This is a genomic window from Rathayibacter sp. AY1E8, from assembly GCF_002931415.1.
In the GTDB taxonomy this organism is placed as follows: domain Bacteria; phylum Actinomycetota; class Actinomycetes; order Actinomycetales; family Microbacteriaceae; genus Rathayibacter.
In genome coordinates this window covers 1-57,388 of the sequence record NZ_PSVI01000010.1, presented here as the reverse complement: position 1 = coordinate 57,388, position 57,388 = coordinate 1, and the positions used below count along the sequence as shown (strand labels likewise).

Sequence of the window (57,388 nt, the reverse complement as noted above, 5' to 3'; positions counted from 1 at the left end):
GCGAGGGCGACGAGGAGGAGGGCGGCGGGACGGCGCATGCGTCGCACCCTAGCAACGCCGCCCTGCCGAGCGGCTCCGCGGTGCAGGAGGGACGGGGGGCGCGGGCGCGGCGGCCGGTAGAATCGCTCCCCGTGACTCCCGAACAGCTCGCCGCCTCCCTGCACGCCCTCGTCCTCGACGCCGTGCAGCGACGGGGGAGCGATGCGGGCGTCGAGCTCTCGGACGTCGTGCTGGAGCGCCCGAAGAACCGCGACCACGGCGAGTGGGCCTCGAACATCGCGATGAAGCTCGCGAAGCGGGTCGGCGCGAACCCGCGCGAGCTCGCCGCCGAGCTGGCCGAGGGGCTGGGCGCGGTCGAGGGCGTCGCCACGGTCGAGGTCGCCGGTCCCGGCTTCCTCAACGTCCGGCTCGAGGCCGCGGCCGCGGGCGCCCTTGCCGGCGCGATCGTCGAGGCGGGCGAGGCCTACGGCACCGGGTCCGCCTACGCCGGCGTCCGGATGAACCTCGAGTTCGTCTCCGCCAACCCCACCGGCCCCATCCACATCGGCGGGACGCGCTGGGCGGCGGTCGGCGACAGCCTGGCCCGGATGCTCCTCTCGCAGGGCGCCGAGGTGACCCGGGAGTACTACTTCAACGACCACGGCGCGCAGATCGACCGCTTCACGCGGAGCCTCCTCGCCGCCCACCGCGGCGAGCCGACCCCGGAGGACGGCTACGGCGGCGCCTACATCGGCGACATCGCCGAGCGCGTCGCGGCCGCCTACCCGGGCGACCTCGCCGTCCTGCCCGAGGAAGAGCTCGCCGAGACCTTCCGCTCGATCGGCGTCGAGCTGATGTTCGGCGAGATCAAGCAGAGCCTGCACGAGTTCGGCGTCGACTTCGACGTGTACTTCCACGAGAACTCCCTGCACGAGTCGCGTGCCGTCGACCGCGCGATCGAGCGCCTCCGCGAGCTCGGGCACATCTTCGAGGCGGACGGCGCCACCTGGCTGCGGACCACCTCGTTCGGCGACGACCGCGACCGCGTCATCATCAAGAGCGACGGGGAGGCGGCCTACATCGCGGGCGACCTCGCCTACTACCTCGACAAGCGCGAGCGCGGCTTCGATCGGGCGATCATCATGCTCGGCGCCGACCACCACGGCTACATCGGCCGGATGATGGCGATGTGCGCGGCGTTCGGCGACACCCCGGGCGTGAACCTCGAGATCCTGATCGGCCAGCTGGTCAACCTGCTCCGCGACGGCGAGGCGGTCCGGATGTCCAAGCGGGCGGGGACCGTCGTCACGATGGAGGACCTCACGGAGGCCGTCGGCGTGGACGCCGCGCGCTACTCGCTGGTGCGCTCCTCGGCCGACTCGACCCTCGACATCGACCTCGACCTGCTGACCAAGCGGAGCAACGACAACCCCGTCTACTACGTGCAGTACGCCCACGCGCGCACCCGCCAGGTCGCGGCGAAGGCCGCGGCGTCGGGCGTCCCCGTCGAGCCGTTCGCGCCCGAGACGCTGGTGCATCCGACCGAGTCGGCGCTGCTCGGCGGCCTGCAGGAGTTCCCGCGCATCGTGGCGCACGCCGCGGAGCTGCGCGAGCCGCACCGCGTCGCGAGGTACCTCGAGGAGGTCGCCGGCCTCTACCACCGCTGGTACGACAACTGCCGGGTCGTGCCGCAGGGCGAGGACCCGGTCGAGTCCGTGCACTCGACCCGGCTGCGCCTGAACGAGGCGACCGGGCAGGTGCTCCGCAACGGGCTCTCCCTGCTGGGCGTCACGGCCCCGGACCGGATGTGAGCGCGTCGGGGGCGGCGCCGCGGCGGCGGCGCGGGGGACGCGCGGCCGTGGTGGTCGTCGTCGTGCTGGTGCTGCTCGTGGTCGCGGCGGTGGTGGGCGACTCGCTCGCCCGCCGCGCCGTCGCGGACCGCGCCGCCGCGAGCCTCCGCGAGGCGCTCGCACTGCCCGCGGACCGGGCGGTGGACGTCGACGTCGCCGGCTGGGCCGTGCTCCCGCAGCTCGTCTCGGGGCGGCTGGACCGGCTCGACCTGCGCAGCCCGGACGTGACGTTCGGCGAGCTCGACGGCGACGTCGCCGCGACCCTGATCGGGGTGCCGGTGAGCGGCGTCGGAGCTGTCGAGTCGGGCAGCACGACGGTCGCGATCGACGCGGCCTCGGTCTCGCGGCTCGTCACCGAGCGCAGCACCGTTCCTGTCGACGAGGTGACCCTGGACGCTCCGCTCGTGCGCGTGACCGCCTCCGTCGAGGTGCTGGGTCTCCGGCTCGGCGCGGGCGTGGGGATGGAGCTCGCCGCCGTGGACGGCGCCATCCGGCTGACCCCGGCCGAGGTCTCCGCCGCCGGTGCGACCTTCTCGGCGACCGACTTCCGCGACCGCTTCGGCGCCGTCTCCGGCGACCTGCTCGCTCCGTCCTCCGTGTGCATCGCGGACTCGGTGCCGCGCGGACTGACGCTGACCGGAGTCGAGGTCGCCGACGAGTCGCTGAACGCGAGCTTCGCGCTCTCTCCGACGTTCCTCAGCGACCCCGCGGAGCAGGAACCGGGCACGTGCGCCTGAGCCCGCGCGGCGCCGCCGCCCCGGACCGGTAGGATCGGAGCCCTGTGCCGGCGTCTTCCGCGGGCCGAACACTGACATCGCTGGCTTCAGGGGTCAATCCGGACCCGCTCGCCCCGCAGTGACGCTCCCACTCTCTCCTGTGAGGTCTCACCCGTGGACACCGTCGACGCCCGCGCCCGCGCCCCCCGGCATCCGCTCGCGCCTGAGTGGCTGCACACGCCCGCCGACCCGAACGCCCTGGCCGACGGCGTGTGGCCGGACAGCGCCGAGCGCGGCGAGGACGGCGGGATCCGGATCGCCGGAGTGCCCGTCGCCGAGCTGGTGCGCGAGCACGGCACTCCTCTCTACGTGGTGGACGAGGCCGACGCCCGCCGCCGGGCCGTCGAGATGCGCGAGGTCTTCGCCCGCGAGCTCGGCCGCATCGGCACCGGCGTCACGGTCTACTACGCGGGCAAGGCGTTCCTCTCGACCGAGGTCGCCCGCTGGATGCGCGACGAGGGCCTGAACCTCGACCTCTCCAGCGGCGGCGAGATGGCAGTGGCCCTCGCCGCCGGGATCGAGCCCGAGCGCTTCGGCCTCCACGGCAACAACAAGTCGCTCCGCGAGATCGACAGGGCCGTCGAGGTGGGCGCGGGCACGATCGTGCTCGACAGCCTCGTCGAGATCGAGCGCGTCGCAGCCGCGGCCGAGCGGCACGGCCGCGTGCAGGGGGTGCGCCTCCGGGTCAACAGCGGAGTGCACGCGCACACCCACGAGTTCCTCGCCACGGCGCACGAGGACCAGAAGTTCGGCCTCGCACTCGCCGACTGCCCGGCCGCGGTCGCCTGCATCCGCTCCTTCTCCTCCCTGCGGTTCCTCGGGCTGCACTGCCACATCGGATCCCAGATCTTCGGCTCCGCCGGGTTCGCGGAGTCGGCGTCGCGCCTGCTCGACGTCCACGCGGCACTGCTCGCGGACGGGCCCGTGCCGGAGCTCAACCTCGGCGGCGGCTTCGGCATCGCGTACACCAGTGCCGACGACCCGACCCCGATCGCCGAGATCGCGGCCGCCGTCGCCGACGCGGTCGCCGAGCAGTGCTCCGCCCGCGGCGTCCCGGTGCCGCACATCGCGATCGAGCCCGGCCGCTCGCTGATCGGGCCCGCCGGCGTCACCCTCTACGAGGTGGGCACCGTGAAGGACGTGACGGTCGGCTCCGAGGGCTCGACCGCGGTCCGCCGCTACGTCAGCGTCGACGGCGGCATGAGCGACAACGCCCGTCCGGCGCTCTACGGCGCCGACTACACGGCGCGGATCGCCGACCGCTCCTCCTCGGCCGAGCCCGCCCTCGTGCGGGTGGCCGGGAAGCACTGCGAGTCGGGCGACATCGTCGTCCACGACGACTTCCTGCCCGCGGACGTGCGGCCGGGCGACCTGCTCGCCGTCGCCGCGACCGGCGCCTACTGCTGGTCGCTCGCCAGCAACTACAACTACCTCGGGCGCCCCCCGGTGGTCGCCGTCCGCGACGGGCGCTCGCGCGTCCTCGTGCGCGGCGAGACCGAGGAGGACCTCCTCCGCCGCGACGCCGGCATCGAACGAAAGGCCACCTCCCGATGATCGAGTACCGCAGCCTCCGCGTCGCCCTGCTGGGCGCCGGGTCCGTCGGTGCCCAGGTGGCGCGCCTCCTGCTCGACCACGGCGACGAGCTCGCCCAGCGCGTGGGGGCGCCGCTGGAGCTCGTGGGCGTGGCCGTCAGGGACGTGGACGCGCCCCGCACCGCCGACATCCCGAAGCACCTGCTCACCACCGACGCCGAGTCGCTGATCCTGGGCGCCGACATCGTGGTCGAGCTGATCGGCGGGCTCGAGCCCGCCCGCAGCCACATCCTCACGGCGATCTCGTCGGGCGCGGACGTGATCACGGCCAACAAGGCGCTGCTCGCCGCCCACGGCAACGAGCTCTTCGAGGCCGCCGACCAGGTGGGCGCCCAGCTCAACTACGAGGCGGCCGTCGCCGGCGCGATCCCGATCATCCGGCCGCTGCGCGACAGCCTCGCCGGCGACCGGGTCCACCGCATCCTCGGCATCGTCAACGGCACGACCAACTACATCCTCGACCGGATGGACACCGAGCACGCGAGCCTCGAGGACGCGCTCGCCCGCGCGACCGAGCTCGGCTACGCCGAGTCCGACCCGACCGCCGACATCGAGGGCTACGACGCGGCGCAGAAGGCGGCGATCCTCGCCCGCCTCGCGTTCCACACCGACGTCCCGGTCACCCTGGTGCACCGCGAGGGGATCACCGGCATCACGAAGGCGCAGGTCGACCAGGCCCGCGACTCCGGCTACGTGATCAAGCTGCTCGCGATCTGCGAGCGGCTGACCGACGCCAAGACCGGCGTGGAGGGCGTGTCCGCGCGGGTCTACCCCGCGCTCGTGCACCGCTCCCACCCGCTCGCGGCCGTGCACGGGGCCAACAACGCGGTCTTCGTCGAGGCGGAGGCGGCCGGCGACCTGATGTTCTACGGCGCCGGCGCCGGCGGGATCGAGACGGCCTCCGCCGTCCTCGGCGACGTCGTGTCGGCCGCCCGCCGCCACGTCGTCGGCGGCCCCGGCCTGGTGACCAGCGCGAGCTCCGGGCTCGCGGTTCTCCCGATCGGCCACGTCACCACCCGGTACCAGGTCACCCTCGAGGTGCTCGACCGCCCCGGCGTGCTCGCGCAGATCGCGGGCGTCTTCGCCGACCACGGCGTCTCGGTCGAGACCCTGGTGCAGACCCCGCCCGGCGCCGACCCGCTGGAGGAGCAGGGCGGTGCGGAGCGGCGCGAGCCGACCGCTACCCTGGTCATCGGCACGCACGCCGCGGCGGAATCCGATCTGGCGGCCACCGTCACCGCCCTCCATTCCCATGGTTTCGTCGGCGCCGTGACGTCCGTTCTACGAGTTGAAGGAGCCTGAGATGGCCAAGCAGTGGCGCGGAGTCCTGCACGAGTACGCGGACCGCCTCGATGTCACCGAGGCGACCCCGGTCATCACTCTCGGCGAGGGCGGCACGCCGCTCATCCCCGCGGCGGCCCTCTCGGCGCGCACGGGCGCGAAGGTGTGGGTCAAGTACGAGGGCATGAACCCGACCGGCTCCTTCAAGGACCGCGGCATGACGATGGCGATCTCGAAGGCCGTCGAGCACGGCGCGAAGGCCGTCATCTGCGCTTCGACCGGCAACACCTCCGCGTCGGCCGCCGCCTACGCGACGCACGCCGGCATCACCGCGGCCGTCCTGGTGCCGGAGGGCAAGATCGCCCTGGGCAAGCTCAGCCAGGCGATCGCGCACAACGCGCAGCTGCTGCAGGTGCAGGGCAACTTCGACGACTGCCTCGACATCGCCCGCGACCTCGCGAAGAACTACCCGGTCCACCTGGTCAACTCGGTGAACCCGGACCGCATCGCCGGCCAGAAGACCGCGGCCTTCGAGGTCGTCGAGGTGCTGGGCGACGCGCCGGACTTCCACATCGTCCCGGTCGGCAACGCGGGCAACTACACCGCCTACTTCCGCGGCTACTCGGAGGAGCTGGAGCGCGGCGAGTCGACCCGCCTCCCGCGCATGTTCGGCTTCCAGGCCGAGGGCTCCGCTCCGATCGTGCACGGCGCCCCGGTCCGCCACCCCGAGACGATCGCCAGCGCGATCCGGATCGGCAACCCGGCCTCGTGGGAGCTCGCCCTGAACGCGCGCACCGTCAGCGACGGCTACTTCGGCGCGATCAGCGACGAGAAGATCCTCGAGGCGTACCGCATCCTCGCGGGCGAGGTCGGCGTCTTCGTCGAGCCGGCGTCGGCGATCAGCGTCGCGGGGCTCCTCGAGCGCGCCGAGGCCGGAGCGATCCCGAAGGACGCGACCGTCGTCCTGACGGTCACCGGCCACGGGCTCAAGGACCCGCAGTGGGCGCTCCGCACGGCCGACGGCGCGGACATCACGCCGACCGTCGTCCCGGTCGACACCGCCGCGATCGCGGACGTGCTGGGGCTGGCCGGCGCATGACCTCGGCGGTTCCCGTCGGCCGCACCGTCCACGTCAAGGTCCCCGCCACCTCGGCGAACCTGGGCCCCGGCTTCGACACGCTCGGCCTGGCGCTCTCGTTCTACGACGAGCTCGACGTGACCGCCGTCGCGGCCACGGGTGCGCGGGTCACCGTGCACGGAGTCGGCGAGGGCGAGGTGGCGACCGACGAGACGAACCTCGTCGTGCAGGCCATCGCGTACACGTTCGCCGACCAGCGGCAGGAGATGCCCGGCATCGAGGTGATCGCGCGCAACATCATCCCGCACGGCCGCGGGATGGGCTCGTCCGGCGCCGCGATCGTCTCCGGCATCATGGCCGCGAAGGGCCTGCTCGAGGGCGTCGTCGAGCTCGACTCGGACGACCTCCTCCGCATCGCCACCGAGATGGAGGGGCACCCCGACAACGTGGCGCCCGCACTGTTCGGCGGCCTCACCATCGCCTGGGTCGAGCCGCACGCCTCCGGCGCCGACGACTCGCCGCTGCGACCGCGCTCCAAGAAGCTCATGGTCCACCGCGGCGTGTCCCCGGTCGTCTTCGTGCCCGAGCACACCATGTCGACGCGGCTGGCACGCTCGCTGCAGCCGCAGAGCGTGCCGCACGAGGACGCGGTGTTCAACGTCTCGCGCTCCTCGCTCCTGATCGCCGCCCTCATCCAGAGCCCGGAGCTGCTGTTCGCGGCGACCGAGGACAAGCTGCACCAGAACTACCGCGCGGCCGCCATGCCCGAGACCTCAGCGCTGATCGCGCTGCTGCGCTCGCACGGCTACGCGGCGGTCGTCTCGGGTGCCGGACCGAGCGTCCTGGTGCTCTGCAGCGACCCCGCGCAGCGCCTCGCCGCCGCGGATCTGGTGGAGCGGGAGGCCCCCACGCCGTGGCGCGCGCACATGCTGGCCGTCGACTTCAAGGGTGCTACAGTGGGGACCGCATCCCGAGGAACCGCGTAACGAGCGGAATCTGTCCGACGGATCGTCCCGACAACCACGGCCATCACATCGTGTGAAGGGCGCCCCTGCTCCTCTTGCAGACCGGCGCCTGGTCTTCGGGCCCTCTCCTCGCTCTCTGCGGCAGTCGGTCCCGGCGGCCGAGAGCATCGCGTGGATCAGAACACGCGATGGCACCGCACGGTCGATGAGCTCTCCCGGTGAGCACTCGTTCCCGGGGGGAAGGAACCCTCTCCAGTGACAGACGTCAACACCCACGGCTCGGCCGTGGACCTCACCGCCGACCTCTCCGGTCTGCGCGTCGCCGAGCTCCAGGCTCTCGCGACGCGGCTCGGCCTCGGCGGCGCCTCCAAGCTCCGCAAGGGCGAGCTGGTCCAGGCCATCTCGGACCTGCGCGCCGCCTCCGCCGAGGACGCGCCCGCCGCGATCGCCGACGCGGTCGCTCCGGACGACGCAGCGGTCGCCCCGGACGTCGACGCCACCGGCGTCGAGGCCGAGCCGGCCGATGTGGCCGAGCAGTCCGCTCCTCAGCCCGATGCGCCGGCGGAGCTGCCGACGCCCGTCGAGAGCACCGAGGCCGACACGGCCGACGTCCTCGAGCAGGCCGCGCCCACCGTCGACGAGCCCTCCGCGACGGCCGCCGAGTCGGCCCCCGTCGAGCTCGAGCTCCCCGCGGCGGCCGAGCCGGTCGCCGAGCCCGCCGAGCGCGCGCCCCGCCGACGCAGCTCGCGCCGCGCCTCCAGCGGCACCGTCGCCGCCGGCGAGCACCTCAACATCCCCGGCGGGACCGGCGTCGAGTCGCTGATTCCCGACCTCCCCGTCATCGAGCAGGACCGCGACGCCGACCAGGCCGCGAAGCCCGTCATCGACATCGAGCTGCCCAACGGGCCGGAGTCGGACGACTCCTCCCGCGAGGGCGGCCAGCGCGAGCGCCGCGGACGCCGCCGCAGCCGCGGGGGCGCCTCCGAGCAGGCCGAGCAGGCGCCCGCCGAGAACGACGCCGACTCCTCCGACTCCGGCGACCAGCAGGAGCAGCAGGGCGGCGACCAGCAGCAGAACGGCGACCAGCAGGGCACCGGCCGCGGTCGCAACCGCCGCAACCGGAACCGCAACCGCGGGGACGACCGCCAGAACGACGCTCAGCAGAGCCCCGCCGCGCAGTCCCAGCCGCAGAACGGTCAGGGCGCGCGCGCCGCGCAGTCCGAGGGCCAGCAGGCTCCTCAGCAGAACGGCTCCGGACAGCCCCAGAACGGCCAGCAGGCCGAGGGCGAGGACGGCCGCCGCAGCCGCTACCGCGACCGCAAGCGCCGCGGCGGAGCGATCGGCGACGACTTCGAGCCCGAGATCGGCGAGGACGACGTCCTCATCCCGGTCGCCGGCATCCTCGACGTCCTCGACAACTACGCCTTCGTGCGCACCACCGGGTACCTGCCCGGCGTCAGCGACGTCTACGTCTCCCTCGGCCAGGTCAAGAAGTACAACCTGCGCAAGGGCGACGCGGTCGTCGGCGCCATCCGCCAGCCCCGCGAGGGCGAGGGCGGCGGCCGCCAGAAGTACAACGCGATCGTCCGCGTCGACTCGATCAACGGCCAGACCGTCGAGGAGGCCGCTGCGCGCGTCGAGTTCCAGAAGCTCACGCCGCTCTACCCGACCGAGCGCCTGCGCCTCGAGACGGAGCCCGGCAAGCTGACCCAGCGGATCATCGACCTGGTCGCCCCGATCGGCAAGGGACAGCGCGGCCTGATCGTCGCGCCGCCCAAGGCCGGCAAGACCATCGTCCTGCAGCAGATCGCCAACGCGATCGTGCAGAACAACCCCGAGGTCCACCTGATGGTCGTCCTGGTCGACGAGCGTCCGGAGGAGGTCACCGACATGCAGCGCACCGTGCGCGGCGAGGTCGTCGCCTCCACCTTCGACCGCCCGGCCGAGGACCACACGACCGTCGCCGAACTCGCGATCGAGCGCGCGAAGCGCCTGGTCGAGCTGGGCCACGACGTGGTCGTGCTGCTCGACTCCATCACCCGTCTCGGCCGCGCCTACAACGTGACCGCTCCTCCCTCGGGCCGCGTGCTCTCGGGCGGCGTGGACGCCTCGGCGCTGTACCCGCCGAAGAAGTTCTTCGGAGCGGCGCGCAACATCGAGAACGGCGGCTCGCTCACCATCCTCGCGACGGCGCTCATCGAGACCGGCTCGAAGATGGACGAGGTGATCTTCGAGGAGTTCAAGGGCACCGGCAACATGGAGCTCCGCCTCTCCCGTCACCTCGCCGACAAGCGGATCTTCCCCGCCGTCGACGTGAACGCCTCCGGCACGCGCCGCGAGGAGATGCTGCTCAGCGCCGACGAGGTCAAGATCACCTGGAAGCTGCGCCGCGCCCTCGCCGGGCTCGACCAGCAGCAGGCGCTCGAGATCATCCTGTCGCGCCTGAAGGAGACCTCGTCCAACGTCGAGTTCCTCATGCAGGTCTCGAAGTCGGCCGTCGGCCCGGCCACCGCCGGCCACGGCAACGGCCACCACTAGCGCCCTGACGTCCGCGGTCGCCCCTGTCACCGGGGGCGGCCGCGGACGTTTTCGCGTCCCCGGGCGATGAGCCCGACCCCGACCACCTCCGGAAGCCAGGACCCCATGTTCGAATCCGTCAGCGTCCTCCTCGCCGAGCACGAGGACCTGCAGACGCAGCTCTCCGACCCGGCACTCCACGCCGATGCCGCCCGCGCCAAGAAGGTCAACCGGCGCTACGCGGAGCTGAGCCAGATCAAGGCGGCCCACTCCGCCTGGATCCAGGCCGGCGAGGACCTCGAGGCCGCGCGCGAGCTCGCCCGCGAGGACGAGGCCTTCGCGGAGGAGGTCCCCGAGCTGGAGGAGTCGCTGCGGGTGGCGCAGGAGAAGCTGCGGCGCCTGCTCATCCCGCGCGACCCCGACGACGGACGCGACGTCATCATGGAGATCAAGGGCGGCGAGGGCGGAGCCGAGAGCGCGCTGTTCGCGGCCGACCTCCTCCGGATGTACCTGCACTACGCCGAGGCGAAGGGCTGGAAGACGGAGATCCTCGACCGCGACGAGTCCGACCTCGGCGGCTACAAGAACGTGCAGGTCGCGATCAAGAGCAACGCCACCGATCCCTCGCAGGGCGTGTGGGCGCACCTCAAGTACGAGGGCGGCGTGCACCGGGTGCAGCGCGTCCCCGTGACCGAGTCGCAGGGGCGGATCCACACCTCGACCACGGGCGTGCTCGTGTTCCCCGAGGTGGACGCGCCCGAGGAGGTCGCGATCAATCAGAACGACCTGAAGATCGACGTCTACCGCTCCTCCGGTCCCGGCGGGCAGTCCGTCAACACGACCGACTCCGCCGTGCGGATCACCCACCTCCCGACCGGCATCGTCGTGTCGATGCAGAACGAGAAGAGCCAGCTGCAGAACCGCGAGGCGGGCATGCGCGTGCTCCGCGCTCGCATCCTGGCCCGCCAGCAGGAGGAGATCGCCGCGGCGGCCTCGGACGCGCGCAAGACGCAGATCCGCACGATGGACCGCTCCGAGCGCATCCGGACCTACAACTTCCCCGAGAACCGCATCGCCGACCACCGCACCGGCTACAAGGCGTACAACCTCGACGGCGTGATGAACGGCGCGCTCGACCCGGTGGTGGAGAGCGCCATCCAGGCCGACGAGGAGGCCCGCCTGGCCGACATCGGCTCCGAGGAGGCGTGACCCTCGTGACCACCGGTGTCGACGCGCGCACCCTCCTCGCGGACGCGGTCGCCCGCCTCGCCGCCGCCCGCGTCCCCACGCCGGACGTCGATGCGGAGCTGCTTCTCGGGCACCTGCTCGGGCTCGGCCGCGGCCGGCTGCAGGCGCGCCTCATCACGGGGTTGAGCGTCGACGAGGAGCACGCCGCGGCGTTCGCGAGCGCGATCGAGCGCCGGTCGGCTCGCGAGCCCCTGCAGCACATCACCGGGATCGCACCGTTCCGCTCGCTCGAGCTCGCGGTCGGACCCGGCGTGTTCGTCCCGCGCCCGGAGACCGAGGGCGTCGCGCAGATCGCGATCGACGCGCTCCGCGCGGTCGTCGACCCGGAGCCGATCGCCGTCGACCTCGGCACGGGCAGCGGAGCCCTGGCGCTCGCGCTCGCGCACGAGGTGCCGCACGCGCGCGTGATCGGCGTGGAGAACGCTCCCGAGGCGTTCATCTGGGCCCGTGGCAACCGCGAGCGGCTCGGGCTCGAGAACGCCCGCATCGTCTTCGACGACCTCGCCCGGGCGCTTCCCGAGCTGGACGGCACCGTCTCCGTCGTCGTCTCCAACCCGCCCTACATCCCGGCCGCCGCCGTCCCGCGCGACCCGGAGGTGCGCCTGTTCGACCCGCCCTCGGCGCTCTACGGCGGCGAGGACGGCCTGGACGTCGTCCGCTCGCTCTCGGCGACCGCCCTCCGCCTGCTCCGCTCCGGGGGAGTGTTGGTGATGGAGCACGGCGAGCTGCAGGGCGCCGAGATCCGCGCCCTGCTCACCGCCGACGGCTGGCGCGGAGCGACCACGCAGCGCGACCTCACCGGCCGCGACCGCGCGACGGTGGCGGTGCGCTGACGCGTCGCGGAGCTCGGCTAGCCTCAGCGGCGATCCGGTGGCCGCACCGGGCAGGCAGGCTCGGGAGGCTCGCATCGCCGCTGCACGCGATCGGCCGCGCCGTGGGTTCCGCCGCCCGCTGCTGATCGTCCTGGCCGTCGTGGTGGTCGCGGCCCTCGTCGTGGTCGCCGTGCGGCTCCTCGAGCGGAGCGACGGAACTGCTCCCGTGGCCTGCGCGCCGTCGTCCGCCTCCGCGTCGCCCGCGCCTGCCATCGGCTCGGTCGACGACTACCTGGGCGGCCGGTCCTACCTCCGCGGCGTGAACGTGTTCGACCTGCAGTCGCGCGTCGACGTCGGAGTCGACTGCACCGCCGGGAATCCGGCCGAGAGCTACGAGTTCCTGGCGGACCGCGGGCTCACCCTGGTCCGGCTCGCGGTGCCCTGGTCGCTCCTGCAGCCGCAGGCCGACGGGGAGAGCACCGACGACGCTCTGGCGAAGGGGCTCGATCCGGCGGCGGTCGCGCTGCTCCGGACCGAGATCGCCGCCATCGGCGCCGCCGGCATGCGGGTCGTGCTCGACCTGCACAACAACGGCACTTATCCGGCGAGCCAGGCCGATCTGCCCGAGGGGACCGTCTGGTTCGGATCCGGGCTCTCGGTATCCCAGGCGCAGAGGGTCTGGACCCTGCTCGCGGCGGAGTTCCAGAACGACGGACGCATCGCCGCCTACGACCTCTTCAACGAGGTGAAGCGGTCGCTGGTCCCCGTCGAGACCTACAAGGCCTACACGCAGGCCGTGGTGTCGGCCGTCCGGGGAACCGGCGATCGGCACACGATCTGGGTCGAGGGGATGCGGGAGGCGACGACGGGCACGGTCGCCGCGATCGCACCCGACGGGCCGTGGATCCAGGACCCGCTGGACCGGACCGTGTACTCGCAGCACTTCTACCCCGGCGGCACGGGCACGACCCTGCGCTCGGACAAGCAGGGCGGCACCGACGAGCATGTCTTCGTGGCGGCGGTGACGACCTTCGGGCAGTGGTGCCGGCGGTACGGGGTGCACTGCTCGGTCGGGGAGGTCGGCTGGCCCAGCGATCAGAGCCTCTCTCTCACCGCGGGCGGCGCGGGCTCCTGGACGGACGTCGGCGAAGCCTTCTACACAGCACCGACTGGCTGTTCCCGCTGATCGAGAACGACGAGCCTCTGGTGGTGGTCGCCGTGGGCGGCACGCCGGAGTCCTCGGCCAAAGCGGCGGAGGCGGTCGCCGCCCGCACGTCCCGGATGACCTGGCTCGCGTACGACGGATTCGACCAGCAGTGGCACGGCATCGGCGAGGAGCGGCCGCTCGCCGAGTCGCTCGCCCGTGCCGATCTCGTCCTGGTCGGGATGGGCATGCCCCGCCAGGAGCGCTGGATCCTGGAGAACCGGGACCTCGCCCCGCGGGCGGCGTTCGCGAACGTGGGGGGGCTGCCTCGACTACATCGCCGGCACGCAGGCGCTCGCCCCGCGGTGGATGGGCGCCCTGGGCGTGGAGTGGCTGTTCCGCCTGGCGCGCGACCCGCGCCGGCTCGCGGCCCGCTACCTCCTCGAGCCACTGCAGCTGCTCCGCATCGTCCTGTCCGGTCGGTCCCGCGCGAAGCGGACGCCCGGCCCGTGCGACTCTCCGCGGCCCTCCGGCCGGGTGTCGACCGGAGTCGGTCCGCACTGATCCCCGCCGGCGGGCCGCCTCAGGCCTGAGCGGAGTACTTCTCCTCGGTGGCGGCCTTCGCGGGGCGCCACCAGTCCTCGTTGGCGCGGTACCAGTCGATGGTGGCGGCGAGTCCGGCGTCGAAGTCGGTATAGCGGGGGTGCCAGTCGAGTTCGGTGCGCAGGCGGGTGGAGTCGATGGCGTAGCGGAGGTCGTGTCCGGCGCGGTCGGTGACGTGGTCGAAGGCGTCCTCGGGTTGTCCGAAGGCGGTGAGGATGCGGGTGACGACGTCGAGGTTGCTCTTCTCGCCGTCGGCGCCGATGAGGTAGGTCTCGCCGATCTCGCCGCGGTCGATGATGGCCCAGACGCCGGTGTTGTGGTCGTCGACGTGGATCCAGTCTCGGACGTTGGCGCCGGTGCCGTAGAGCTTGGGGCGGATGCCGTCGATGGCGTTGGTGATCTGGCGGGGGATGAACTTCTCGACGTGCTGGTAGGGGCCGTAGTTGTTGGAGCAGTTGGAGATCGTGGCGCGCACGCCGAAGGAGCGCACCCAGGCGCGCACGAGGAGGTCGCTGGCGGCCTTGGTCGAGGAGTACGGGCTGGAGGGGTTGTACGGGGTGTGCTCGGTGAAGCGCGCGGGGTCCTCGAGCTCGAGGTCGCCGTACACCTCGTCCGTCGAGATGTGGTGGTACCGCACGTCGTGCGCGCGCACCGCCTGCAGGAGCGCGAAGGTGCCGATGACGTTCGTCGCGAGGAAGGGCGTCGGGTCGTGCAGGGAGTTATCGTTGTGCGACTCCGCGGCGAAATGGACCACCAGATCCGCGTCGGCGACCAGCCGGTCCACCAGCTCGGCGTCGGCGACGTCGCCCTCGACCAGCCGCACTCGGTCGGCGACGGGGGCGAGGGAGTCGCGGCTGCCCGCGTAGGTGAGCTTGTCGAGCACGGTGATCCGCGCGTCGGGACGCTCGCGCAGGGTCAGGTGGACGAAGTTGCTGCCGATGAAGCCGGCACCGCCGGTGACGAGGATCCGCACGGGTTCTCCTGGAGGTCGGGAAGGTCGGGGGAGGCCGAGCTCAGCGGCCCGCGTTCACGCCTTCGAGGCTGAGCAGGCGGTGGAGGTAGGCGCCGTATCCGCTCTTGACCAGCGGTGCGGCGAGCTCGGCGAGGCGGGCGTCGTCGATCCAGGAGTTGCGCCAGGCGATCTCCTCGATGCAGCCGATCTTGAACCCCTGCCTCTGCTCGATCACGCGCACGAACTCCGTCGCCTCGATCATGGAATCGAAGGTCCCGGTGTCGAGCCAGGCCGTTCCCCGGTCGAGCACCTGGACGTTCAGCCGCCCCGCCTCGAGGTAGCGCTCGTTGATCGTCGAGATCTCGAGCTCGCCGCGGGCCGAGGGCGTGATCGTCTTCGCGATCGCCACGACGTCGTTGTCGTAGAAGTAGAGGCCGGGCACGGCGTAGTTGCTGCGCGGCTGCTCGGGCTTCTCCTCGATGGAGACGGCTCGGAAGTGCTCGTCGAACTCGACGACCCCGTAGGCGCGCGGGTCGGCGACCTGGTAGGCGAAGATGACGGCGCCCTCGATCGTGGTGTTCGCCGCGAGGGCGGTGCCCAGGGCGGTGCCGTGGAAGATGTTGTCGCCCAGGACCAGGGCGACCGACTCGTCGCCGATGAACTCCTCGCCGATCAGGAACGCCTGCGCGAGCCCGTCGGGGGAGGGCTGCACGGCGTACTCGATCCGCATGCCCAGGCTCGACCCGTCGCCCAGCAGTGCGCGGAACTGGTCGTTGTACTCGGGGGTCGTGATGACGAGGACCTCGTCGATCCCGGCCATCATCAGCGTCGACAGCGGGTAGTAGATCATCGGCTTGTCGTAGATCGGCATCAGCTGCTTCGAGATGCCCTTGGTGATCGGCCACAACCGCGACCCCGAACCACCCGCGAGGACGATGCCCCTCATCGGAGCAGCCCCGGGTGAGGAGCGGCGGCGGGGGTCCGCTGCACCGCCGAGGGGAGCGTGAAGATCTGCGGGGAGAGGGTCACGGAGCCGACTCTATCGGCGGCGCCGCGGTGCCTCCGCATGCCGGTGCGGCGGGCGCGGAACCCGTGGCGGGGACTGACGGTCGAGCGACCGCTGCCGACGCGATCCGACTCCGTGAGCGGCGCGCACGCCGCCTCCGCGTCCGTATCGCGCCTCCCGCTCGGAGGCCGCCGGGCACGGGGATAACTTCTCCGACGTCCGCGGCTCCGCCTGCCGCGACGGAGAGAGGTACCGCCCTGTGCACGAGGTCATCGACCAGCGGGACTCCGCGCTCCTTACGTCTCCCGGTCCCTGCCGCCGATCCCCTCTGACGGGGGGAGTCCGCCCGTGCTGACCATCGGGATCGTCGCCCTCGACGCCTGGCACGCGGCTCCGCTCGAGCGCGCCTGGCGCAGCCAGGGACACCGCGTGGTCGTGGTGACCGGTGACCCGAAGGGGTTCAGCGGGGCGGAGCTCCGCACCAGCGTGCTCGCCCGCTTCCTCGAGCCCGCCGGCCGGAGGGGCGCCGGGTCCGTCGGGCTCGCCGTCGTCACGCGCCGGGCCCGCCGACTGCTCGCTCCGGAGCGGCCCGACCTCGTGGTGGCTCTCCCGGGGACGGCCGTGGAGCTCGCCGGGCTCGCTCCGACGACCGTCCTCCTGGCCGACGACCTCCCGGCGCTCCCGCGCCTCCGGTTCGAGGAGGAGCGCCGCGGTGCTGTCGTCGTCACCCCGACGGAGCGGCTCGCGTCCGCCCTCGCGGGAACGGTCGTGCCCCTGGGCCTGCCGGACGCGTCGTTCCCGACACCGTCCGCCCCCGACGGGCCCCTCCGCTTCGCCGTCGTGGGAGCCTCCGGTCTCGACCGGGGCGCCGAGCGGCTCGATCTCCTCGCCCGGCTGGACGGCACCGAGTACGTCACCGTGATCGACGACGGCGGCGGCATCGCCGACGACCTCGCGTCGGGGCTGCGCTCCGTCGGCGAGCAGGACCGCGACGGCGTCGTCGAGGTGCTCCGCCACTCGCACGTGTACGCCCACCTGACGCCGTCGACGACCGGCGCGGCCGCCGGACTCGACGCGCTGGCGAGCGGGCTGCCGGTCCTCGCGATCGAGTCGAGCGTCCTGGCCGATCTCTGCGCGGCGGGGGCGGGCGTGGTCCTCTCCGACGACGCGACGCGCGAGGAGTACGAGGACGCCCTCCATCGGCTCCGGCGCGAGTGGACGGCTCTCTCCCGGGGAGCCGCCGAGCTCGCGCGGGAGCGCCCGTGGTCCGTCGCGGCCGAGGAGATCCTCGCCCTCGCGGAGGGACGCGTCCGTGTCGCCTGAACCGGTCCCGGCTGTCGGCGCCTCCGCCGACGCGATGCTGCCGAACGCCGTCGCCCTGCGCCTGGCCGCCGTGCTGGTGCAGTACAGCCTGCGGACGCACGGCGTCCGCAGCCTCGTGGTGAAGGGCGAGGGTCTGCACCGCCAGGGGATCCGCGCGCCGATGACGTCGGCCGACGTCGACCTCTGGGTCGACCCCGAGCGCTTCGACGAGGCTCTCAAGCTGCTCGCCTCGATGGGCTGGCGCCGCCGCGCCGAGGCTCTCAGCTGGACGCTCTTCGTCGACCACTCGATCACGCTCGTCCACCCCTCGTGGCCGTGTGACGTCGACGTCCACCGCTCCTTCCCGGGTGCCTTCGAGGAGGAGCGGATCGTCTTCGACCGCCTCTGGGCGGCCGCCGAGGATCTGCCGCTGAGCGACGAGACCCTGCGGATCCCCGGGCGCGCGCACCACCTCGTGCTGCACGCCCTGCACCAGCTGCGCAGCGCGCGCTCCGCCTCGGCGACCACGGCGCTGGCGGTTCTGAAGGCGCACGCCGCCGGCTTTCCGAGCGAGGAGCGTGAGGCGATCCGCGACGCGGCCGTCGAGCTCGGCGCGCAGACGCCGATGACGGAGCTCCTCACCTCCTGGGGAGTCCCCGCCGCGCCCGAGGAGCGCTACCGGCAGGCCCAGATTCTCTGGGACGTGCGCCGCAGCTCCGACCGGCACACCTTCAACTGGCTGCACGCCGTGGCGTCCGCTCCCTGGCGCCTGAAGGGAGGCCTGCTGCTGAGAGCCGCCTTCCCCACCCGCGCGGATCTCGAGGCGAGCCATCCCGAGGCGACGACGGTCCGACGTCGGCTCCGGCTCCGGGGGGAGCGGACCCTGCGGGCGCTCCGAGGCCTCCCCTCCGCCCTCACCGGTTTCGCCCGGGTGGCGCTGAGCGGCCGCAGCGAGGAGCAGGGCTCGGCGTCCTCGTTCGAGGCGATCGCGGCGACCACGGCGCCGGTGAGCGACCTCCCGGCCTCGTCCGATCCCGCGGCGAGCGCCGTGCATCCGGTGGAGGCCTCCGCCGAGGCGCAGGGTGGCAGCGCGCCGCCGGCCCAGCGCTTCGCCGTCGAGCGCACGGACCGTCAGGTCTACGTGCTCGACCTGTCCCGCCCGTCGGTGCCCCCGATCGTGCTCTCGCTGAGCGCCGCCTCGGTCTTCGAGGCCGTGATCCGGCAGCGCCGGCCCCGGGACGAGGTCGTCGACCTCCTCGCCGATCACTACGACGTCGACCCCGGGACGATGGGCCGCGACGTCGACGCCGTCCTGGCCGAACTCGACGTCCGCTTCCCGGGCGCGGTTCCCGACGGGGCGCTCTCATGAGGGCCGCCCGTTCCCGATCCCTGCGGATCCTGCACGTCCTCGACTCCTTCGAGGACGGCGGAGCGCAGCGTGTGGCCCTCTCCCTGGGCGCGTGGAGCCGCGAGCACGGCTGCGAGACCGCCTACTGGGGGCGTCCCGGGCCGCTCAGCGACCGCGCCGCGCAGGAGTCGCCCGTCTTCGTGGTGCCGAGACCCGGACAGGGCTTCGCGGCCGATCTCCGCGGCCTCGCTCTCGCCGTCCGCCGGTTCCGCCCGCACGTCCTGCACGCCCACCAGCGCCGCGAGGCTCTGCTGGCCCTCCTCGTCGGCGCCGCGCTCGGTGTCCCCGTGGTCGAGCACGCGCACACCGAGCTGCCCGGGATCGACAGGCGAGCGCTCTCCTTCCGCTCCCGGCGGGTGTTCGCCGTCTCCGCCTCCGTGGGGCGGATGGTCGTCGAGGGCTACGGCCGCCCGCAGGATCGCGTCGTGGTCACCGGCAACGCCCCGGCGAACGTCACCGCGGAGCCCGCGAGCGCGCCGGAACTCGCCGAGCCGGTCGTCCGCGTCCTCGGCATCGGGCGGCTCGCGGAGCAGAAGGACCCGATCCGCTTCCTCGCGGCCGTCGAGGCCCTCGCCCGGGTCCGGCCCGTCACCGGCACCTGGCTCGGCGACGGTCCGATGCTGCCGGTGCTGCGCGAGCGCGCCCGGGGAGCCGGAGTGGTCGACTTCGCCGGTCCGTCGGCGGACGTGACCGGAGCGCTGGACGCGGCGCATCTCCTCCTGTCGACCTCGCGGTGGGAGGGGACTCCGCTCGTGATGCTGGAGGCGATGGCCCGCCGTCGCCCGGTCGTGGCGACCGACGTCGGCGGTGTGGGTGAGCTGCTCGCCGACGGTCGGGGCCTCCTGCTCCCCGCCGACGCCGACGGGGAGCGGATCGCCGAGCTCCTCGCCGCCGCTCTGGAGCGACCCGAGGGGCTCCTGATGCGTGCCGACCGCGCGAAGGCGTGGGTGGACGAGGCCGCCTCGCCCGACGCCGTCTTCGGACCCGTCGTCGCCGCCTACCGCGAGCTCGGGGGCCGACGGTGAGCGGGGGCGTGCACTCGGTGACCGTCGTGGCTCCCTGCTACAACGCGATCGCCCGGCTCGACGGCTTCCTCGCGCGGCTCGCACTCACTCTCGGACCGGGGACGCGGGTCGTCCTCGTCGACGACGCGTCCTCGGACGGCTCGGCGGAGGTGCTCGAGAAGTGGGCCGAGGGACGCGAGGACGCCCGGGTCCTGCTCCTCGAGCAGAACGGCGGCGTCGCTGCCGCCCGGAACCGCGCCCTCGACGGCATCGACTCCGAGTTCGTCTGGTTCGTGGACGTCGACGACGAGTGGGACACGGAGATCCTCCGGACCCTCACCGCCGAGGCCGAGCGGACGGCGGCCGACGTCGTCGTCTGCCGGGCGCTCTACCGCACCCGGCAGTCGACCTCCGGACGTGTGATCGACGGCCTCGACCGGCGCGAACTGGTCTCGTCCGAACTCGCTCTCGAGCGGATGGCGTCCGGACGCCTGCACGGCTTCCTCTGGAACAAGCTCTTCCGCCGCGCCGTCCTGCAGGAGGAGCTCTTCCCGCGCTTGAGCTCCCAGTCGGACTTCGTCGGCGTGCTGCGGGCGGTCCAGGCGTCGGAACGGGTGCTCTTCGTGCCGGAGGTCCTCTACTCCTACGTCCACACGGCGTCCTCGATCACCCGTCGGCGCGACCCGGACCTCCGGAACCTCCTGGTCTGCGCCGAGGAGATGCGCGCGGCGCTCGCCCGTACGTTCGAGGAGGTGCCGCGCCCGCTGTCGGACTGGTTCACGACCTGGTTCTACGCCGTCCCCGTCGCGCTCACCCCGATCCGCCAGAACTCCGACGCGGCGCTCGTCGAGACCGGCGTCCGGCTCGGGTCCGAGGCGCTGCGCGACGTCCGCGTGCTCCGCTCCGCGCGGTCGCCGCGGCTGCTCGTCCTGGGGCTGGTGCTCAAGCACGTCCCCGACGCCTTCACGGCGCTCAGCCGGATCCTCTACGCCGTGCACGACACCCGCCGCCGGCTCTCCGATCGGAGGAGCACCCGGTGGACGACGTGACCGTCCCCGTGCAGGCGGCCGCGACCGGCCCCTTCCGCACACCAGCTCCGTTCCCTCCCTCCCGCACCGACCCCCGAGGAGCACCGGCATGACCTCCTACATCACCGGCCGCATCGAGCGGATGCCGGCCAGCATCACCACGCTCGACGAGGCGGCGGAGGCCGTGCTCGAGCTGTCCCGGAGCGGCCGCGACGAGCTGGTCGTCACGCCGAACACCGACCACTTCGTGCGCTGGAAGCACTCCGGCGAGTTCCGGCGGTACTACGGCCGGGCGTCCCTCGTGGTGCTCGACGGGGCGCCTCTGGTCTGGCTGGCCCGCTCGTACGGCCACCGCACGGCGAGCCGCGTGACGGGCATCGACCTCTTCACCGAGGTCTGCCGCCGCGCGGCGCTCGAGGGTGCGCCGGTCGCTCTCATCGGCGGACGCCCCGGAGTCGGCGATCGCGCAGCCGCCGAGCTGCAGCAGCGCTTCGCCGGGCTCCAGGTTCCGGTCGTCGTCTCGCCGGAGCCGGCCGAGCTCGCGGACGACGCCTACCTCGCCCGCCTCTCCTCGACTCTGCGCACGGCCGACGTCCGCATCGTCGCGCTCTGCCTCGGCTCCCCCAAGCAGGAGGAGGTTCGCGAGCGCCTGCTCGCCGTCGGCGGCACGGGAGCGGTGTGCCTCGGCGTCGGCGCCGCCGTGGACTTCCTCGCCGGCGAGATCCCGCGGGCGCCGCTCGTGGTGCAGCGCCTCGGCCTCGAGTGGGCGCACCGGCTCAGCCGGGAGCCCGGCAGGCTCTGGCGGCGCTATCTGGGCGACGCCGTGCGGGTGCTGCCGAGCGTGGTCGCGGCCCTCCGCTACCGGGTGCGCCGTGCCGTCCGCTGAGCACGCGGGCGGCGTCGCCGGCGAGAGGCCGCTGGTCCTGGTCTGGAAGCGCGCGTGGCTGCAGGACTCCGAGACGTTCGTCCGCAATCAGATGCACGGACTCGAGCGCTGGCGCGCCCTCGGAGTGGGCCTCGAGCGCACCGGCTCGGGCGTCTTCCACGACCGCACGGACATCGTCCTGCACGATCCGATCACCCCTCGCGGGCGGCGGTCCCTCCTCCTGCGATGGCTCGGAGTGTCACGACGGCTCGACGCGATCGTCGATGAGCACCGGCCCGCCCTCATCCACGCGCACTTCCTCATCGACGCCGTCTCCATCGCGCGGTACGCACGGAGGAGGCGCCTCCCGCTCGTCGTGACGGGGCACGGCTACGACGTGACCAGCTGGCCGCTCGCGACCGGAGCTCCGCGCCTGCTCCGCCCCCTCGCCCGAGCTCACCGCGCCCTCGAGGCCCGCGCCGTCTTCCGCACCGCGCACGCGGTGATCGGGGTCTCCCGCTTCATCACCGACGGGCTCCTGCGCCTGGGGGCGGACCCGCGGCGCACTGGAGTGGGCTACATCGGTGTCCCGACCTCCCGCCCCGAGGCCGCACCGGCTGCGGAGCGCGCGGGAATCGTCTTCGTCGGACGCCTCACCGACAAGAAGGGCGTCCCGGATCTGCTCGAGGCGGTCGCCGCCCTCCCCGGACCGATCCGCGACGTCCCCCTGACCGTCGTCGGCGACGGCCACCTGCGGGAGGCGCTCGTCGAGCAGGCGGCGCGGCTGGGCCTGCAGGTGACCTTCACCGGCTCCCTGCCCCCCGCCGAGGTCGCCCGCATCCTCGCCGGCGCCGCGGTCTTCTGCGCACCGTCGCGGACCGCGGCGACGGGCGACTCCGAGGGCTTCGGCATGGTCTTCCTCGAGGCCGCGCTCGCCGGCGTCCCCGTCGTCTCGTACCGCCACGGCGGCGTCCCGGAGGCGGTCCAGGACGGCGTCACCGGGCTGCTCGTCCCGGAGGGGGACGTGCCCGGCCTGACCGGGGCGCTCGCCGCCCTGCTCCGGGACCCGGACCGCGCGGAGCGGATGGGCGCGGAGGGGCGGGAGCGCGTGCTCGCCTCGTTCGACCTCGCCGAGCGGATCCGCGACCTCGAGGACCTCTACGACCGGGCGGCCGGCCGATCGATACCGACGACGACGGACGGAGATCGCGGATGAGCCGCGCCGAGCACCGCGCCGACGATCCGCGACCGGGCCTCCGTCCGGCCTCCGCCGGGCGGGAGAGGTGAGCCTGCGCCGGAGCACCGTCGACGCGACCGCCTGGACGGCGGTCTCGTTCGCCGTCGCGCTCGTCGTGCAGCTCGGGCAGTTCGCGCTCCTGGCAAGGCTGCTGGACCCCTCCGAGATGGGGATCATCGCGATCGTCGCCCTGCTCAACGCCTTCGTCGACATCTTCCTCGGCATGGGGGTCGCCCAGGCGATCATCCAGCGCCGGCGGGCGACCAGCTTCGAGCTCTCGTCGGTCTTCTGGCTCAACCTCTCCGTCGGGCTCCTGGTCACCGTCGCCGTCCTCCTGGGTGCCGCACCGATCGCCTCCCTGCTCGGGTCCGCCGCCGCGGCGCCGGTCCTCACCGTCGCCTCGCTCGTGTTCGTGGGCAGCGCAGCCGGGCAGGTGCCGAGAGCGGTGCTCGAGAAGGGGATCCGGTTCCGAGCGGTCGCCGTGTCCGAGACGATCGCTCTCGTCGGCGGATTCGCCGTGACGGTCTGCCTCGCGGTCTCGGGCGCGGGGGCGCTCTCCTACGCGTGGGGGCTCGTCGCGACCGCGGCTCTGCGCTCCGTGCTCGCCCTCGTGCAGGCCCGCCGCTGGTTCCGGCTGCGGTTCCGGTTCCGGATCCGCGAGACCGCCCGCTTCCTCTCCTTCGGCGTCTTCCAGACCCTCGACGGCATCGTCAACTACCTGGGGTCGAACGCCGGCTCGCTCGCGATCGGCCGCCTGCTCGGACCGGCCCAGCTGGGCGGGTACACCCTGGGATACAACCTCGCCGTGAACCTCCCCGCGAGGGTCAACCCGATCGTGACGCGGGTGATGTTCCCGGTGTTCTCCTCGATCCAGCACGACCGCGAGCGCGTCGCGCGGAACCACCTCCGCGTCACCGCGGTGCTCAGCATGGCGAGCATCCCGCCGCTGATGCTGGTGGCGCTGCGCTCCGAGGAGATCGTGCGGCTGTTCTACGGACCCGGCTGGGGCTGGATCGCGGGCATGACGAGCGCGCTGACGGTGGTGGGCGCGGTGCGGGCCATCGGCAACCCGGTCGGCTTCATCCTGATGGCGATGGACCGGGTGCGGTTCGGGCTGGTCGTGAACATCGCGAAGACCGCGATCACGATCCCGATGATCGTCGGCGGGGGAGTGCTGTTCGGACTCGACGGCTTGATCGGCGGGCTGCTGCTCTCGAGCGCTCTCGGCTTCGCCGTCACCTGCGCCGTGCTGCGGGTGGTGCTCGGAGTGCGCCTCGGCGCGTTCCTGCGCGCGTGCGCCGCGGGGCCGCTGCTCGCCGCACCGATGGCGATCGTGCTGCTCCTGCTCCGCCTGCTCCCCGAGGGCGCGCCCCTGGGGCTGCTCCCGGTGGAGCTGGCGCTCGCGGGCCTCGTGCTGGGAGCGACCGCCCTCCTGGCGCCGGGGCGCGACATCGCCGAGGCGCGATCGCTCGTCCTGTCGCGACTGCCCGCCCGGCTCCGGCTCGGCTCCGCCGCCCCGGTCGAGGTTGCCGTGGTGCTGGCCGCCGAGGAGCGCTTCGACGGCAGCGGGGGAGCCGTGGCGACCTGGGTCCGCGAGACGGTGTCCCGGTCCTCGCTCCGGATCGCCGTGCACGCGCCGTGGTCGTCGGCGTCACCGGGCGTGGACGTCCGGCCGCACCGCCTGTACCGGCGGATCTACGCGGTCCAGCGGCGCGCGGCACTCCTCCTGGCGCGTCGGCGCGACAGCGACCCGGGCGCCGAGCTGCGTCGGCTGTCCTTCGGTGGCCGCTTCTGGCTGCTGGTGCTCGCTCCGTCGCTGCGCCGTGTCCCGACGGTCTGGATCCACAACCGCCCCCGCTACGCCGTGCGCCTGCGCCGCCTGGGCTACCGGGGGCGGATCGTCGCACACCTGCACAACGACCTGCTCGATCACCTGCCGCCCGATCCCGCCGCGGCCCGGCGCTACCTCGACGCGGTCGACGAGTGGATCTTCTGCAGCGAGTTCCTGCGCGCCCGAGCGGTCGACCGGTACGGCCTGATCGCCACAGCCGTCCTGTACAACGGGGTCGTCCCTCCGCCCGAGGTCCCGCCGGCGCCGCTCGGCGGTACTGCGGAGGCGGTCTTCGCCGGGAGGCTGGTGGCCGAGAAGGGAGCCCGCGAGGCCGTCGAGATCGTGAGGCGGATGCGGAGCGAGCACGGCGCCGATCTGCGGCTGGTCATCGCCGGCGCATCGGGCCTCGGGGACGACGCGACGCCCACCCCGTACGTCCGAGCGCTCGACGAGGCGGTCGCCACCCTGCCCGGCGTCGTGCGCCGGCTCCCGTTCCTCCGGCACGAGGACCTGCTGGAGCTGTTCGGCTCCTCGGCGCTCCTGCTCTACCCCTGCCGCTGGGACGAGCCGTTCGGGATGGTGGTGGTGGAGGCGCTCTCGCGGGGGATCCCCGTCGTGACGGTCGAGCGCGGAGGCCTCCCCGAGATCCTGCGCACCACCGACGGAGTGGTCGACGGATCCGTCCTCGTCCCGCCGGGCACGGAGGAGGAGGTCGCGGACGCCGTCCTCGCGGAGCTCCCCGCCCTCATCGCCTCGCTGCGCGATCCCCGGCGGCGCGCGGAGGTCGCTGCGGCGTCGCGGCGCCGAGCGGAGGACTTCGGCTGGCCGGGCATCGCCCGCCGCGCGGACGAGCTGCTGGCAGACCCCCGTGGCTGAGGCGCGGGGCCGCCGCGCGCACGCGGATCGACGTTCCGCGCCAAGCCCGTCGAGGCTCGTGCCGCGCGATTAGTGTCGGCGCGACATGCCACCTGCATCCCCTCTCCCGCCCGCGTCCGCCGACGCCACCGCCTCTCCCGTGCTGCTCGATCCGCCTCCCGCCCCGGACCGGCGCCCGCGGACGACCCTCCCGCCGCGAGAGGTCGGCCCGTCGTCCCGGAATCGGCGCGCCGCTCCTCCGCTCCGCCAGACGGAGGCCGCCACCGGCACCTCCGCGGAACGGCTCTGACATGGGCCGCCACGCCGACGACGCCCTCCTCCGCCGCCCGACCGCCTCTCGTCCCTCCGTCATCGCCGCGACCCGCGTCACCGACGCTCCGGAGACCCGCGGGCTGCCCTCGCGCGCGCCGGCGGATCCCGCTCAGCGGCGGCACGAGCGGATCGTGCTCGTCTTCCTCGCGGTGCTCCTGGCGCTGAGCGTCGTGCAGCTCTACACCCTGGGGCCCGTCACCGCTCCGGTCGCCTGGAGCCTGCTCTTCCTCCCGTACTCCGTCGCGCGGCTGCGCGGCGGGCGGATCGACCGGTTCGTGGTCGTGGTCCTCCTCGTGATCGCCGGCACCCTCTTCGCGCTCACCTACTCCGGAGCACGCGCGGCCGCGCTGCGCGACGTGGTCTCCGTCGTCTCCTTCCTCACTCCGTACCTGGCCGTCCGCGGGCTCGGCGACGGCGCCTGGCGTGTCGTCGGCCGCGCCCTCGGCTGGGCGGCGCCCGTGTTCCTCTTCCAGGTGACGCTCACGATCCTCTTCCAGCTCGATCCCGTGCAGGAGACCGCCTACCTCCGGTGGCCGGACGCGGTGCTGTTCTCCGACATCTACGTGCGGGACATCTTCACGACGTCCTTCAACAACGTCCTGCAGGAGAAGTCGGGAGGGTTCTTCCTCAACGGCAACATCGCCTCGATGTACATGGCCACGACCGGCGCGCTGGCCTTCGCCGTCTGGAGACGGCAGCGGGGGAGGCTCCTCCTGCTCGTCGCCGTCGCCGGGCTGGTCGGCGCCCTCTTCACGCTGTCCAAGACCGCGATCGTCCTCGCGATCGTCCTGCCCCTGCTGGTCGCCGCGATCCGCGGACTCAAGGGACGCAGCCTCGGTCCGGTCGCCTGGATGATCACCATCCCCTCCGGGATCACGGCCGTGTACGCCGTCGCCGTGTCCTTTCCGCAGCTGGCGGAGGCGGGCCTGCTCACGCTCGGGGCCCGCGGCGACTTCCTGCGCCTGGCTGCGAGTGCGTTCCCCGACAACTGGCTGCTGGGGCTGGGGTACGGCGGATGGCAGGAGCTGTGGCTGGCGCGCGGGTCGCAGTTCACCCAGCACAGCGAGCCGCGCCCGCCTCACAACCTCCTCGTCACCGCGTGGACCAACGGCGGGCTCCTGATCGCGCTCCCCGTCCTCGCGTTCCTCCTCCTCGCCACCGTCGCCGTCGTGCGCCTGCTCCTCCGGGTCGCCCGGAACGAGGCCGTCGCCGTCGGGGCGCTCGCCGTCGCCGTCCTCTGGACGTTCCTGCACGGGATGGCCGACAACACCACCTGGTTCGGCGATCAGCACTCGCTCGCGACGCTCGCCGTCTCCGTGGCGCTCGTGGGCGTCCTGTCGGCGGAGGTCCCCGCGCCGGGCCGAGTGCCTCACGGAAGCGCTCCGGCGGCCTCGGCCGGCACGGGTCGGGCGCCGCTGCGACGGCCGCCGAGCCCCGGCCTCGGGCGGCGCTGACGCGACCGCCGCGCCGCAGCCGGTCCGGACACGGACCGCGCCGGTATCATCGACCCGTTATGGCACGCATCTACGACTGCTCCGTCGACACGGACCTCCTGACCGGCACCCGTCTCGCGCGGACGGCCATCGGCCGCGGCGAGCTCGTGGTGATCCCCACCGACACCGTCTACGGCGTCGCGGCCAACGCGTTCGACGCCGCCGCGGTCCAGCGCCTGCTCGACGCGAAGGGACGGACGAGGCAGTCGCCGCCGCCCGTCCTGATCGGGGACGTGGCCGCCCTCGACGCCCTCGCCGAGAACGTGCCGGAGGCGGTGCGCGACCTCGCGCGCGAGTTCTGGCCCGGCGGGCTCACCATCGTCCTGCACGCCCAGCCCTCACTGGTCTGGGACCTGGGCGAGACGCGCGGGACCGTGGCGCTGCGCATGCCGGACAACCCGGTGACGATCGAGCTCCTCGCCGAGACCGGTCCGCTGGCGGTCTCCTCCGCCAACCGCACGGGGCAGCCCTCGGCCACGACCGCACAGGAGGCGTTCGACCAGCTCGGCGACTCCGTCGACGTCTATCTCGACGCCGGCGCCGCCGGATCGCGCTACAGCGACCGCCCCGCGGGCGCCAGCGAGTCCTCGACGATCGTCGATGCGACAGCGCTGAGCTTCGAGGGCGGCACCCTGCGCATCCTGCGCCAGGGCGTCGTGTCGGCCGAGCGGATCCGCGAGGTCGTCGGCGACCTGCTGCCGGATCCGGACGCGCCCCGCGCCGAGACGTCGGAGCCAGACGCCTCCACGGTCGGCGCGGCGCAGGCCGGGGACCAGCAGGAGCCCGCCGAGACCGCGACCGGCAGCGACCCGTACGCCTTCGAGCGGACCCCGACAGCGCGCCCCGACTGGGCCTCCGGCGCCCGCCTGCAGGACGACTCCGCTCCCGTCGATTCCGCCGATGCGCCGGACACGGGCTCGTCGAGCACGAACGCGCCGACGCCCAACACCGGCACCGGCGCCGCCCGCACCGACTCCGCTCCGGGTGAGTAACCGGTGATCACCTTCGCCCTCGTCTCGCTCGCGGTCGCGCTCGTGACCGGAGCGCTGTCGTGGGTCATCTGGAAGCTGAGCCTGAAGTACCGGCTCTACCCGAAGATCCGCGTCAGGGACATGCACACGCGGCCGACCCCCCGCCTGGGCGGCATCGCGATGTTCCTCGGGATCCTCGTCGGCTTCGGCATCGCCTCCCAGCTGCCCTACTTCCGGCTGGTGTTCGCCAATCCCGAGCCGATCCTCGCGATCCTCGGCGCGAGCCTGCTCATCGTCCTCATCGGCGTCGCCGACGACATCTGGGACCTGGACTGGACCACGAAGCTGGCCGGTCAGCTGATCGCCGCCGGCCTGATCGCCTGGAAGGGCGTGCAGATCGTCTCCCTGCCGATCGGCGGCCTGACCGTCGGCTCGCCGTGGATGTCGCTGATCATCACCGTGCTCGCGATCGTCCTGGTCACCAACGCGCTCAACTTCATCGACGGCCTCGACGGCCTCGTGGCGGGCGTCGCCCTGATCGCCAACGGGGTCTTCTTCCTCTACAGCTACCTGCTGGTGCAGCAGACCTCGCCCACCGACTACTTCAACCTGGCCTCGCTCATCGCGGTCCTGCTCGTCGGCGCCTGCGCCGGATTCCTCCCCATCAACTGGCGTCCGGCGCGGATGTTCATGGGCGACAGCGGCGCACTGCTGATCGGGATGCTGATGGCCACCTCCGCGATCGCGGTCACCGGCCAGATCGACCCGGCGCAGCTCGCGGCGAAGGAGCTCCTGCCCGCGTTCATCCCGATCATCCTGCCGTTCGCGATCCTCGTGGTGCCGCTGATGGACTTCGGCCTCGCTGTGATCAGGCGCCTGCGCGCGGGAAAGTCGCCGTTCAGCGCCGACCGGAAGCACCTGCACCACCGCCTGCTCGACATGGGGCACTCCCACCTGCACGCCGTGCTGATCTTCTACGCGTGGACCGCCGTCGTCGCCGTCAGCTGCCTGCTGATGTTCGTGGTCGACGTGCTGTGGGTCCCGCTCGTCTTCCTCGGAGTCGGTCTGCTGGTCTGCACCGTCGTCACGCTCGCCCCGCTCAGCCGCCGCAAGCGGCTCGAGGCGGCGGCGCAGTCCGCGGAGGCCTCACCCGTCCTCGACCCCCTCGACCGCGCGTCCTCGACGGAGCTGCTCCGTCCGCCGGCCGGACTCCCGATCGACCGGGACACGACAGCGCCGACCACGGCGCGGAAGGAAGCATCATGACCGGAGCCTCCCCGGCCACCCCCCGTCCGCAGCCCGCGTCCGTCCCCGTCCTGCGCCGCGCGCTGGTCGTGGGCGGCCTCTTCGTGCTCGCCCTGGCCGTTCTCGGCACCGTCGTCGGCGGGATCGCCGCCGGGGGAGAGGGCGCGATCGGAGCCCTCCTCGGCGCGATCGTCGGCGGCGTGATGGTGCTCCTCACCGCCGCGAGCATCCTCGTCGCCAACCGCCTCGACATCGGCGGGTTCTTCGCCGTCGTCCTCGGCACGTGGCTCGCCAAGTTCGTGCTGTTCGTGATCGCCGCCCTGGTCCTGCGCGATCAGCCGTGGCTGAACAGCACCGCGATGTTCGTCACGATCATCGTCGCCGTCCTGGGGTCCCTGGTGATCGACGTCCTCGTCGTCTCGCGCTCGCGCATGCCGAACGTCAGCGACATCGCTCGATGAGGACGAGCCGAACGGTTCCTGAGAGGACCACGATTCGGCTCTCAGGCCGTTCTGTTGCTACAGTAGGGACGAATCCCGCAGGCGAACGTGTCCTCAGATTGTCTCATCGTTGATGGCGGTCGTCGAGCACGATCGCCGTCCGAGCGGAAAACCCCACCTTTCGTCGTCGCGAGAGCGTTGCGTCCGAATGATTCGATTCGGTCGGCTGCAACGTGCCACGCCCCGAATTCCAGGAGCTAGCGCTGTTTGCTAACGCTGTGACCCTGTTGGTCTCGTCCTCGACCGGTGAGAGTGACTTCCACACCCCGTCGATCTCCGAGTTCTTCCCGCCCGGTTTCCTCTTCGAGGGAACCCCTTTCGAGATCAACCGCGTCATGCTGGTCCGCTTCATCGCGGTCATCGCACTGATGCTGTTCTTCTGGCTCGGGACGCGCAAGCTGCGCCTCGTCCCCGGCCGCTTCCAGAACGTCGTCGAGCTCGCGTTCGACTTCGTCCGCGTCACCATCGCCAAGGACATCCTCGGCGAGAAGGACGCGCGCCGGTTCCTCCCGATCCTCGTGACGATCTTCTTCGCGATCATCTCGATGAACCTGACCGGCATCGTCCCGTTCCTGAACATCGCGGGGACCTCCGTGGTGGGCATGCCGCTCTTCCTCGGCCTGGTCGCCTACGTGACGTTCATCTACGCCGGCATCAAGGACCGGGGGATGGGCTTCTTCAAGAACGCCCTGTTCCCGCCCGGAGCGCCGTTCCTGATCTACTTCATCCTCACGCCGATCGAGCTGCTGCAGACGTTCATCATCCGTCCGCTCTCGCTCGCGCTGCGGCTCGTGATGAACATGATCGTCGGCCACCTCCTGCTGGTGCTGTGCTTCTCGGCCACGCAGTTCTTCCTCTTCAGCTCCCAGATCGACCCGGGCTTCAAGCTCTTCGGCGTCGTGACCTTCGCCTTCGGCGGTGCGTTCACGCTCTTCGAGCTCCTCGTCGCCGTGCTGCAGGCCTACATCTTCACCCTCCTCGCTGCGGTCTACATCCAGTTGGCCGTCGCCGAGGAGCACTGACCCCACTACTCACGGGCTCCCGCCCGTTCTCACGATCACCCCACTGAAAGGACCCACTCGTGGACTCAGTCACCGTTCTCGCCGAACTCACCGGCAACATCGCGACGGTCGGTTACGGCCTCGCAGCGATCGGCCCCGGCATCGGTGTCGGCATCGTCGCGGGCAAGACCGTCGAGGCCATGGCGCGCCAGCCCGAGATGGCCGGCCGCCTCCAGACCACGATGTTCCTCGGCATCGCGTTCACCGAGGTGCTCGCGCTCATCGGCCTCGCCACCTACTTCATCTTCGCGGCGTAGTCGTGTTCAGCACCGCTGTGAACATCGCTGCGGAAGAAGGTGACGTCCCCGCGGTCATTCTGATCCCGGAGTTCTACGACTTCTTCTGGTCGGGGGTGATCTTCCTCATCCTGCTGTTCTTCTTCTGGAGGCTGGTCCTGCCGCGCCTGCAGAAGATGCTCGACGCGCGCTCCGCCGCGATCGAGGGGAACATCGCGAAAGCCGACGAGGCCCAGCGACAGGCCGAGGCCGCCCTCGAGAAGTACACCGCCCAGCTGGCCGAGGCCCGCGCCGAGGCCGGAGTGATCCGTGAGAAGGCGAACGCCGACGGCAACGCGATCGTGGCGGCGAAGAAGGAGCAGGCGCAGGTCGAGGCCGAGCGCATCCTCCACAACGCGCACGCTCAGATCGAGGCGGACCGTCAGGCCGCCGTGGTCTCGCTCCGCTCCGAAGTCGGAACCCTCGCCATCGACCTCGCCTCCGGCGTGATCGGCGAGAGCCTCAACGACGACGCGAAGGCGTCCGCGATCGTGGACCGCTTCCTCGCCGACCTCGAGGCCTCGGAGAAGGCGAACAACTGATGGGCAGCGCGTCCAGGCAGGCACTCGCATCGGCGAAGGCGGAGCTCTCCGCCCTCGCCGGTCAGGCGTCCCTCGACACGGCCCAGCAGCTCTTCGAGGCCGCACGGGTCATCGACGGCCAGGCGCAGCTGCGCGCGGCCCTCGCCGACCCGAGCGCCGACTCGAGCAGCAAGCAGGCTCTCGTCGCCCGCGTGTTCGGTCCCTTCGGCGAGCCGGCCAAGCGCCTGCTCACCGTGATCGTCGGCCACCGCTGGTCGAGCCCGAGCGACATGGTCGCCGGGGTCGAGGAGGTCGGGGTCCGCGCGATCGCGTCGTCCGCTCCGGAGGGCGTCAACCTCGAGAAGGAGCTCCACTCCTTCGGCGAGGTCGTCGCTTCCGACGCCCAGCTCGAGCTCGCGCTCGGCAGCAAGCTCGCCGCCGCCGACTCGAAGGTCGCGCTCGTGCAGCGCCTCCTCGAGGGCAAGGCCGCGGCCGAGACGCTGGCGATCCTCCGGCAGCTGATCGCGCACCCGCGCGGTCGCCGCATCCCGGAGCTCGTCCGCTTCGCAGCAGGCGTGGTCGCCGACCAGGGCGGGTTCATCCTCGCCACGGTCTCGGTCGCCGCACCGATCGCCCCCGAGCAGCTCGACCGGCTCCGCTCGGCGCTCACGCGCCAGTACAGCAGACCGGTCTCCGTCAACGTCGTGGTCGATCCCTCCCTCCTGGGCGGGATGCGCCTGCACGTCGGCGACGAGGTCATCGACGGAACCGTCTCCGCACGGCTGTCCGACCTGAAGCTCCAGCTCGCGTCCTGACGGGCGCACGTATCCTCAGAGGGCACTGCCCTCGACCCCCGCACCATCCAGGTCAGGCCCCGACGACCTCTTCGGCTCGCACGGACCCAACGAATAGGAATTCCCATGGCAGATATCACCATCAGCCCGGATGAGATCCGCGACGCGCTGAAGGACTTCGTCTCGTCGTACGAGCCGGGCAAGGCCTCCACCACCGAGGTCGGCTACGTCATCGACGCCGCCGACGGCATCGCCCACGTCGAGGGCCTCCCCGGCGTCATGGCCAACGAGCTCATCCGCTTCTCCAACGGCGTCCTGGGCCTGGCCCAGAACCTCGACGAGAACGAGATCGGCGTCGTCGTCCTCGGCGAGTTCTCCGGCATCGAGGAGGGCATGGAGGTCACCCGCACCGGCGAGGTCCTCTCGGTCCCCGTCGGCGACGGCTACCTCGGGCGCGTCGTCGACCCGCTCGGCAACCCGATCGACGGACTCGGCGAGATCGCCTCCGAGGGCCGCCGCGCCCTCGAGCTCCAGGCTCCCGGCGTCATGTCGCGCAAGTCGGTCCACGAGCCGCTGCAGACCGGCATCAAGGCCATCGACGCGATGATCCCGGTCGGCCGCGGCCAGCGCCAGCTCATCATCGGGGACCGCCAGACCGGCAAGACGGCCATCGCGATCGACACGATCATCAACCAGAAGGCCAACTGGGAGTCGGGCGACACGAACAAGCAGGTCCGCTGCATCTACGTCGCGATCGGCCAGAAGGGCTCGACCATCGCCTCGGTGAAGGGCGCGCTCGAGGACGCCGGAGCGATGGAGTACACGACCATCGTCGCGTCCCCGGCCTCCGACCCCGCCGGCTTCAAGTACCTCGCCCCCTACACCGGCTCGGCCATCGGCCAGCACTGGATGTACGGCGGCAAGCACGTCCTGATCATCTTCGACGACCTGTCGAAGCAGGCCGAGGCCTACCGCGCCGTGTCGCTCCTCCTGCGCCGCCCGCCGGGACGCGAGGCGTACCCGGGTGACGTCTTCTACCTGCACTCCCGTCTGCTGGAGCGCTGCGCGAAGCTGTCCGACGAGCTCGGCGCGGGCTCGATGACCGGTCTCCCGATCATCGAGACCAAGGCGAACGACGTCTCGGCCTACATCCCGACCAACGTGATCTCGATCACCGACGGCCAGATCTTCCTCCAGTCCGACCTCTTCAACGCCAACCAGCGTCCCGCGGTCGACGTGGGCATCTCGGTCTCGCGGGTCGGCGGCGACGCGCAGGTCAAGTCGATCAAGAAGGTCTCCGGCACGCTGAAGCTCGAGCTGGCGCAGTACCGCTCGCTCGAGGCCTTCGCGATGTTCGCCTCCGACCTCGACGCCGCCTCGCGCCGTCAGCTCGCCCGCGGCGCCCGCCTCACCGAGCTGCTCAAGCAGCCGCAGTACTCGCCGTACCCCGTCGAGGAGCAGGTCGTCTCGATCTGGGCCGGAACGAACGGCAAGCTCGACGAGGTCCCGGTCCCCGACGTGCTGCGCTTCGAGCGCGAGCTCCTGGACTACCTGGGCCGCAACACACAGGTGCTGAACACCCTCCGCGACACCAACGTGCTCTCCGACGACACCGTCGCCGAGCTCAACCGTGCCGTCGACGGCTTCAAGCTGGAGTTCCAGACCGGTGAGGGCAAGCCGCTCGCCTCGGTCGGGCGCGAGGAGCACCAGGCCATCGCGGCCGACGAGGTCGGCCAGGAGAAGATCGTCAAGGGCCGTCGCTGACCAGCGGCATCCCGTCGATTCGCCACTTTTAGGACAACAGGAGACACATGGGAGCGCAACTCCGGGTCTACCGGTCGAAGATCCGCTCGGCCCAGACGACCAAGAAGATCACTCGGGCCATGGAGCTGATCTCGGCCTCGCGCATCCAGAAGGCGCAGAACCGCGTCGCTGCCGCGGCGCCGTACTCGAACGCGATCACCCGCGCCGTGTCCGCTGTCGCGACCTACTCGAACGTGGAGCACCCGCTCACGACCGAGCGCGAGAAGCTGGACACGGCCGCGATCGTGATCTTCACCTCCGACCGCGGCCTCGCCGGGGCGTTCTCCTCGAGCGTGCTCAAGGAGGCCGAGGAGCTGGCCGCGCTGCTGCGCAGCGAGGGCAAGGAGGTCGTCTTCTACCTGGTCGGACGCAAGGCGAACGCGTACTTCTCGTTCCGGAAGCGGGTCAGCGTCCGCGTCTGGACGGGCGGCACCGACCAGCCCGTGTTCGAGACGGCGAAGGAGATCGCGGACGCGGTCGTCGAGTCGTACAACCTCGATGACGAGGAGGGCGGCGTGGACGAGATCCACCTCGTCTACAACCGCTTCGTCAGCATGGTCACCCAGCAGCCGACCGTCGTCCGGCTGCTGCCGCTCGAGGTCGTCGAGGGCGCCGAGGAGCAGAACAGCGAGCTGTACCCGCTCTACGAGTTCGAGCCCGACCCCGAGACCGTCCTCGACCGCCTCCTGCCCGTGTACGTCGAGAGCCGCATCTTCAACGCGATGCTGCAGTCGGCGGCCTCGGAGCACGCGGCACGTCAGAAGGCCATGAAGTCGGCGAGCGACAACGCGGACACGCTGATCAAGACCTACACGCGTCTCGCCAACAACGCCCGCCAGACCGAGATCACGCAGCAGATCGCCGAGATCGTCGGCGGCGCCGACGCCCTGTCCTCCTCCAAGTAAGAGGGCTCCGCTCCACACAGTTTCGACTCCGCCCTCCGGGAGCGGTGAGACCACAGAAGGAAGTAGCAATGACACTGACCGCACCTGAGGCGGCGACCGGGACGTCGGGCGGGGCCATCGGCCGCATCGCCCGCGTCACTGGCCCCGTCGTTGACATCGAGTTCCCCCACGACGCGATCCCCGAGGTCTACAACGCGCTCTACACGCACGTCGAGGTCGAGGGCGTCTCGAGCAAGCTGACCTTCGAGGTCGCGCAGCACCTGGGCGACGACCTCGTCCGGGCCATCTCCCTGAACCCCACCGACGGACTCGTCCGCGGCCAGGAGGTCCACGACACCGGCCTGCCGATCTCGGTCCCGGTCGGCGACGTGACCAAGGGCAAGGTCTTCAACGTGATCGGCGAGGTGCTCAACGCCGACGCCGACGGGAAGATCAACGGAGAGTCGTTCGAGATCACCGAGCGCTGGCCGATCCACCGCAAGCCCCCGCAGTTCGACCAGCTCGAGTCCAAGACCGAGCTGTTCGAGACCGGCATCAAGGTCATCGACCTGCTCACTCCGTACGTGCAGGGCGGCAAGATCGGCCTGTTCGGCGGCGCGGGCGTCGGCAAGACCGTCCTCATCCAGGAGATGATCCAGCGCGTCGCGCAGGACCACGGTGGAGTGTCCGTGTTCGCCGGCGTCGGCGAGCGCACCCGTGAGGGCAACGACCTCATCGCCGAGATGGAGGAGGCGGGCGTCTTCGACAAGACCGCTCTCGTCTTCGGCCAGATGGACGAGCCGCCGGGAACGCGTCTGCGCGTCGCCCTGTCGGCACTGACCATGGCGGAGTACTTCCGCGATGTGCAGAAGCAGGACGTGCTGCTCTTCATCGACAACATCTTCCGCTTCACGCAGGCCGGCTCGGAGGTGTCGACCCTCCTGGGCCGCATGCCCTCCGCGGTGGGCTACCAGCCGAACCTCGCCGACGAGATGGGTGTGCTCCAGGAGCGCATCACCTCGACGCGCGGACACTCGATCACCTCGCTGCAGGCGATCTACGTCCCCGCCGACGACTACACCGACCCGGCGCCGGCGACCACCTTCGCCCACCTCGACGCGACCACCGAGCTCTCCCGTGAGATCGCGTCGAAGGGCCTCTACCCGGCCGTCGACCCGCTCACGTCCACCTCGCGCATCCTCGACCCCCGCTACCTGGGCGCCGACCACTACCGCGTGGCGACGAACGTGAAGCAGATCCTGCAGAAGAACAAGGAGCTGCAGGAGATCATCGCGATCCTCGGTGTCGACGAGCTGTCGGAGGAGGACAAGATCACGGTGTCGCGTGCGCGCCGGATCCAGCAGTTCCTCTCGCAGAACACCTACATGGCGAAGAAGTTCACCGGTGTCGAGGGATCGACCGTCCCGCTGAAGGACACGATCGAGTCGTTCGACGCGATCACCAAGGGCGAGTTCGACCACGTGGCCGAGCAGGCGTTCTTCAACGTCGGCTCGATCTCGGACGTCGAGGAGAAGTGGACCCAGATCCAGAAGGAGAACGGCTGATCATGGCCGGGACCCTGAAGGTCAGCGTCGTGTCCGCGAACGCCGAGGTGTGGTCCGGAGAGGCGAAGCAGCTCACGGCTCGCACGGTCGAGGGCGAGATCGGCATCCTCGCCGGCCACGAGCCGATGCTCGCGATCCTCGCCACCGGCGAGGTGCGCGTCACGGCCCTGGACGGCACGCGTCTCACCGCGCAGGCCGACGACGGCTTCCTGTCCGTCGAGAACGACGTGGTGACCGTGGTCGCCCGTCAGGCATCGCTGGTCTAGTACACCGCCGCTCACCGCGGCTCGGAGGGGCCGGACGATCATCGCGATCGTCCGGCCCCTTCGTCGTGCCGCCCGTCCCTCTTCTCCGAAGGAGTCCTGTGCACGTCCTGCTGCCACCGTCCGAGACGAAGCGCGACGGCGGCGACGAGCCGTTCGTGCTCGAGTCGCTCGCCTTCCCCGAGCTCCACGCGAAGCGGCGCGAGCTGGCGGAGGCGCTGATCGCGCTGGCCGGGGACCCCGAGCTCTCTGCCCGGGCGCTGAAGCTCGGTCCGCGTCAGCTCGGCGAGATCGATCGCAACGCGGGGCTCGCGACCGCGGCAGGTCTCCCCGCGGTCGACCGCTTCGACGGGGTGCTGTTCGATGCGCTCGACGCGCGCAGCCTCGATTCCGGTGCACGGGAGGTGCTCGGTCGGACGGCGATCGTGCAGTCCGCGCTCTGGGGGCCGATCCGCGCCCTCGACCTGATCCCTGCATACCGTCTGTCCCACGACTCCCGTGTGCCGGGCAGACCGCTCAAGCGGTGGTGGGCGGCGGAGGCCGGGCGGGTGCTGAGCGCGCTCGACGGGCTCGTCCTCGATCTGCGGAGCGAGGCGTACGCGGCGCTCGGACCGGTCCCTGCGGGCGAGGGGCGGTTCTTCGTCCGCGTCCGCTCGCGCGGGGCCGACGGCGTCCTCCGGTCGCTGAACCACTTCAACAAGCAGGGCAAGGGACGCTTCGTCAGGGCGCTGGCGGAGGACCGGGTGGCGACGGAGTCGCTCGGCGAGCTCTCGGCGTGGGCGGCCGGGCGCGGGTTCCTGCTCGCCGAGAACCGGCACACGGGAGAGCTCGACCTCGTCGTGCCGGAGTCGTAGGCGTCAGCGTCGGCGCCAGCAGCCGGTGAGGTGGTCGTCGACGACTCCGGCCGACTGCATCAGCGCGTACGCGGTGGTCGGTCCGACGAAGCGGAGCCCAGCGGCCTTCAGCGCTCGCGCGAGCGCCGTCGACCCGGGCGTCGTCGCAGGGACGTCGGCGGCTCGGACCACCCGGTCCTCGACGTCCGGATCGTGGAAGGACCACACGAGCTCGTCGAGCGCGCCCTCGCCACTCTGCTCCAGGAGCGCGAGCACGGCCCGGGCGTTGTCCCGGGTGGCGATGATCTTCGCGCGGTTCCGGATGATGCCGCTGTCCTCCATCAGCCGCTCGACATCGGTGTCGTCGTACCGGGCGACGCGGGCCGGATCGAAGCCGTCGAAGGCCTCGCGGAACCTCGGCCGCTTGCGGAGGATCGTGATCCAGGAGAGGCCGGACTGGAACGCCTCGAGGGAGACCTTCTCGAACAGCGGGCGATCTCCGTGCAGCGGGGTGCCCCATTCCTCGTCGTGGTAGCGGCGGTACTCCGGATCCGCGCCGCTCCAGGCGCAGCGGACCAGGCCGTCCTCTCCCTCGACGAGTCCGTCGGCCGTGCTCATCGGTGGGGGATCCCCTCGTGATCGAGAAGCCAGGCTTTCGTGGCGACGCCCTCGCCCGCGCTGAAGCCGGTGATCCGTCCGTCGCTCGCGAGGACGCGGTGGCAGCCCACGATGATCGGCACCGGGTTCGCACCTACCGCTCCGCCGATCGGCCGGCCCGCCCGGGGGCGACCGGCGGCCGTGCCCAGTGCGCCGTAGGAGGTGATCTCCCCGAAGCCCAGAGCCTGGAGCCGCTGCCAGATCTCGAGCTGGAAGGGCGTGCCGCGCAGAGCGACCGGCAGATCGAAAGAGCGGCGGGTTCCGTCGAAGTACTCGTCCAGCTGCTCGACGGCCCGCAGGAGCACCGGGAGGTCCGACTCCGGGAGGTGCTCGTGCGGGAGCAGACCGGCCTGCTCGATGGCGAGCGAGACGATCGCATCGCCGTCGCTGCCCACCTCGATGCGGCCGAGGGGGCTCGTCGTCCGTCGGACGTGAAGGGGAGTCGTTCTCATGCGTCGAGAGTATCCGCGGGACTCCCCACCGACCGGCGGGAATCGGACACCGGTGCAGAACTCGGCCGATCGGTCCCTGTGGAGGAATTCCTGGGGGCCGGAGGGCGCCATCCGTGCGCCGGCGATTCGGTGTCGATGGGACCTCTCCCTCCACAGGCGGCGATCTCGAGATCCTTCCGATGATCCCGAGGGCCGTCGCTCCCGGCGGGTGCGAGGGTCGGCAGGATCGCAGCATGACCTCCTCAGCGATCTTCCTCCACCCCGCTCCCGCCTCGCGTGTCCCGGCCTCACCCGACGACGCCGCCCTGTTCCACGCCGCTCACGGGTCCCGGCGGGGTGCGGCCGAGGCGAGCCTCGTGCTCGTCCCGTTCCGGGCCGGCGCGCCGAGCGGCTCGCTCCGCTTCGAGCTGTCGGGGGCGGATCCGTCCCTGATCGCGCGGGCCAGCCTCGGTGCGCTCGGCCGGTTCGGGCGGGTGCGGCGAGCACTCGCGCTGGTGCATCCCGGCGAGGCGGGTCCGGAGTCGTGCGAGGGACTCGTCGCCGCCCTCGAGGAGCGTGCGCGCCGGCTCCCCGGCCTCGCCCTCCGCGTCGCCGTGCTCCCGTCGTCCGGCGGCGACGACGGGCTCGAGGCCGGCGACCGGGACGACCCGCGAGCGGTGGCCGCCGCGGTCGACCGTCTCCTCGACCGCCACCCGCGGGCTGAACTGCCCGACGTGCTGTTGCGCGGTGTCGACGACCTCGTCCGGCGAGCTCTCGCCGGTCCCGATCCCGAGGTCCGGCCGGCGGGCCTGGCTGCGCTCGTCGTGGCCGTGCAGCGCAGCCGCGGTGCGGACCGCGTGCTGCGGTCGGCGCGGGGCGGTGACCCCGGCGCGGCGGGAGCGCTCGCCCCGCTGCTCCGCCGTGCCGCCGTCGTCGCACCCGCGAGCGAGCGAGCCGGAGTGCTCGTCCTCCTCGCGCGGATCCTGGCCGGTGAGGGCCGTGCCGACGAGGCCGGACGGCTCGCCGACGAGGCCGTCGCTCTCGATCCGCACCACGCAGGTGCGCGCCGGGTCGCGGCCGCACTCGCCGCCGATCGGCGGGAGCGCGCCGCGTGAGGTCGCTAGAGCCGCGACCAGGCCTCGGTGAGAACGCTCCGGAGGATCTGCTCGATCTCGTCGAACTCGCGCGGGCCGATGGTGAGCGGCGGTGCGAGCTGCACGACGGGATCGCCTCGGTCGTCCGCTCGGCAGTACAGCCCCGCGTCGAAGAGCCCCTTCGAGAGGAATCCGCGCAGCAGCCGCTCCGACTCGTCCTCGTCGAACGTCTCCTTCGTCGCCTTGTCCTTCACCAGCTCGATGCCGAAGAAGTAGCCGTCGCCCCGGACGTCGCCGACGATCGGCAGGTCGAGCAGCTTCTCGAGCGTGGACCGGAAGACGGGCGAGTTCTCTCGCACGCGCTCGTTCAGGCCCTCCTCCTCGAAGATGTCGAGGTTCTCGAGCGCGACCGCGGCCGAGACGGGGTGGCCGCCGAAGGTGTAGCCGTGCGGGAAGACGACCTGACCGTGGCGGAAGGGCTCGTAGATCCGATCGCTGACGATCGTCGCGCCGATGGGGGAGTAGCCGCTGGTCATCCCCTTCGCGCAGGTGATCATGTCCGGCACGTAGCCGTACTCGTCGCAGGCGAACATGTGCCCGATGCGGCCGAACGCGCAGATCACCTCATCGGACACCAGCAGCACGTCGTGCTTGTCGCAGATCTCGCGGACCCTCTGGAAGTACCCGGGAGGGGGCGGGAAGCAGCCGCCCGAGTTCTGCACGGGTTCCAGGAACACGGCGGCCACCGTGTCCGGCCCCTCGAACTCGATCATCTCCTCGATGCGGTTCGCCGCCCACAGGCCGAACGCCTCCAGGTCGTCGCCGTGCTCGGGAGCCCGGTAGAAGTTGGTGTTGGGGACACGGAAGCCGCCCGGCACCAGCGGTTCGAACATCGACTTCATCCCGGGGATGCCCGTGATCGCGAGCGCTCCCTGGGGAGTGCCGTGATACGCGACCGAGCGCGAGACGACCTTGTGCTTGCCCGGCTTGCCCTGCAGCTTCCAGTAGTGCTTGGCGAGCTTGAACGCCGTCTCCACCGCCTCGCCGCCGCCGGTCGAGAAGAAGACCCGGTTCAGGTCGCCCGGCGCGTGGTCGGCGAGCCGGTCGGCCAGCTCGATCGCCGAGGGGGTCGCGTAGGACCAGAGCGGGAAGAAGGAGAGCTCGGACGCCTGCTTCGCCGCGGCCTCCGCCAGTCGGCGCCGCCCGTGTCCCGCATTGACGACGAAGAGGCCGGACAGGCCGTCGAAGTACTTGCGCCCGGTGCTGTCCCAGATGTGGTGTCCCTCGCCGCGCGTGATGATCGGCACGCCCGCGCCCGAGTCCATCGTCGACTGACGGGTGAAGTGCATCCAGAGGTGGTCCTTCGCCTTCTTCTGCAGGGAGGCGTCGTCGGTCCCCCCAGGCGCGTCGGTCCCGCGGACGGGATCGCCCGACTCGAGGCCGGAGGTCGAGAAGGCTGTCTCGGTGGTCATCTTTTACCGCGTTCCCCAGTTGTAGAACTGCTTGTGGAGCTTCAGATAGACGAAGGTCTCGGTCGAGAGCACGCCGGGAAGCGACCGGATCTCCTGGTTGAGCAGGGCGATCAGATCGTCGTCGTTCTCGCACACGACCTCGGCGAGGATGTCGAAGGAGCCGGCCGTCAGCACGACGTAGTCGACGGCGGGGATGGAGGCGAGCCGGTCCGCGACGTCGCGGGTGTCGCCGGTGACGCGTACACCGATCATCGCCTGGCGGTAGAAGCCGAGCTGCATCGGATCCGTCACCGCGACGATCTGCATGACGCCCGACTCGGTGAGCTTCTGCACCCGCTGCCGGACGGCCGCCTCGCTCAGGCCCACGGCCTTGCCGATCTCGGCGTACGAGCGCCGACCGTCGGCCTGCAGCTGCTCGATGATCGCCTTCGACACCTCGTCGAGCTGGACAGGACGCTGAGAGGGCGGGCGAGACGGGGCCATGCGGCGATTCTGGCAGTCCACGGATGCCCGGGCAAGTGGATCCGCACGTCGGAGCTCGATCCGGCATCGGATCCGGTGGTCGGAGCGTCGACCCGTCTGCGCGACGGACATCGGGGGACAGCGATGGCGGCCGGCTCGGCGGAGGGCCGTCAGCGACTACCATCGGGAGGCGGCCGGGCACCCCTGGCGCCGGCGGTCACGGGCCGTCGGACCGGACGGCCGCGGGCCACGGGGATGCGAGGAGCAGCGATGACGCAGATCGGCCGCAGCCGCGCGTCCGTCACCGTCCCCGTCTCCGCCTGGAGCTCCGACGCACCCTCGGCCGAAGTCACCCTCGGCTGGGCCGCGCGCACCGAGACCGGCCACGTGCGCAGCGCGAACGAGGACAGCTACCTCGCCAAGAGCCCGCTCTTCGCTGTCGCCGACGGGATGGGCGGGCACGCGGCAGGAGAGGTCGCCAGCGACGCGGTCGTGTCGCGCCTGTCCACCGCGGCGCTCGGCGCGACCGTCGGAGCGGAGGAGATCGACCGGGCGCTTCGAGAGGCGGTCGGGGACATCGCCCGGCAGTCGCACACGGCCGACGTCGGCACCGGGACCACGGTCACCGGGATCGCGCTCACGGTGGTCGGGGGAGAGCCCTACTGGTCCGTCTTCAACATCGGCGACTCGCGCGTGTACCTGAGCGTCGCCGGGACCCTCGTGCAGCTCACCGTGGACCACTCCATCGTCCAGGAGCTGGTCGACGCGGGCCTGATCTCCCGCGACGAGGCCGACGTGCATCCGCACAGCAACGTGATCACCCGCGCGGTCGGCTTCCACGAGGCGCCCGTCCCCGACTACCGGCTCGTGCCCGTCCTCGCCGGATCGCGTCTGCTGATCTGCTCGGACGGACTCACGAAGGAGCTGACCGATGCCGGCGTCGGCCACCTGCTCAGCGGCACCGGCTCCGCTCAGGAGGCGGCCGACGCCCTGGTCGACGCCGCGCTAGACAACGGCGGGCGCGACAACGTCACCGTGATCGTCGTCGACGTCCTCGCGGTCACCGGCGACGAGGAGGCCGGCGCACCGGTCTGACGAGCAGCGCTCCGGCACGGGACGGCCGCGGTCGCGGTGCCGCCGGACCGCCCGCACGCGCCGAACGGCCGTACGACGGTCCTGCGCCTGCCGGTTCGCGTCGGGTTCGGCCGGCTCGAGGCTCCCCGCGCCGGCGCTGGGTACGATGGTGAGCGGAAGGGCGTTCTCGGTGATCTGCAGCACGTGTGGCTCCAACCTCGCTCCCGGGGCGATCCTCTGCGGCGAGTGCGGTTCGTCGGTGGCGGCGCATGCCACGACGGGTGCGTCCCGCCCCTCGTCCTCCGGCGACACGACGGTCCTCGACCCGTCCCGCCGTGCCTGGCTGCCGGGCCTGGCCCCCGGCCGGCACCGGCGTCCCGCCCCCGGCGCTCCGATGGCGCCGCCCTCGCAGGGGCTCGTGCGCCTCAGCTTCGCGACCGGGCAGCACGCGATCGTGACCGGCAACGGCCTGATCGGACGCCAGCCGCTCCCGGACCCCAACGAGACGTTCCGGCACATCCTCGCGATCCCGGATCCGTCGCGATCCCTCTCCAAGACCCACCTCGAGTTCGGCTTCGACGAGGGCGGGCTCTGGGTCAGGGACCGCTGGTCGGCCAATGGGTCCGTGCTGGTCGCGCCGACCCAGGCGCCACTCCCGCTCGAGGCCGGCCGCCGCTACCGCGCGAAGCTCGGCAGCCGGATCCTGCTCTCCTCCGTCGAGATGGCGGTCGAGCGCGTCGACGGGTCCGCCGGCGGCTCGGGACGCCCGCCCCTCACCCGCTGACGGCACGGCCTCCGGGGACCGAATCGGCGGTCGACACGGCCTCCGGGTGCGGAATTCGTGACGATCATGTTTCCGGATGAGCGTTCTCCTCCGTTCGCCGTGACAGGCGGATGAGCGCTGTGCCAGTATTTCCCCACGTTCGGCCCCCGAGGCACGAGCCCCGACGCAGTCAGGAGCCCCCGCCATGACCCGTCCCCTCCCGAGGGATCCCGTCCTCCGCCGGGCCGTCGCCGCGGCACGCTCGCACGAGCGCGAGCGCCGGGCGGTCCTCTCGCGTCGGGCGGTCCTCGGCGGGATCGGCCTCGGAGCGGGTGCCCTCGCCCTGGCCGCCTGCGCCCCGCAGACCCGTGCCGCTCCGACCGCCGCCGCCGACGGATCGGCCGGCGACCCGCGCCTGGTGTGGGACAACTGGCCCGCCTACATGGACGAGGACGACGACGGGAACCACCCCACGCTCCAGGGCTTCGAGGAGCAGACGGGCATCGCGGTGACCTACAACGTCGCCGTCGACGACAACAACTCGTACTACGGCAAGGTGAAGGACCAGCTCGCGCTCGGGCAGTACATCGGCGCCGACACGGTCTGCCTGACGGAGTGGATGGTCTCGCGCCTGGTCCGCCGCGGCTACGTCCAGGAGCTCGACCACGCGAACATCCCGAACATCGCCAACCTCACCCCCTCGCTGGCGAACCCCGACTTCGATCCGGGCCGCCGGCTCTCCCTCCCGTACCAGGCGGGGTTCTCGGGCATCTGCTGGAACAGGGAGAAGCTGCCGAAGGGCCTCTCGAGCATCGAGGAGCTGTGGGATCCGTCGCTCCGCGGCCGCGTCGGCGTGCTGAGCGAGATGCGCGACACGATCGGGCTGATCATGCTCGCTCAGGGGACGGACATCGCCGGCTCCTGGGGCGACGACGAGTACATGAACGCGATCGACGTCTTCCGCGAGCAGGTCGACGCCGGACAGATCCGCAACATCAAGGGGAACGCGTACCTCAACGACCTGCAGAACGAGGACACCCTCGCGGCGATCTGCTGGTCCGGCGACATCACCCTGATCAACGCCGAGGCCGGCGACAAGTGGGAGTTCGCCTTCCCCGACTCGGGCGGCGCGCTCTGGAACGACACCTTCGTGGTCCCGATGGGCTCCGAGCGCAAGGCCAACGCCGAGGCCCTGATGAACTACTACTACGAGCCCGAGGTCGCCGCCGAGGTGGCCGCCTGGGTCAACTACATCACCCCCGTGGATGGAGCGAAGGACGTCATGGAGAGCATCGATCCGGAGCTGGCCGAGAACCAGCTGATCTTCCCCGACGAGGACACGCTCGCGCAGGCGCACGTGTTCCGGACCCTGACCGCCGCGGAGGAGAAGGAGTACCAGGCCGAGTTCCAGAAGGTGCTCCTGGGCATCTGATGGCGATCGGGACCTTCGCCGAGAGCGGCGCCGACCTCCAGCTGGTCGGGATCAGCAAGCAGTACCCGGGCTTCACGGCCATCGACTCCCTGGACCTCACCATCCCGGCGGGCTCCTTCTTCGCCCTGCTGGGCCCCTCGGGCTGCGGCAAGACGACGACGCTGCGCCTGGTCGCCGGGCTCGAGGAGCCCTCCGCCGGCCGGATCCTCATCGGCGGGCGGGACGTCACCGAGACGAAGACGTACCAGCGGCCCGTCAACACCGTGTTCCAGTCGTACGCGCTGTTCCCGCACATGTCGATCCTCGAGAACGTCGCCTTCGGCCTGAAGCGGCGGAGGATCGCCGACCCCGTCGGCAAGGCGCACGAGGCGCTCCGTCTGGTCGAGCTCGACCACCTCGCCCAGCGCCGCCCCGCGCAGCTCTCCGGTGGTCAGCAGCAGCGGGTCGCCCTCGCGCGCGCCCTCGTCAACCGGCCCGCCCTGCTCCTGCTCGACGAGCCGCTCGGCGCCCTCGACCTCAAGCTCCGCCGGCAGATGCAGCTGGAGCTCAAGTCCATCCAGGAGGAGGTGGGCCTCACCTTCCTCCACGTCACGCACGACCAGGAGGAGGCCATGACGATGGCCGACACCGTCGCGGTGATGAACAAGGGCAGGATCGAGCAGATGGGCGCGCCGGAGGAGCTCTACGAGCTCCCGCGCACCGCGTTCGTCGCGAACTTCCTCGGCCAGTCCAACCTCTTCACGGGTGAGGTGGTCGGCAGCACCGACCGCGCACTCACCGTCGACGCGGGCGGGCACCGGATCGTCGTGCCCGTCGCCCGCTGCGCCCGCACGAGCGGGGAGATCACCGTCGGCGTCCGCCCCGAGAAGCTCCTGCTGCTGACGCAGGAGCCGCCGCCGGACTCCGGCCGGAACGTGCTCGGGCCCGGCCGCGTGGTCGACGTCTCCTTCAGCGGGGTCAGCACCCAGTACACGATCCGGATGCCGGGCCTGGGCCCGGTGGTCGTCTTCGCGCAGAACATGGTCTTCGGGCCGGTCGTCGGCGAGGGAGCGGAGGTGTGGGTCGGCTTCAGCGCCGAGCACGGCTTCGGACTCGCGGACGAACCGGGCTCGGTCCCGCGCTTCGAGGCGGACGACTCCACCAGCGCCATCGCCGTGCAGCGCCGGGGGCTCCTGGCCGGTCGCAGCGGGGGAGCGTAGGCATGGCCTTCGCCGCCTTCGCCACGGGGCAGGCGGATCCTCAGGACGCTCCGGTCCGCCGGCGGTCGACGATCGCGCTGGTCCTGCTGCTGCCGGGCATCGCCTACATGCTGCTGTTCTTCCTGGCGCCGCTCATCTCGCTCGTGCTCACGTCCTTCCAGGCCGAGGTGCCGGACGGGGACATCGGCGAGTACGCCCCCGGCTTCGCCTGGCAGAACTACCTCGTGGTGATGGGCGACTACTGGCCGCACGTGCTCCGCTCCTTCGGCTACGCGCTGATCGCGACGGTGCTCGCGCTGGTGATCAGCTACCCGCTGGCCTACTTCATCGGAGTGAAGGCGCGGCCCTGGCCGCTGCTGCAGAACCTGCTCCTCACGCTGGTGATCGCGCCCTTCTTCATCAGCTTCCTGCTCCGGACGCTGGCGTGGAAGCAGATCCTCGCGGACGAGAGCCCGCTCGTGCAGGCGCTCAAGGCCGTGGCGGTCCTGCCGAGCGACGGCCACCTCACGGGGACGCCGCTCGCCGTGATCTTCGGCATCACCTACAACTTCATCCCGTTCATGACGCTGCCGCTGTACACGACGCTCGAGCGCCTCGACGTGCGCTTCCTGGAGGCAGGGTCGGATCTCTACGCGCACCCCGCCTCCGTGTTCTGGAGCGTGACCGTCCCCCTGTCGATGCCGGGCATCGTCTCGGGCACGCTGCTGACGTTCATCCCCGCGGCTGGCGACTACATCAACGCGAGCCGGGACTTCCTCGGCTCGTCGCAGACCTCGATGGTGGGCAACGCGATCGAGGCGAACTTCCTCACGCTCGAGAACTACCCGGCGGCCGCCGCGCTCTCGATCGTGCTGATGGCCGTGATCCTGGTCATCGTCGGCTTCTACGTGAAGCGCAGTGGAACGGAGGACCTCCTGTGACCGCGACGGCCGACCGTCCGCTCGCGAGCGCCCAGGAGGCGCTCGGCGCGCCGCCCCCCGCCCCGATCCGGGGCCGCCGCCGCTTCAGGGGCCTCGGGCTCGGCGTCTACACGGCGCTGGCGCTGCTCTTCCTGCTCATCCCTATCGGGTACACCTTCGTCTTCTCCTTCAACGACTCGGGGAAGAGCAACCTCGCCTGGCGCGGGTTCACCCTCGACAAGTGGGTGTCGGCGTGGACCAGCGAGGAGGTGATGACCGCCTTCGGGAACAGCCTGCTGGTCGGTGTGATCGCCACCGTGCTGGCCACTGCGCTCGGCACCATGATCGCCATCGCGCTCGTGCGGTTCCGCTTCCGGTTCCGGTCGGCGATCAGCCTGCTGCTGTTCCTCCCCATGGCGACTCCGGAGGTGGTGCTCGGAGCCGGCCTCGCCGCGCAGTTCCTCAGCGTCGGCGCCGAGAAGGGGCTGGTCACGATCGTGCTGGCGCACACGATGTTCTGCATCAGCTTCGTCGTGGTCACCGTGAAGGCGCGGGTGGCGAGCCTGGACCCGAAGCTGGAGGAGGCGGGACGCGACCTCTACGCGTCGCCGAACCAGGTCTTCTGGCGGATCACCTTCCCGCTGCTGGTGCCCGGCATCCTCGCCGCGGCGCTGCTCTCGTTCGCGCTGAGCTTCGACGACTTCATCATCACGAACTTCAACTCCGGATCGGTCACCACGTTCCCGAAGTACATCTACATCGCGGCGGCGCGCGGCATCCCGGCGGAGGCGAACGTCATCGCATCGGCGGTGTTCGTCCTGGCGATCCTCGTGGTGGTGATCACGCAGGTCTCCGCGGCTGCCCGGGCGAAGCGCCTCGCGCGCGAGCAGTAACTCAGGGCGTGCCGGGACGTGCGGTCAGACGTAGGAGGCGCGGATCGCGCCGACCGGGCGCCCGCCGCCCGACACGACCGGGTTCAGCCGCACCAGCACGTCGTTCGCCGCAGTCCGGTCCACCGCGTCCGCCTCGACCAGGAGCTTCAGCGCGACCACTGTCGCGGCGCGCAGGCTCCCGTCGAGGATCTTCAGGGCGACGGTGGTGCCGTCGGGCGAGGCCATCACGAGCACGCCCTCGGCGCCGAGCTTGGCGACCAGGCCCAGGCGCTCGATCACGACGGTGTTGTCCCGGCCCGGGCCGTCGATCGCCCACGCGTTCTCGAGGATCGCGGCCGTGAGGACGCCGGCCTGGCGGTAGAGGCCGAACGGTGAGGCGGGGGAGGAGGACACGATCCGCGAGACGCCCTTCGCCAGCGCGGTCAGAGGAAGGGCGTGCACGGGAGCTCCGCAGCCGTCGATCCCCGAGGCCACGACGCGCTCGCCGGTGAGGCGCTCGATCGTGTCGACGATGTGCTGCTGCAGCGGGTGCGTCCGCTCGAGGTAGTCCTCGGTGCTCCAGCCGTTCTGCACGCAGGCCAGCAGCATCGCCGCGTGCTTGCCCGAGCAGTTCATGTAGAGCGGGTCCGGAGTCGCGCCCGCCCGCAGCAGCTGAGCGCGGGTCCCGGAGTCGCCGGGCCAGTCGGCCGGGCACTGCAGGGCGGTGTGGTCCAGGCCGGCGCGGAAGAGCAGGTTCTGCACCAGCGCCACGTGCTGGGGGATGCCGGCGTGGCTCGCGGTGGCGATGACCGCCTCCGCGCCGTTCAGCTCGACTCCGGCGGTCATCACCGCGAGGGCCTGGAACGGCTTGAGGCAGGAGCGGGGGAAGACGGGAGCCGTCGGGGTGCCGAGGCTGCGGGCGACGCGGCCCTCGGAGTCGAGGAGGACGGCGGAGCCGGCGTGGCGCGACTCGACGAACCCGGATCGCTCGACGACGGCCAGCTCGACGGACTCGGCGACGGTGAAGGTTCCTGCTGGCATCCCCCCATCCTGCCCGATGCGCCGACCGGTCCCGCGCTCCCGGAGACGCCGAAGGCCACCGGGGAGCGCCTCGGCGCCCGCGGTGGCCTTCGGAGGATCGCGCCTAGAGGGTGGCGAACGCGTCGGCGATGACCGACACGGCGTCGTCGAGCAGCTCGTCGGTGAGGGCGAGGCTCGGCAGGAAGCGGACCACGTTGCCGTAGGTGCCGGCGCTCAGCACGAGGACCCCGTGCTGGGCGGCGTAGTCGATGATCGCCTGGACCGCGACGGCGTTCGGCTCCTTCGTGGTGCCGGCGGTGCCGGGCTGCACGAGCTCCATCGCCATCATCGCGCCGATGCCGCGGACGTCGCCGATGATGTCGTAGCGCTCCTGCAGGCCTCGCAGCGCCGCGCCCAGGCGTGCGCCGATCCGGTCGGCCTCGGCGAGGAGGCCCTCGCGCTCGATGCGCTCGAAGACCGCGACGGCGGCGGCGGCGGCGATGGGGTTCCCGCCGAAGGTGCCGCCCAGTCCGCCGGCCTGCGCCGAGTCCATGATCTCGGCGCGGCCAGTCACGCCCGCGAGCGGCAGGCCGCCGGCGATGCCCTTGGCCGAGAGGACGAGGTCGGGGACGAGGCCGAGGTGCTCGCTGGCGAACCAGGCGCCGGTGCGGGCCATGCCCGATTGGATCTCGTCGGCGACGAAGACGATGCCGTTGGCCGTGCACCACTCCTGCAGTGCCGGGAGGAAGCCGTCGGCGGGGACCATGAAGCCGCCCTCGCCCTGGATGGGCTCGGCGACGAGGCAGGCCAGGGCGGACGCGCCGACGGTCTTCTCGAGGTACGAGATCGCGCGCTGGGCGGCCTCGGCTCCCGACAGGCCGTCGTGGTACGGGTACGAGCTCGGCGCGCGGTGGACGTCGCTGGCGAAGGGTCCGAAGCCCAGGCCGTAGGGCAGCGCCTTGAAGTTCATGGCCATCGTGAGGTTCGTGCGTCCGTGGTACGCGTGGTCGAGCACCGCGACGCCGGGGCGGCCGGTGTGCTTGCGCGCGATCTTGACGGCGTTCTCGACCGCCTCGGCACCGGAGTTGACCAGGACGGTCTTCTTGGCGAAGTCGCCGGGGGTGTGCTGGGCCAGCAGCTCCGCGACGCGGATGTAGGGCTCGTACGGAGTGACGGTGAAGAGGGTGTGCGTGAGGCGCGCGAGCTGCTCCGCGGCGGCCGCGACGACGGAGTCGTCGGTGTGCCCGATCGTCGTGACGCCGATGCCGGCGCCGAGGTCGATGAAGCTGTTGCCGTCGACGTCGACCAGGATCGCGCCGTGCGCGCGGTCGATGTAGACGGGGAGCGCGGTGCCGACGCCGGTGGGCACGACGGCGAGGCGGCGCTCGTGCAGGGCCCGGGATCGCGGCCCGGGGATCTCGGTCGCGACGCGCCGCTCCTGGGGGACTGCGGACGTGGGAACCTGGGGGGCGAGCGTGTCTGTCATGGTCCTCGGAGTCTACCCGCGGGGGTTCCGCGTCCAGGGGTCCAGACCGGCGCGACCGGCCTGATCCACCGCCGTCGAGGAGGAGCCCGATGAAGTCCGAGCACGAGTACGCGGTGTCCGTCGTCTGGGAGGGCGACCGGGGCACCGGCACGAGCGGCTACCGCGAGTACGGGCGCCAGCTGACCGTCACGGCGGAGGGCCCGGCGCCCATCCTCGCCTCGGCCGACACGCCCTTCCGGGGCGACGCCGACCGCTGGAACCCGGAGCAGCTGCTCCTCGCGGCGCTCGCGCAGTGCCACCTCCTCTCCTACCTGCACGTGGCGGTCAAGAACGGAGTCGTCGTCACCGGCTACACGGACGACGCGGTGGGCTCGATGCTGCAGGAGGGGGAGAGCGGCCGCTTCACCTCGGTGACCCTCCGGCCCCGCGTCACTGTCGCCGAGGAGTCGATGGTGGCGATCGCCCAGACGCTGCACGCCGAGGCCTCCCGGCTCTGCTTCATCGCGAACTCGGTGAACTTCCCCGTCGCCCACGAGCCGGAGGCGTCCGCGCGCTGAGGCTCAGCGGCGCTCGTGCGGGAGCGCCCGGCGGATGCGCTCGACCGTGGTCGTCGGCGGCGACTCGTTGTACGCACCGGCGAGCTCCTGCCCGGAGAGCGCGTGGACGGCCGCCATCACCTCGTCGGTGGCGTGGCGTCGGGCGCGGCCGGAGTCGGCGGAGCCGTGCCGCGAGAGGTCCAGCGGAGCCCCGAAGCGGACCGTGATCCGGTGCAGGCGCGGCACCCTCGTGCCCACCGGCTGGAGCTCCTGCGTGCCGATCATGCCGACGGGGACCACCGGCGCGCCCGTGGTGAGGGCGAGCCATGCCACTCCGGTGCGGCCCTTGTAGAGGCGCCCGTCGCGGGAGCGGGTGCCCTCGGGGTAGACGGCGAACGCCTCCTCCCGCTCGAGGATCGCCCGGCCGAGGTCCAGCGCCTCCTGAGCGGCCTGGCCGGCGCCGCGCTCGACCGCGACGGCTCCGACGTTCGTGAAGAACACGCGCGAGAGGGCGCCCCGCACGCCGGTCCCCGTGAAGTAGTCCGACTTGGCCAGGAACTGCACCGGCCGCGGGGCGAGCAGCGTCAGCACCGGGGAGTCGATGAACGAGAGGTGGTTGGCCGCCAGGATCACGCGTCCCTCGGCCGGGACGTTGTCGCGCCCCTCCACGATCGGCCGGTAGACCAGCCGGCCGACGCCGCCGATGGACAGGCGCGCCAGACGCGCGGAGAGGCCGATCCCCGGGGGAGTCGGCCTCTCGTGGTCGTCGTCGATCCGCATTCCGACGAAGCTACCGGGGCGTCCATGCCGCTCCGGTCATGCGGCGGATCAGCCGAACTGGGCGAGCGCCTCCTCGATGACCGTCGCGGCGTCGTCGATGAGCTCCTCGCTGATGACCACGCTCGGCATGATCCGCAGCACGCTGTCCCAGCTGCCCGCGTCGAGGACGATCACGCCGTTCGTGGTGGCATGCTTCAGGATCGCGGTGAGCGCCTCCGGGTACTGCTTCTTCGTGCCCGGGTGGACGAGCTCGACGCCCCACATCGCGCCCTTGCCGCGGACCTCGCCCACGACCGCGAAGCGCTCGGCCCAGTCGCCGATCCGCGCCTGCAGCAGGCGCTCGACCCGCTGCGCCTCCTCCAGCAGGCCCTCGGACTCGATCGCCTCGAACGTCGCGAGCGCCGCGGCGGTGGAGACGGGGTTGCCGCCGAACGTGCCGCCGATGCCGCCGGGCTGCACGGCGTCCATGATCTCGGCGCGGCCGGTGACGGCGGCGAGCGGGAAGCCGCCGGCGATGCCCTTGGCCGTCGTGATGAGGTCCGGGACCACGCCGTGGTGCTCGATGGAGTACCAGGTGCCGGTGCGGGCGATGCCGGCCTGGATCTCGTCCGCGACGAAGACGATGCCGTTCTCGGTGCAGAACTCGGACAGGCGGCGGAAGTAGCCCGGCGCCGGGATGATGATGCCGCCGTCGCCCTGGATCGGCTCGACGAAGAGCGCGGCCAGCTCCTGCGCGCCGATGTGGGTGGTGATGTAGTCGATGGTGCGCTCGGCCGCCTCCTCGCCCGTCATGCCCTCGGGGTCGCGGAACGGGTAGCTGATCGGGAGGCTGTAGATCTCTCCTGGGAAGGGGCCCATGCCCGCGCGCTCCGGCCAGGGGCGGTAGGTCATCGCCATCGTGAGGTTGGTGCGGCCGTGGAAGGCGTGGTCGAGCGTCGCGATGGCGCGGCGGCCGGTGAACTTCCGCGCGATCTTGACGGCGTTCTCGACCGCCTCCGCGCCGGAGTTGACCAGGATCGAGTGCTTCTCGAAGTCCCCGGGGGTGATCTCGGCGAGCTTCTCGGCGACCCGGACGTAGTTCTCGTACGGAGTGACGGTGAAGAGGGTGTGCGTCAGCTTCTCGGCCTGCGCGGCGGCCGCCGCGGCGACCGCGGGGTGCGCGTGGCCGATGGTGGTCACTCCGATGCCGCAGCCGAGGTCGATCAGGCGGTTGCCGTCGACGTCGACCAGGACCGCGCCCGACGCGTGGTCCATGTAGATGTTCGCGAGCGTCCCGGCGCCGCGGGAGACGCTGGCGACGCGGCGCTCCTGGAGGGCGACGGAGCGCGGGCCGGGGAGCTCGGTGACGAGCTCTCGGGACTGGGGGACCGAGAATTCACGCATGCCCCGATGGTAGGCCTGGGACCGTTCGAGGACCCGCACCCAGCGCGTTGCGAGGCGCGCCGTGCAGGATGGAGGCGATCCCCGAACGTCCACCGGCCGCCGCCGGTCACGAAAGGTGCCCCTGTGCGCAGAACCCTCGCGATCCTCGCCGTCCTCGGCGCCTCCCTGAGCCTGGCGGCCTGCACCCCCGGGGAGCCGGATGCAGCGCCGTCCGCCTCCGCCACCCCGCTCGGCTGCGCGACCGAGGGCGAGGCGACCGCCGCGGTGCAGACCAGCGGCGACTTCGCCACCAAGCCGGTCACCGTGTTCCCCAGCCCGGTCAGCGTGGACGCCACCGAGCGCTCCGTCGCGATCGAGGGCACCGGCGAGGAGGTCGCCGAGGGCGACACCGTGCTGGTCGACTACACGCTCTACAACGGGACGAGCGGTGCCGAGTTCTCGGCGAGCAGCTACGCGTCCGGTGGCCGCGCGGCCTTCGAGGTCGACACCGACCAGTACCTCGCCGGTCTCGTGAAGGCCGTCAACTGCGCGACCGTCGGCTCGCGCGTCGTCGCCGTCGTTCCCCCGGCCGACGCGTTCGGCGACGCCGGGCAGAGCCAGTTCGGCATCGCCGCGACCGACTCGATCGTCATGGTGATCGACGTCGAGCAGATCGTGCCGACCGCCGCCGACGGCGAGCCGCAGCCCCCGGTCGACGGCCTGCCGACGGTGGCGCTCGCCGAGGACGGGGCGCCCACCGTCACCATCCCCTCGACCGACCCGCCCGCCGACCTGCAGCTCGCCGTCCTCAAGAAGGGGAGCGGCGCGACCGTGGCCGACGGCGACCAGCTGATCGTGCAGTACCAGGGCGTGGTCTGGGGCACCGGCGAGGTGTTCGACCAGAGCTGGGGGAAGCCCGCTCCCGCCGCCTTCGGCACCGGCGACGTGATCGAGGGCTTCAAGGAGGCCGTGGTCGGCCAGACCGTCGGCTCGCAGGTGCTGGTCACCATCCCGCCGTCGAAGGGCTACGGCGACCAGGGCAACCAGAACGCGGGGATCAGCGGGACCGACACCCTCGTCTTCGTGGTCGACATCCTCGCCATCAGCTGACCGGGAGGCGCTGGGTGCTCCGTGCCAGGATGGGCGGATGCGCAGGGTCATCATCCTCGGCTCGACCGGGTCCATCGGCACGCAGGCTCTCGACGTCATCGGCGCGAACCGCGAGCGGTTCGAGGTCGTCGGCCTCGCCGCCGGCTCGAACCGGACGGCGGTCGCCGAGCAGGCGTCCGCGTTCGGCGTCGAGCACACGGCGCTCGGCGCGGAGGAGGCCGAGCAGCTGATCCGCTCGGTCGACGCGGACGTCGTGCTGAACGGGATCACCGGCTCGGTGGGGCTCGGCCCGACGCTCGCGGCGCTCGAGGAGGGCAGGACGCTCGCCCTCGCCAACAAGGAGTCGCTGATCGTCGGCGGCGAGCTCGTCACCTCGCTCGCCGGTCCCGGCCAGATCGTGCCGGTCGACTCCGAGCACTCCGCGATCGCCCAGGCACTCCTCGCGGGCGAGCACCGCGAGGTCCGCCGCCTCGTGCTGACCGCGTCCGGCGGGCCGTTCCGGGGACGCGACCGCGCCTCCCTCCGCGACGTCACCCCGGCGCAGGCGCTCGCGCACCCGACCTGGGACATGGGCCTGGTTGTCACGACCAACTCCTCCACTCTGGTCAACAAGGGGCTCGAGGTGATCGAGGCGCACCTGCTCTTCGACGTCCCCTACGACCGGATCGACGTCACCGTGCACCCGCAGTCGGTGATCCACTCGATGGTCGAGTACGTCGACGGCTCGACGATCGCCCAGGCCTCGCCGCCGGACATGCGGCTCCCGATCTCGCTCGGCCTCGACTGGCCGCACCGCGTCGCCGGGGTCGGCGTCCCGCTCGACTGGACCCGCTCCCACTCCTGGACGTTCGAGCCGCTGGACGAGGAGGCGTTCCCCTCGGTCCGTCTCGCGAAGCGCGTCGGGGAGGCGGGCGCCTCCTACCCGGCCGTGTTCAACGCGGCGAACGAGCAGGCCGTGCAGGCGTTCCACGCGGGGCGGATCGGCTACCTCGACATCCTCGAGACGGTGGAGGCGGTGGTCGACGCGCACAGCGTCGACGGCACGCTGACCCGCGAGTCGCTGGCCGCGGCGGAGGAGTGGGCGCGCCGCACGGCGGACGAGCGGATCGCCGGAGTCTGACCAGGGGTCATCCGGACGGGCTCCGTCCCCGCGGATCCGTGTCGGCGGACGTCGCGCCGCTGATCCGCTCGGCCGCGGAGTTCATCGGATCCGTGCAGGCGCACCCCAGCGTGGACGGGCGGGCCCGGCCTACAGTGTGTCGGTGGAATCCGTGCTGCTCTTCGTCCTCGGCGTCGTCATCATCGCCGTCGGCGTCGCCCTCTCCATCGCCCTGCACGAGGTCGGGCACCTGCTCCCCGCCAAGCTGTTCGGGGTCAAGGTCACGCAGTACATGATCGGGTTCGGGCCGACCCTCTTCTCCCGGCGCCGAGGCGAGACGGAGTACGGCGTCAAGGCGATCCCGCTCGGCGGCTACATCGCCATGATCGGCATGTACCCGCCGAAGCACCCGGGGGACCGGCCCACGGAGTCGAGCACCGGCTTCTTCAACGGCCTGGCGTCCTCCGAGGCCCAGCTCGAGGAGCCCCGGCGCGGCGCCTACGCCACGATGATCGACGAGGCCCGCGCCGCCAGCGCCGAGACGATCGGCGACGGCGAGGACCACCGCGCGTTCTACCGGCTCCCCGTGTGGAAGCGCGTGATCGTCATGGCCGGCGGCCCCTTCATGAACCTCGTGATCGCCACGGTCCTCTTCACCGTCCTCCTCTGCGGCATCGGGATCCCGCAGAGCACCAGCACCCTCGCCGCGGTCTCGCAGTGCGTGGTCCCGGAGTCGCAGCGCGCGACCGCGACCTGCACCGCCGACGACCCGCTGGCACCCGGAGCCGCGGCGGGCCTGCTGCCGGGCGACACGATCACGGCGATCGACGGCACTCCGGTGAGCACCTGGAACGACCTGACCCCGATCATCCAGCGCTCCGCGGGCGTCCCGCTCAGCGTGTCCGTCCAGCGCGACGGCGCCCCGCTGACCCTCACGATCACCCCCGCCGAGAACGAGGTCGCGGTGACCGACGCGAACGGCGCCCCCGTCACCGACGCCTCCGGTGCGATCGAGACGCAGACGGTCGGCTTCATCGGCATCTCGCCCACGTCGGCCCTCGCGCAGCAGCCGGTCACCGCGGTGCCCGAGACGGTCTGGTCGAACATCACCAGCGTCGCCCATGTGATCCTCAACCTGCCGCAGCGCCTCATCGACGTCGCCCAGGCGGCGTTCGGCTCGGAGGCGCGCGACGCCAACGGCCCGATCAGCGTCGTCGGAGTCGGCCGGATCGCGGGCGAGATCGCCGCCTCCGACCAGCTCCCCGTCGTGTCGAAGGTGCAGACGATGGTCGGCGTCCTCGCCTCGCTCAACGTCGCCCTCCTCGTCTTCAACCTGGTGCCGCTGCTCCCCATGGACGGCGGCCACATCGCCGGCGCCCTCTGGGAGGGCCTGCGCCGCCGGATCGCCAAGCTCTTCGGACGCCGCGACCCCGGCCCCGTCGACATCGCCCGCCTGCTCCCGCTCACCTACGTCGTCGTCCTCGTCCTCGGCGGCATGAGCGCCCTCCTCATCTACGCCGACATCGTCAAGCCGATCACGCTGTTCTGAGTTGGATTCCACGCCGGGCCTCGCCCGGCGTGGCGCGGTCGGCTTCTCGGGGTGGGGGCGTGGGTGGAGCGGGATGCGAACGGCTGGGGCGAATCGCTTGGACGCGATTCACCCGCTCGCCTCGGGGGTGGGCTTGCCGTACTTCTGCAGGATGCTCGGCTCGAGCGAGCCGGCGTTGACGCCGATGCGGATCGAGACGCCGGCGGCCTTCGCGGCG

The 57,388-nt window shown here is 71.9% G+C and carries 53 protein-coding genes and 2 pseudogenes (1 of these 55 cut by a window edge); 43 read left to right on the top strand and 12 right to left on the bottom strand.

Translation table 11 applies throughout. The annotated features are described in order from the left end of the window. Window positions 1–38, bottom strand: partial view of a hypothetical protein gene (locus tag C5C74_RS04605; protein WP_104225558.1) — the 5' portion only. The gene continues 490 nt to the left of window position 1, outside the view; 38 of the gene's 528 nt are visible here — the first part of the coding sequence; it begins with the start codon at window positions 36–38; its stop codon lies off the left edge, out of view. Between the two features lie 93 nt (window positions 39–131). On the opposite strand from C5C74_RS04605, the gene argS reads away from it, so the two are divergent. The 12 genes and pseudogenes from argS to C5C74_RS18025 all read left to right on the top strand — a co-directional run bounded on the left by argS (window position 132) and on the right by C5C74_RS18025 (window position 13,806). After that, window positions 132–1,790 (top strand): arginine--tRNA ligase, encoded by a 1,659-nt coding sequence (argS, locus tag C5C74_RS04600; protein WP_104323894.1) that lies wholly within the window; start codon window positions 132–134, stop codon window positions 1,788–1,790. Between the two features lie 47 nt (window positions 1,791–1,837). After that, the gene (locus C5C74_RS04595) at window positions 1,838–2,566 is read left to right on the top strand and encodes an LmeA family phospholipid-binding protein (protein ID WP_181125555.1); all 729 of its coding nucleotides are present in this window, start codon (window positions 1,838–1,840) and stop codon (window positions 2,564–2,566) included. 153 nt (window positions 2,567–2,719) lie between these two features. After that, entirely contained in the window at window positions 2,720–4,159 is a 1,440-nt protein-coding gene (gene lysA / locus C5C74_RS04590; RefSeq protein ID WP_104351061.1) for a diaminopimelate decarboxylase, read from the top strand. Then, the gene (locus C5C74_RS04585) at window positions 4,156–5,499 is read left to right on the top strand and encodes a homoserine dehydrogenase (protein WP_104223002.1); all 1,344 of its coding nucleotides are present in this window, start codon (window positions 4,156–4,158) and stop codon (window positions 5,497–5,499) included. The genes lysA and C5C74_RS04585 overlap by 4 nt, the downstream gene beginning before the upstream one ends. Window position 5,500: 1 nt before the next feature. After that, window positions 5,501–6,577, top strand: a complete 1,077-nt coding sequence (gene thrC / locus C5C74_RS04580; RefSeq protein WP_104223003.1) for a threonine synthase — start codon at window positions 5,501–5,503, stop codon at window positions 6,575–6,577. Further along, a complete protein-coding gene (gene thrB, locus C5C74_RS04575) occupies window positions 6,574–7,542 on the top strand; it encodes a homoserine kinase (RefSeq protein ID WP_104223004.1) in 969 nt (322 codons plus the stop codon). Before thrC ends, thrB begins: the two co-directional genes overlap by 4 nt. Before the next feature lie 234 nt (window positions 7,543–7,776). Then, window positions 7,777–10,059: a transcription termination factor Rho gene (rho, locus tag C5C74_RS04570; RefSeq protein WP_104266953.1), complete on the top strand. Its 2,283-nt coding sequence runs from the start codon at window positions 7,777–7,779 to the stop codon at window positions 10,057–10,059. 105 nt (window positions 10,060–10,164) lie between these two features. Continuing rightward, window positions 10,165–11,247 (top strand): peptide chain release factor 1, encoded by a 1,083-nt coding sequence (gene prfA, locus C5C74_RS04565; RefSeq protein WP_104232724.1) that lies wholly within the window; start codon window positions 10,165–10,167, stop codon window positions 11,245–11,247. Beyond that, on the top strand, window positions 11,244–12,119 hold the full coding sequence (gene prmC / locus C5C74_RS04560; RefSeq protein WP_104237567.1) for a peptide chain release factor N(5)-glutamine methyltransferase: 876 nt from the start codon (window positions 11,244–11,246) through the stop codon (window positions 12,117–12,119). Before prfA ends, prmC begins: the two co-directional genes overlap by 4 nt. Before the next feature lie 37 nt (window positions 12,120–12,156). Continuing rightward, a complete protein-coding gene (locus tag C5C74_RS04555; protein WP_104351060.1) occupies window positions 12,157–13,284 on the top strand; it encodes a glycoside hydrolase family 5 protein in 1,128 nt (375 codons plus the stop codon). 20 nt (window positions 13,285–13,304) lie between these two features. Next, a pseudogene (locus tag C5C74_RS18030) lies at window positions 13,305–13,508 on the top strand (WecB/TagA/CpsF family glycosyltransferase); the annotation flags it as partial. After that, on the top strand, window positions 13,462–13,806 hold the full coding sequence (locus C5C74_RS18025; protein ID WP_219813756.1) for a WecB/TagA/CpsF family glycosyltransferase: 345 nt from the start codon (window positions 13,462–13,464) through the stop codon (window positions 13,804–13,806). The pseudogene C5C74_RS18030 and the gene C5C74_RS18025, both read left to right, overlap by 47 nt. A gap of 19 nt (window positions 13,807–13,825) precedes the next feature. On the opposite strand, the gene rfbB is transcribed toward C5C74_RS18025, so the two are convergent. After that, window positions 13,826–14,818, bottom strand: a complete 993-nt coding sequence (gene rfbB / locus C5C74_RS04545; RefSeq protein WP_104351059.1) for a dTDP-glucose 4,6-dehydratase — start codon at window positions 14,816–14,818, stop codon at window positions 13,826–13,828. 40 nt (window positions 14,819–14,858) lie between these two features. Next, window positions 14,859–15,743, bottom strand: a complete 885-nt coding sequence (rfbA, locus tag C5C74_RS04540; protein ID WP_104223010.1) for a glucose-1-phosphate thymidylyltransferase RfbA — start codon at window positions 15,741–15,743, stop codon at window positions 14,859–14,861. A gap of 408 nt (window positions 15,744–16,151) precedes the next feature. Here rfbA and C5C74_RS04535 point away from each other — a divergent pair, with 408 nt between their 5' ends. From C5C74_RS04535 to C5C74_RS04440, 20 genes are all read left to right on the top strand, one after another. Beyond that, a complete protein-coding gene (locus C5C74_RS04535) occupies window positions 16,152–17,126 on the top strand; it encodes a hypothetical protein (protein ID WP_104351058.1) in 975 nt (324 codons plus the stop codon). Further along, the gene (locus C5C74_RS04530) at window positions 17,116–18,474 is read left to right on the top strand and encodes a PqqD family peptide modification chaperone (RefSeq protein ID WP_104351057.1); all 1,359 of its coding nucleotides are present in this window, start codon (window positions 17,116–17,118) and stop codon (window positions 18,472–18,474) included. The genes C5C74_RS04535 and C5C74_RS04530 overlap by 11 nt, the downstream gene beginning before the upstream one ends. Then, window positions 18,471–19,538, top strand: coding sequence for a glycosyltransferase family 4 protein (locus C5C74_RS04525; RefSeq protein ID WP_104262490.1), 1,068 nt, complete (start codon window positions 18,471–18,473; stop codon window positions 19,536–19,538). Before C5C74_RS04530 ends, C5C74_RS04525 begins: the two co-directional genes overlap by 4 nt. 8 nt (window positions 19,539–19,546) lie before the next feature. Beyond that, on the top strand, window positions 19,547–20,566 hold the full coding sequence (locus C5C74_RS04520) for a glycosyltransferase family 2 protein (protein ID WP_181134644.1): 1,020 nt from the start codon (window positions 19,547–19,549) through the stop codon (window positions 20,564–20,566). 88 nt (window positions 20,567–20,654) lie between these two features. Next, window positions 20,655–21,431, top strand: a complete 777-nt coding sequence (locus tag C5C74_RS04515) for a WecB/TagA/CpsF family glycosyltransferase (RefSeq protein ID WP_104223015.1) — start codon at window positions 20,655–20,657, stop codon at window positions 21,429–21,431. After that, window positions 21,418–22,626, top strand: coding sequence for a glycosyltransferase (locus tag C5C74_RS04510; RefSeq protein WP_104351055.1), 1,209 nt, complete (start codon window positions 21,418–21,420; stop codon window positions 22,624–22,626). The genes C5C74_RS04515 and C5C74_RS04510 overlap by 14 nt, the downstream gene beginning before the upstream one ends. A gap of 67 nt (window positions 22,627–22,693) precedes the next feature. Then, the gene (locus C5C74_RS04505; RefSeq protein WP_104351054.1) at window positions 22,694–25,354 is read left to right on the top strand and encodes an MOP flippase family protein; all 2,661 of its coding nucleotides are present in this window, start codon (window positions 22,694–22,696) and stop codon (window positions 25,352–25,354) included. Window positions 25,355–25,644: 290 nt separating this feature from the next. After that, entirely contained in the window at window positions 25,645–27,120 is a 1,476-nt protein-coding gene (locus C5C74_RS04500; RefSeq protein ID WP_104351053.1) for an O-antigen ligase, read from the top strand. 59 nt (window positions 27,121–27,179) lie between these two features. Continuing rightward, entirely contained in the window at window positions 27,180–28,151 is a 972-nt protein-coding gene (locus C5C74_RS04495; protein ID WP_104323882.1) for an L-threonylcarbamoyladenylate synthase, read from the top strand. Window positions 28,152–28,154: 3 nt separating this feature from the next. Next, window positions 28,155–29,396, top strand: a complete 1,242-nt coding sequence (locus C5C74_RS04490; protein WP_181065442.1) for an MraY family glycosyltransferase — start codon at window positions 28,155–28,157, stop codon at window positions 29,394–29,396. After that, complete coding sequence (locus C5C74_RS04485; protein WP_104223021.1) at window positions 29,393–29,836, top strand: hypothetical protein; 444 nt, start codon at window positions 29,393–29,395, stop codon at window positions 29,834–29,836. Before C5C74_RS04490 ends, C5C74_RS04485 begins: the two co-directional genes overlap by 4 nt. A gap of 257 nt (window positions 29,837–30,093) precedes the next feature. Then, window positions 30,094–30,897, top strand: coding sequence for a F0F1 ATP synthase subunit A (gene atpB, locus C5C74_RS04480; protein WP_068254016.1), 804 nt, complete (start codon window positions 30,094–30,096; stop codon window positions 30,895–30,897). Window positions 30,898–30,956: 59 nt separating this feature from the next. Continuing rightward, window positions 30,957–31,193, top strand: coding sequence for an ATP synthase F0 subunit C (locus C5C74_RS04475; protein ID WP_055794702.1), 237 nt, complete (start codon window positions 30,957–30,959; stop codon window positions 31,191–31,193). Between the two features lie 2 nt (window positions 31,194–31,195). After that, window positions 31,196–31,753, top strand: a complete 558-nt coding sequence (locus C5C74_RS04470; protein WP_244229449.1) for a F0F1 ATP synthase subunit B — start codon at window positions 31,196–31,198, stop codon at window positions 31,751–31,753. Further along, entirely contained in the window at window positions 31,753–32,547 is a 795-nt protein-coding gene (locus tag C5C74_RS04465) for a F0F1 ATP synthase subunit delta (protein ID WP_104232703.1), read from the top strand. Before C5C74_RS04470 ends, C5C74_RS04465 begins: the two co-directional genes overlap by 1 nt. 105 nt (window positions 32,548–32,652) lie before the next feature. Next, on the top strand, window positions 32,653–34,290 hold the full coding sequence (atpA, locus tag C5C74_RS04460) for a F0F1 ATP synthase subunit alpha (RefSeq protein ID WP_104223023.1): 1,638 nt from the start codon (window positions 32,653–32,655) through the stop codon (window positions 34,288–34,290). Between the two features lie 47 nt (window positions 34,291–34,337). Then, window positions 34,338–35,234: a F0F1 ATP synthase subunit gamma gene (locus C5C74_RS04455; protein ID WP_104351052.1), complete on the top strand. Its 897-nt coding sequence runs from the start codon at window positions 34,338–34,340 to the stop codon at window positions 35,232–35,234. Between the two features lie 68 nt (window positions 35,235–35,302). Further along, entirely contained in the window at window positions 35,303–36,778 is a 1,476-nt protein-coding gene (atpD, locus tag C5C74_RS04450; protein ID WP_104223025.1) for a F0F1 ATP synthase subunit beta, read from the top strand. A 2-nt stretch (window positions 36,779–36,780) separates the two neighbouring features. Continuing rightward, the gene (locus C5C74_RS04445; RefSeq protein ID WP_104223026.1) at window positions 36,781–37,044 is read left to right on the top strand and encodes a F0F1 ATP synthase subunit epsilon; all 264 of its coding nucleotides are present in this window, start codon (window positions 36,781–36,783) and stop codon (window positions 37,042–37,044) included. Between the two features lie 98 nt (window positions 37,045–37,142). Further along, window positions 37,143–37,895, top strand: a complete 753-nt coding sequence (locus C5C74_RS04440) for a YaaA family protein (protein ID WP_104266966.1) — start codon at window positions 37,143–37,145, stop codon at window positions 37,893–37,895. Between the two features lie 3 nt (window positions 37,896–37,898). Here the strand turns inward: C5C74_RS04440 and C5C74_RS04435 are convergent, their stop codons facing one another. Both C5C74_RS04435 and C5C74_RS04430 read right to left on the bottom strand, forming a co-directional pair. Continuing rightward, window positions 37,899–38,492, bottom strand: coding sequence for a DNA-3-methyladenine glycosylase I (locus tag C5C74_RS04435; protein WP_104351051.1), 594 nt, complete (start codon window positions 38,490–38,492; stop codon window positions 37,899–37,901). Next, window positions 38,489–38,983: a methylated-DNA--[protein]-cysteine S-methyltransferase gene (locus tag C5C74_RS04430; protein ID WP_104223029.1), complete on the bottom strand. Its 495-nt coding sequence runs from the start codon at window positions 38,981–38,983 to the stop codon at window positions 38,489–38,491. The genes C5C74_RS04435 and C5C74_RS04430 overlap by 4 nt, the downstream gene beginning before the upstream one ends. A gap of 233 nt (window positions 38,984–39,216) precedes the next feature. On the opposite strand from C5C74_RS04430, the gene C5C74_RS04425 reads away from it, so the two are divergent. Continuing rightward, on the top strand, window positions 39,217–40,077 hold the full coding sequence (locus C5C74_RS04425; protein WP_104351050.1) for a hypothetical protein: 861 nt from the start codon (window positions 39,217–39,219) through the stop codon (window positions 40,075–40,077). Between the two features lie 5 nt (window positions 40,078–40,082). On the opposite strand, the gene C5C74_RS04420 is transcribed toward C5C74_RS04425, so the two are convergent. Together C5C74_RS04420 and C5C74_RS04415 are read right to left on the bottom strand one after the other, a co-directional pair. Next, the gene (locus C5C74_RS04420) at window positions 40,083–41,528 is read right to left on the bottom strand and encodes an aspartate aminotransferase family protein (protein ID WP_104262499.1); all 1,446 of its coding nucleotides are present in this window, start codon (window positions 41,526–41,528) and stop codon (window positions 40,083–40,085) included. 3 nt (window positions 41,529–41,531) lie between these two features. Continuing rightward, window positions 41,532–42,011 carry an Lrp/AsnC family transcriptional regulator gene (locus tag C5C74_RS04415; RefSeq protein ID WP_104223032.1) on the bottom strand — a complete coding sequence of 160 codons (480 nt, stop codon included), beginning with the start codon at window positions 42,009–42,011 and terminating at the stop codon, window positions 41,532–41,534. Window positions 42,012–42,260: 249 nt separating this feature from the next. Here C5C74_RS04415 and C5C74_RS04410 point away from each other — a divergent pair, with 249 nt between their 5' ends. The 6 genes from C5C74_RS04410 (at window position 42,261) to C5C74_RS04385 (ending at window position 48,250) form a co-directional block, all read left to right on the top strand. Next, complete coding sequence (locus C5C74_RS04410) at window positions 42,261–43,085, top strand: PP2C family serine/threonine-protein phosphatase (RefSeq protein ID WP_104225583.1); 825 nt, start codon at window positions 42,261–42,263, stop codon at window positions 43,083–43,085. 238 nt (window positions 43,086–43,323) lie between these two features. Then, entirely contained in the window at window positions 43,324–43,848 is a 525-nt protein-coding gene (locus C5C74_RS04405; protein ID WP_104223034.1) for a hypothetical protein, read from the top strand. Window positions 43,849–44,032: 184 nt separating this feature from the next. Then, complete coding sequence (locus C5C74_RS04400) at window positions 44,033–45,259, top strand: PotD/PotF family extracellular solute-binding protein (protein ID WP_104249589.1); 1,227 nt, start codon at window positions 44,033–44,035, stop codon at window positions 45,257–45,259. Continuing rightward, a complete protein-coding gene (locus tag C5C74_RS04395; protein ID WP_104246579.1) occupies window positions 45,259–46,458 on the top strand; it encodes an ABC transporter ATP-binding protein in 1,200 nt (399 codons plus the stop codon). Before C5C74_RS04400 ends, C5C74_RS04395 begins: the two co-directional genes overlap by 1 nt. A gap of 2 nt (window positions 46,459–46,460) precedes the next feature. Further along, window positions 46,461–47,378, top strand: a complete 918-nt coding sequence (locus C5C74_RS04390; protein ID WP_104246578.1) for an ABC transporter permease — start codon at window positions 46,461–46,463, stop codon at window positions 47,376–47,378. 65 nt (window positions 47,379–47,443) lie between these two features. Further along, entirely contained in the window at window positions 47,444–48,250 is an 807-nt protein-coding gene (locus tag C5C74_RS04385) for an ABC transporter permease (RefSeq protein WP_181134646.1), read from the top strand. Window positions 48,251–48,274: 24 nt separating this feature from the next. Here the strand turns inward: C5C74_RS04385 and C5C74_RS04380 are convergent, their stop codons facing one another. Together C5C74_RS04380 and gabT are read right to left on the bottom strand one after the other, a co-directional pair. After that, window positions 48,275–49,270: an asparaginase gene (locus C5C74_RS04380; RefSeq protein WP_104223039.1), complete on the bottom strand. Its 996-nt coding sequence runs from the start codon at window positions 49,268–49,270 to the stop codon at window positions 48,275–48,277. Between the two features lie 103 nt (window positions 49,271–49,373). Next, window positions 49,374–50,735 carry a 4-aminobutyrate--2-oxoglutarate transaminase gene (gene gabT, locus C5C74_RS04375; protein WP_104351048.1) on the bottom strand — a complete coding sequence of 454 codons (1,362 nt, stop codon included), beginning with the start codon at window positions 50,733–50,735 and terminating at the stop codon, window positions 49,374–49,376. An 89-nt stretch (window positions 50,736–50,824) separates the two neighbouring features. Between gabT and C5C74_RS04370 the strand changes: the two genes are divergently transcribed. Next, window positions 50,825–51,292 (top strand): OsmC family protein, encoded by a 468-nt coding sequence (locus C5C74_RS04370; protein ID WP_104223041.1) that lies wholly within the window; start codon window positions 50,825–50,827, stop codon window positions 51,290–51,292. A gap of 3 nt (window positions 51,293–51,295) precedes the next feature. Here the strand turns inward: C5C74_RS04370 and C5C74_RS04365 are convergent, their stop codons facing one another. Together C5C74_RS04365 and C5C74_RS04360 are read right to left on the bottom strand one after the other, a co-directional pair. After that, window positions 51,296–52,051 (bottom strand): 1-acyl-sn-glycerol-3-phosphate acyltransferase, encoded by a 756-nt coding sequence (locus tag C5C74_RS04365; RefSeq protein WP_104351047.1) that lies wholly within the window; start codon window positions 52,049–52,051, stop codon window positions 51,296–51,298. 48 nt (window positions 52,052–52,099) lie between these two features. Beyond that, entirely contained in the window at window positions 52,100–53,434 is a 1,335-nt protein-coding gene (locus tag C5C74_RS04360) for an aminotransferase class III-fold pyridoxal phosphate-dependent enzyme (RefSeq protein WP_104223043.1), read from the bottom strand. Window positions 53,435–53,557: 123 nt separating this feature from the next. On the opposite strand from C5C74_RS04360, the gene C5C74_RS04355 reads away from it, so the two are divergent. The 3 genes from C5C74_RS04355 (at window position 53,558) to C5C74_RS04345 (ending at window position 57,171) form a co-directional block, all read left to right on the top strand. Continuing rightward, window positions 53,558–54,523 (top strand): FKBP-type peptidyl-prolyl cis-trans isomerase, encoded by a 966-nt coding sequence (locus C5C74_RS04355; RefSeq protein WP_159939270.1) that lies wholly within the window; start codon window positions 53,558–53,560, stop codon window positions 54,521–54,523. 37 nt (window positions 54,524–54,560) lie between these two features. After that, window positions 54,561–55,643 carry a 1-deoxy-D-xylulose-5-phosphate reductoisomerase gene (dxr, locus tag C5C74_RS04350; RefSeq protein ID WP_104351046.1) on the top strand — a complete coding sequence of 361 codons (1,083 nt, stop codon included), beginning with the start codon at window positions 54,561–54,563 and terminating at the stop codon, window positions 55,641–55,643. A gap of 142 nt (window positions 55,644–55,785) precedes the next feature. Beyond that, the gene (locus tag C5C74_RS04345; RefSeq protein ID WP_258062217.1) at window positions 55,786–57,171 is read left to right on the top strand and encodes an RIP metalloprotease; all 1,386 of its coding nucleotides are present in this window, start codon (window positions 55,786–55,788) and stop codon (window positions 57,169–57,171) included. Window positions 57,172–57,288: 117 nt separating this feature from the next. On the opposite strand, the pseudogene C5C74_RS18020 reads toward C5C74_RS04345, so the two are convergent. Beyond that, window positions 57,289–57,388, bottom strand: a pseudogene (locus tag C5C74_RS18020) (flavodoxin-dependent (E)-4-hydroxy-3-methylbut-2-enyl-diphosphate synthase); the annotation flags it as partial.

Coding starts and splice junctions, on each gene's coding strand:
- C5C74_RS04585 (WP_104223002.1), top strand. CDS start 4,156: ATGATCGAGTACCGCAGCCTCCGCGTCGCCCTGCTGGGCGCCGGGTCC.
- thrC (WP_104223003.1), top strand. CDS start 5,501: ATGGCCAAGCAGTGGCGCGGAGTCCTGCACGAGTACGCGGACCGCCTC.
- thrB (WP_104223004.1), top strand. CDS start 6,574: ATGACCTCGGCGGTTCCCGTCGGCCGCACCGTCCACGTCAAGGTCCCC.
- prfA (WP_104232724.1), top strand. CDS start 10,165: ATGTTCGAATCCGTCAGCGTCCTCCTCGCCGAGCACGAGGACCTGCAG.
- rfbA (WP_104223010.1), bottom strand. CDS start 15,743: ATGAGGGGCATCGTCCTCGCGGGTGGTTCGGGGTCGCGGTTGTGGCCG.
- C5C74_RS04525 (WP_104262490.1), top strand. CDS start 18,471: ATGAGGGCCGCCCGTTCCCGATCCCTGCGGATCCTGCACGTCCTCGAC.
- C5C74_RS04515 (WP_104223015.1), top strand. CDS start 20,655: ATGACCTCCTACATCACCGGCCGCATCGAGCGGATGCCGGCCAGCATC.
- C5C74_RS04500 (WP_104351053.1), top strand. CDS start 25,645: ATGGGCCGCCACGCCGACGACGCCCTCCTCCGCCGCCCGACCGCCTCT.
- C5C74_RS04495 (WP_104323882.1), top strand. CDS start 27,180: ATGGCACGCATCTACGACTGCTCCGTCGACACGGACCTCCTGACCGGC.
- C5C74_RS04485 (WP_104223021.1), top strand. CDS start 29,393: ATGACCGGAGCCTCCCCGGCCACCCCCCGTCCGCAGCCCGCGTCCGTC.
- C5C74_RS04465 (WP_104232703.1), top strand. CDS start 31,753: ATGGGCAGCGCGTCCAGGCAGGCACTCGCATCGGCGAAGGCGGAGCTC.
- atpA (WP_104223023.1), top strand. CDS start 32,653: ATGGCAGATATCACCATCAGCCCGGATGAGATCCGCGACGCGCTGAAG.
- C5C74_RS04455 (WP_104351052.1), top strand. CDS start 34,338: ATGGGAGCGCAACTCCGGGTCTACCGGTCGAAGATCCGCTCGGCCCAG.
- atpD (WP_104223025.1), top strand. CDS start 35,303: ATGACACTGACCGCACCTGAGGCGGCGACCGGGACGTCGGGCGGGGCC.
- C5C74_RS04445 (WP_104223026.1), top strand. CDS start 36,781: ATGGCCGGGACCCTGAAGGTCAGCGTCGTGTCCGCGAACGCCGAGGTG.
- C5C74_RS04435 (WP_104351051.1), bottom strand. CDS start 38,492: ATGAGCACGGCCGACGGACTCGTCGAGGGAGAGGACGGCCTGGTCCGC.
- C5C74_RS04430 (WP_104223029.1), bottom strand. CDS start 38,983: ATGAGAACGACTCCCCTTCACGTCCGACGGACGACGAGCCCCCTCGGC.
- C5C74_RS04425 (WP_104351050.1), top strand. CDS start 39,217: ATGACCTCCTCAGCGATCTTCCTCCACCCCGCTCCCGCCTCGCGTGTC.
- C5C74_RS04420 (WP_104262499.1), bottom strand. CDS start 41,528: ATGACCACCGAGACAGCCTTCTCGACCTCCGGCCTCGAGTCGGGCGAT.
- C5C74_RS04415 (WP_104223032.1), bottom strand. CDS start 42,011: ATGGCCCCGTCTCGCCCGCCCTCTCAGCGTCCTGTCCAGCTCGACGAG.
- C5C74_RS04410 (WP_104225583.1), top strand. CDS start 42,261: ATGACGCAGATCGGCCGCAGCCGCGCGTCCGTCACCGTCCCCGTCTCC.
- C5C74_RS04400 (WP_104249589.1), top strand. CDS start 44,033: ATGACCCGTCCCCTCCCGAGGGATCCCGTCCTCCGCCGGGCCGTCGCC.
- C5C74_RS04395 (WP_104246579.1), top strand. CDS start 45,259: ATGGCGATCGGGACCTTCGCCGAGAGCGGCGCCGACCTCCAGCTGGTC.
- C5C74_RS04390 (WP_104246578.1), top strand. CDS start 46,461: ATGGCCTTCGCCGCCTTCGCCACGGGGCAGGCGGATCCTCAGGACGCT.
- C5C74_RS04380 (WP_104223039.1), bottom strand. CDS start 49,270: ATGCCAGCAGGAACCTTCACCGTCGCCGAGTCCGTCGAGCTGGCCGTC.
- gabT (WP_104351048.1), bottom strand. CDS start 50,735: ATGACAGACACGCTCGCCCCCCAGGTTCCCACGTCCGCAGTCCCCCAG.
- C5C74_RS04370 (WP_104223041.1), top strand. CDS start 50,825: ATGAAGTCCGAGCACGAGTACGCGGTGTCCGTCGTCTGGGAGGGCGAC.
- C5C74_RS04365 (WP_104351047.1), bottom strand. CDS start 52,051: ATGCGGATCGACGACGACCACGAGAGGCCGACTCCCCCGGGGATCGGC.
- C5C74_RS04360 (WP_104223043.1), bottom strand. CDS start 53,434: ATGCGTGAATTCTCGGTCCCCCAGTCCCGAGAGCTCGTCACCGAGCTC.
- dxr (WP_104351046.1), top strand. CDS start 54,561: ATGCGCAGGGTCATCATCCTCGGCTCGACCGGGTCCATCGGCACGCAG.